Source organism: Enterococcus sp. 5H (genome assembly GCF_028128615.1).
Classification (GTDB): Bacteria; Bacillota; Bacilli; order Lactobacillales; family Enterococcaceae; genus Enterococcus_L.
In genome coordinates this window covers 1-57,671 of sequence record NZ_AMDP01000022.1, presented here as the reverse complement: position 1 = coordinate 57,671, position 57,671 = coordinate 1, and the positions used below count along the sequence as shown (strand labels likewise).

The following is a 57,671-nucleotide window of genomic DNA, read 5'->3' as shown; positions in this document are numbered from 1 at the left end:
GCTGCTTTTTTCTCGCCGTTTATTCGGATCTAGTGAGTGAAACAAAACTGATTTTTAGTTTTGTCCCACTCACTTTTTTATATTATTTTTAGCTTAAGTATTTACTTGTTACATCTACCAAACGTTTTGTTTGATCTTCAATTGCTGCTTTCACTTCGTCAGCTTTTAGCATAGTACCTTCGCCATCAATTGAAGCACTTGTTCCATAAGGATTTCCGCCAGCTGCAAAAGTTGATGGATTTACGTATCCGGCAGGTACGATAATCGCACCCCAGTGTTGCATTACTGTATAGATACCTTGAATAACTTGTTCTTGTCCGCCATTCGGATTTTGTGCAGAAGAAAATGCTGACACAAATTTGTTAGCTAATTTTCCTTGTGCCCAAAGACCACCTTGTAAATCAAAGAATTGTTTCAATTGACTAGCCATTACACCAAAACGTGATGGTGAAGAGAAAATATAAGCATCTGCCCATAAAAGATCATCACTTGTCACTTCTGGAATATCTGCTGTTTCCTCTACATTTTTACGCCACAATGGATTTGAGTCAATTGCTACATCTGGAGCTAATTCGTGAACTTTTCTTAAACGAACTTCAGCACCGTTTGCTTCAGCGGCTGCTTTTGCCCATGTCGCCATTTGTGTACCAGTACCTGTTGAACTATAATATGCGATTAATAATTTTGTTGTCATAATTTTTCTCCTCCAATAACAGTTGTTTTCTTATCTACATTTACATACTAACAAAAAGTAAGTACACATTCAAATCATACGCTTACTAAAAATAAGTAAAAAAGTCACAGCATGTAGTTTCACTACTTGCCATGACTTTTTCTTCTATATTAAAATTAGTTTCTCTCATCCCAAACTGACATACCTTCTGACACAGAAACAACTTTATACCCATAATTTTCTAGAAATGAACACGCATGTTCCGAACGAACACCATGCTGACAAATCACATAATGAGGCTTATCATGATCCAGTTCTTTCATTGTATCTGACAATGTTGATAACGGATAATTTTTAGCAGTAGCAATATGTCCTCTTGTAAACTCATCCACTTCTCGAACATCAATAATAGATATTGGTTCATTCACAGTTAATTCGATTAGTTCTTTCAATTCTTTAACAGATACTCTTTTCATTTAACTATTTTTCCTCCTGCAGTTCTTTTAGGTACCAGACTTCCATCACACTATGTTCTGAGCCAGCTAATGGTTCCGGTAATTTTTCAAATCCAAATGACTGATATAAATAATTAGCTTTTTCCATTCGTTTCATTGTTTCTAAATAACAAAAATCATAATACTTCTCAGCATAAGCCAAAGCTGTATTCATCAATAAACGAGCCATTCCTTGTCCTTGCGCTTCTTTGGCTAAATAAATTTTCTGGAGCTCACAAATCTTTGCTTTTTTATCAAACGGTGCGATGCCGCAACCGCCTAAAACTTGACCATCTTTTTCTATGACCCAATAAGCAGCATTCGTTTTTTTACCATAGAATTCACTTAAATGGCCCAATTCCGGATCAAAATATGCAGTACCAGGAAGTGCCAAATCATATAATTCTAGTGAAGATTGAATAATTTGTTTAATAACAGGATCGTCTTTTATTTGAATTTCTCGAATCAACATCGAACTCACCTCATAAGCAGTATACCACTATTCATCTTTACAACAAGATTTTACTGTTTTTTCTATGAATTGGATTAAAAAAAGGTTGGAAGCAAAAGCGCACTTTTACTTCCAACCATCATAATTTTTATTTTTCTTGCATGCCATTTGCCGCAATTACGTCTTTGTACCAGTAAAACGATTGTTTTCTTGAACGCTCTAACGTCCCATTTCCTTCATCATCCATATCTACGTAAATAAAGCCGTAACGTTTTTTCATCTCACCGGTGCCTGCGCTTACTAGGTCAATACAGCCCCATGGTGTATAACCGATTAAATCAACACCATCTAATTCAATGGCATCTTTCATGGCAGCCACATGTTTACTGAAATACTCAATTCGATAGTCATCTTGAATTGTACCATCTGCTTCAATTTTATCAACAGCACCAAAGCCATTTTCCACAATAAATAACGGAACATTGTAACGATCGTATAGTTTACATAAAGAAATTCGCAAGCCTAACGGATCAACTGCCCAGCCCCAGTCAGATTCTTGAAGATAAGGATTTTTAACTGCCGGCATTTGATTTCCGCCAACAAATTTTACCTCTTCCGGATTCGCTGCAGAGACTGTTGACATATAGTAACTAAACCCGATATAGTCTACCGTTCCTTCTTTGATAACTTCATCATCACCAGCTTCTTTTTTAATCACGATATTTTCACGTTCATATTCTTTTAGTTTATGCGCTGGGTAATAGCCCTTGACTTGAACATCAATATAAAATTCTTGTTCACGATTAAATTGGACTGCTTCCATAACGTCCTCAGGATTACAGGTCATTGGATAGCTTGGAATATACGCTACCATCATACCAATTTGAAAATCAGGATTAATTTCATGTCCTAATTTTACTGCTTTAGCACTTGCGACAAATAAATGGTGAGCTGCTTGATATTTAGCTTGTTTATCGTTTTTATGAATACCGATTTGTGTCCAGCTACGCAAGAAATTGATTTCATTAAACGTCATCCAGTATTTTACTTTATCTTTATAACGCTTAAATAAAGTTTCACAGAAAAATAAGAAGTAATCAATCACTTGGCGGTTAGACCAGCCATCTAGTTCATCTGCTAAATACATGGGAATATCAAAATGATTAATCGTTACAACGGGCTCAATACCGTGGCTTAAAAGTTCATCAAAAACTTTATCATAAAATTCTAAACCCTCTTCATTTAGTTCCAATGTACCTTTGGGACAAATTCTTGACCACGCAATAGATAAACGGAAACACTTAAATCCCATTTCAGCAAACAGCGCAATATCTTCTTTGTAATGATGATAAAAATCAGTCGCTACATGACTAGGGTAATACTGCTCTGGATCAACATAACCTACTGCACCTTCTGGTAACTCTTTATCTCGTGTACATGACTCAATTTTGCCTTCTTTTGTTTTATAGGTAATCATTCTAGGTTTTGTGTGACTGCCGCCTGTAATGGCATCAAGTGTGCTTAATTCTTTGCCGCCTGAAAGGTAGCCACCCTCATATTGGTTCGCTGCAGTTGCTCCGCCCCATAAAAAATTTTCTGGAAATACTGATTTAGTCATTCGTCACTGCTCCTTATTATATTTTTTTCGGAAACTTGGTTTCCGTTAGTTAACATAGGTATCAATTTTATAGACTTTCGTATCTTGAAAAAATAAAAACCATAACATAGAAAACACGACAAATGAATTGTCATCTTTACTATATTATGGTTATGCCCGAAAAATTCAGTTACATTCCGTTGATTTCTTTTATCGTAACATAGAAAGAAAACGCTGTCAAACAACCTTTAATAGCTACGACTTGTAAAGTTCTAGATAATGTAAAACGAACCACAAAGCATAGATTTTCTATCCTTTATGGTTCGTAATATTCTATGGACTCTAATACACTTTATTTGTTTAAACTGTTCGAGATAAAATAGTGTAATCTCTTTTATTCTAGTGTGCGTTCTTTCTTCTATGTGCTTCCCATTTTTTCAACAGAAAATATATCAGCAATAGTAGCAAACCAATTAGAGGCAGCTTCTCGATGATACTTCCTGTATTTGGAAATTTTTTTAGTGCTATGTGTGTTTGTTTTGGCTGAGCCAATGTTTCAGGCTCCTTTTTTGTTTCTTCTATTGACTCTGCTGTACTTATTCCTCCACCAATTTGGCCGTGCACTTCGATCTCAGAAGCTTGAGCAGTTGCCTTTATTTGTGAAAAGAAACTTATACTGCCGATCAAAACGATTATCGTGATTATATGATAACGAAGTCGTTTCATTTTTTATCACAGCCTCTATTAAATTATGGTGTAACACCAACTGTTGTGCCATCTTTTTGGATTGACTCAAATTTTAGCGTTAACGTGTAGTTTTCTGCTGTTGGCGCTTCGCTGACATTTGCTGGTAAGTTATCAATCGTTGTTCCAGTGTAATTAAATTTAGCAGAATTTGCATATGCGTTTGCTGCATCCGTATCAATATTGAAACGACCATCTTTATTAGCTAAACGCATCCAAATTGGCGCACTAGTTAAATCTGTCAATTCATTATCTGCAACTAGATTAGTTGCTGCTGGATTTGCAATTAGGTTATCCCCTTTGGCATTAATCGTCAAAGTATCTACATAGGTTGGTGTCCCTGCCATTTTATTTAAAGTAACCGCTACAGCACGACCAGAGTTATTGACAATACTGTAATCTGCTGATTCGATATTCTTATGGCTGCTGGCCGTTGTTGTATGGAACGCTGTTGCTGTGTCTACAGTCACGTTGATCCACTCATCTGAACCTTCTGGAATATCAACACCTGGGTCTGTATTATCTAATTTACCGATTGTACCATTAATTTCTACATCGGCCGAATTTTGTCCATCAATAGTTTCTGCTGAAACTTGAGTTACTCCTGCAAAACTTGTTCCTAAAATCATTGCTGCAATTAAAAAGTTAGTTTTTTTCATATCTGTTTCTCCTTTAGTATGTGTGTTTTATTTTATATTCAACAGTTAGGCTGTTAAAATCGAAATTAATTATTGACCAAGATAGTAATCGCAGCTTGAACTTGTCCGCGTTTTTCCTTTGTACTTGGATCAAAAATATTGAATGTTGCAGTTGCTGGATATTCACCTTTAGCTAATTTCTTGTCTAAGCGTGCGCCATTGATTTCATAACCTGGCTCCATCGCTCCTGAGGAATAAACCAACTCATTATTACTATCTAAATGAATCTCAACATTAATTGGATAGCTATTTTGAATAGGATTTTGAATGTATAAACTGCCCTCGCTATCTCCATTTTCAAAGACAGCTTCTGACTTGATAACCATATTAAATTTACTGTCATCTACTACTTTTTGTTCAGCTTCTTTAATTTCTTTGTCAGTCATCTTCTTAGCATCTTTGGTATCTGGTAAATAGTCACCAGAAACAACCTGAATTGGTTCCGTCTGATTTGAAAAGAAGTAATAACCTAAGCCTCCTGCTATTGCAAACAGTAATAATAGTAACAACAATAGCAAACGGCGTTTTTTCTTTTTATCCTCTTCATTTGTTTCATTAAGCTTCTTTGTTGTCTCTGTCTTATCTAGTTTTTTCGTCATCTAATTCCTCTCAATCTGCTTTACTTTCAAATTTAAACGTTGTCTTATAGGATGGTGATACTGCTTTTTTAGTGGCATTAAAATATTTTCCGCTGAAGGCTAAAGATGCTTGTGTATGTTCACTTGTGTCAAGCTCGTCAATTAGTATCGGTGTAACAGACAAATCATTTGTGATAAATTTTGCTTCTGAAGTATTATTATCAACCAATAATTGTAAAGCTAGCGAATCACTATTGGCTATACCGTTTAAAGTGCTCAGCAAGTTCAATTGTTCAGCGGCTGCATTCTCCTTGCTTAAATCTGCTAAAGATACTTCAATCGGCACATTACTTTTGTTTGTTATTTGATACTGTTTTGAATAAATTTTCCCTTCATCAGCGGTACCAATATCTTTGTTTCTTGTTTGAAAAACCATATCTAAAGGCACTTCAACATCAATAATTTCATCAATTGTTCTAAATTCTGTTAAAGGTGTATCGGCTAAGACAACTTCTTCACCAGAAACACCTGTTACTTTGATTCTTACAAAATAAGTAGTACTACTAGCTAACTCTGTTAAGTCTACTGAAAAATATTGTTTTTTTGCACCTGATAATTCTGCTGTCTTACTTTTAGTTTTATCGGCTGGATAAGCTATATCTGTACTATATTCTACTTGAACTTTTTGATAATCCCCGCCATATGTTACCGGATTATTTGGGATTGCATTATCTTCTCCATTAGTAAAATCCGTCCATTTTCCAGTATCACTCAATAGTGTTCCTTTAATTGTTGCTTTTGTCACAGCAATATTTTCTACAGAAATTGAATCTAATGCGGGTAGAGTATTAAAGCGCTGCGCAGTTGAAAACTCACTTTGTCCAGCTTTATTCGTAACCACAGTTTGAACCCAATAAGTTGTATTTGGATTTAAGTCATTAATAGCAGTACTGTAGGAAGATTCTCGTTGAGTATTATTACTATCAAACTCCGTTAGCTTAATGATATGACGCGCTTTCGTTAGTTGCCCCAGATCAGCTTCAGATGAAAATACTAGAAACCTAACTTCAGTTGCCGGACTTCCGTTATTATCCGAAGTTGCTGCAAAATTTGCTGACGTTGCAGTAACATTATTTACTGAAACATTGACATCTGACGGAGGATCGATTCTTCGACTAAAAACTATTTTTCTTGAAGCCATTAGTGCATTTAATTCCGTTTGGCTCAGTTGTTCCGCTGACTGCGGAGTGTTCTTAAAATTAACACCAGAAACATTTAATGTTGCATTATCTTTATAAAAAGTCGTCGTTGGATCAACGTTACTTCGACTATTATATGTATCAACTCTTAGCCCTTCTTGATGTTGAAAAGTCAAGTTTCCGAAGGTGCTATTCGTTGGAGAATTTAACGCAAATGTTCCAGGAAAGTTACTAGAAAATGAAGCAATTTCTGGGTTGTTTAGATTAATAACAAATTGACTTGCTGTATTCGCGCTAAAAATAGCAGTACTAGGCACATCAACCGAAACTTCCGCACCATTACCTACTGAAAAGCCTCCATTTGCAGAACCTAAATTAATCACAGCAGGCAATTTAAAATTGACATGAGCGTTTTCTCTAAAATCAAAAGTAATTGTTGCTAGGCTACTAGAATAGAAGAATCGATCTCGGTCTCCACCAGTCGCTAAAGTAATTTTATCCAAATTAAATGTAGCATTATTTTCCACAATATAACTTGGTCGAAGTGTTCCATATGTCATATTTGCATTTGTTTGGATATCTAAATTAGCATTTTCTTTTACAACTATTTGAGAGGTATTTGCATAAGGATTGCCTGCTGCTGCGCTTTGCGACCAGATAAAAGCAAGTGTTGAATTAGATGAATGCTTAATAGACGTATGACCACTTTGAATTTCAACATAATTTGTTTCAGCCCATTCTTGTGCATAAGCGCCTGTTCCTAGTTGTTCGATTTCGTTTTCGCCCCGCATTAAGATCGAACCATGAAGATTGTAAATCATCTGACCACTATTAGAATAATACTTGATATTATCGAAAATAAACGTCATATTTACTGCAGATAAACCAGTTAAAAAACCATAGTAACCAACCGCACCTGTGCCGTCTTTATTACCAAATTGTGTATTTCTAATTTCTATCACAGCATTAGTCTGATTTGCGTAAAAACCTTGATTAGCATTTCCAGCCTTATTGTATGTAACTATGTATCCGGCACCATCAAAAATTGTTCCGTTTTTAAATTCAAAACCTGTTGAACCTAAATTTATGTTATTAGTTAAGCGAAAATGTAATTTTGTACTATCTTTAAGATATTCAGTTAACGTAGCTGCAGAATCAACTAACCAAAAACCATCACTATCTTGAATTGCTGCCCGAGTAACTGATCGTCCTATCAACTCAGAACCGCTTTCTAAATTAAGCACATCGGCTTCTGGTTTAACTACATCTACAGTGGTATCACTAGTTTCTTCAACAGTTGATTCAGTAGTAGAACTCGTTGTTTGATCTGTTACAATTGCATAGGTTTTATCGGAAAAGAAAAACAACATGACTGTTAGACTTAAAAAAAACAATATTATATTTTTTTTCACGATAGCCCCCCTTTAATTTTCAATATTGTAAAAAAGATCATCAACCTTCATCATAATATAATATTAAAATTTCCATTTCAACATTTTTTTAATTTTTATATCATTTAAAAATTTATTATAACTAAATATTTTCACTTAAATATCTAAAAACAACTAACAACACACGATTTCTTAATTTTTCCATCAAGTCAACATTATTTAATTTTTATTTAAGAAAAACTGGTTCCTGTCTCTTAAAAATCAAATTATACAACTTTCATTCAGTCGTTATGTTTTGATATTTTGAATGTATCAAGTACATTCGATTGGTTTTAATTTAAGCTTGATATGAATGTCTGAACAAACAGTGTTTAGAGGCTATTTACAGACCGAAAGGCATTTGTAAGGTGTCAGAAGGATTTTAATTTATGTATTTATTGGTATTATATGTAGTACTGCATCAACCATTTGAAACAAGCGATCTGTTCATGTGGTATTCACGGAAATTTCTTACAGAGAGTGGTCATTTATTTTAAATATATTTTCAATATAAAAAACATTAAAATTAACCTCATCTCTCATTATATATTATTTAACAAACATTTACAATTATAAAATATTATTTATATCATTTTATTTATTTTTTTATACTATCCTTTCTTTTTGATCCCTAAGATAGTTAGTTAATGACTTGTTTACTCTTAAAAAAATTAGAAAGAATCCGTAAATTTAGTAAATGCTATTTTTGCGAATTCTTCTAGTTACTTTATTTAATAAACATCACGAGCTAATACTTGAATATAACCCCACTTTTTTAGTTATTTTTTGATCCTCTATTAATAAGAACGCATTGAACATTTTTTCCAAAAAGAAACGGTCATGAGAAACTACTAATAGTGTTCCCTTATAATCTTTCAAAATCGTTTCTATTTCTTCTCTAGTTTCAATATCTAAGTGATTAGTCGGTTCATCTAAAACTAGAAAATTAACTCTATTATGCATCAACTTTGCCAGCTCTAATCTGATTTTTTCACCTCCACTCAAGAAACGTACTTGCTTTGTAACGTCTTCACTATAGAAAGAATACTTTGCTAAAAATTGGCGACTTTCTTGTTCTAATGATCCACAAACGCGATTAAACTCTTGTAGAATAGATCTTTTTGGGTCTTCATATTGAATATGTTGAGGTAAATAACCAATCTCAAGATTTGTGCCTTGTTTAATAGTGCCGTTATTTACGTTTTCTAACGCTAAGATTAGTTTTAATAACGTACTTTTACCAGTGCCATTTTCGCCAATAACTGCTATACGTTCTTGCCAAAATATTGAAAAATCAACTTGTTGAAATAACTGGTGACCGTCATACGATTTGCTGACTTTTTCAAATTGAAGAACCTCTTTACCCGATCGCTCTGTATCCATGAATTGTTTTCGTTTTTTCATTTTTTCATCTTTAGGTTTAGGTATTTTTTGAATTGCTTCCAAACGTTTTTCTAGTTGTTTGGCCTTTTTAAAGAACTTTTCATTATCCCCCTCGTGTCCCCATTGTCGAAAACGTCGAATTGCTAGTTTTAATTTCTGAATCTCTTTTTGTTGTTCTGCAAAATCTTTCCTCAATTTCTCAAGTTGTTCTTCTTTTTGTTTTTTATAAGAAGAATAGTTACCTTGATATTCCAACATCCGTCCATCTTCAAGTTCGGCAATTCGCTCGACAGTGTGGTCTAAGAACAGACGATCATGGGAAATAATTAAATAGGCAGTATTTTCATGATTTAAGTAGCCCTCTAACCACTGGATTCTTTGCGTGTCCAAATGATTAGTCGGCTCATCAAGAAGAACTAGGTCATTATCTTGCAGTAAAATTCTCCCAAGCGCAACAATCGTTCGCTCTCCTCCACTTAGCTCTGAAAGTTGCTTTGTCAACAGATGATTAATCTTTAGTCCATTAGCAATCATCTCTAATTTATTTTCCATTTCATAACCGCCAGCTTGTAAAAACTCTTCTTGTTTTTGACCGTATCGCAACAAGATTTTCTCTAAATCCGTTTCTGGAATAGTCATCTGTATTTCTAAGTGAGTTAATTGCTGTTGAATTTCATTTAATTGAACAAAAGTCTCAAGTAAATATTCCTTCACTAGTTGTTCACTTTCTGCCGGCATTTGCTCCAGATAACCAATTCTGCTGCTCTTTTTACAGCTGACCGTTCCTGAATCAATGGATTCTATTCCTGTAATAATTTTTAAAATCGTGGATTTTCCTGAACCATTTGTACCGATCAAACCAATTTTTTCCCCTTGGTTAATCTGAAAATTTAGTTCTTCAAAAAGTGGAATGGTCCCGTAATTTTTACTGATTTTTTGTAATTGTACTAACATATGCTCCTCTTTCTGCCATTCAGACAGCTTCACTTGTATAACAAGCTATGAGAGACAACGCTTATTAATATTGTTTGATAATTTAAAGTACGCAAAAAAGCTGAACAATTATTTTGTTCAACCTTCATTATTTACTGTTATTCGTAAGTAATCTTAATAAACGAATTATTTATACAAAAATACTTGGTTTAGTGCCTCTAAGTTAATGACAGTTCCAATAAGTATTAATGTTATTTAATAATAAGCTGTTCTTAGTAAATAAGTCTGAATGGTCTGTTTTATTCAATTTTTTATCCATTTTTAGATACACCTGTCCCTTGGAATAAAAAATTGGAAATTATCACATGACAAAAAGCCAGAAACTCCATAATATATGAAATGCTTGCTGTTATTTTTGACACATTAACCATTGTACTTATTCACCACCTTATTCGTTCTTAATTTTATTGTAGCATGTAGATATAAATTATGCAAAATGTGTTTCGGAGCTTTTATCTTATTTGATAGCGTTGCAATCGTTCTACTAATGTTCCTGTGTGCAGCTCAAAAAGATGATTATCAAAATCATAAAAATAGATTGAATTTGCTTCTCCTTCTATGCGTGGACGTCCATCTTTTATTTCCAAACCCAATTTCTGAATTTTCTCGTAGTACATTTCATAGTCTTTTTCTTCAATTTTAAAAGCAATGTGATTGTAAGTCTTGGTTGGAAGTGAGTTACCTTCCATAATTGCAATCCACAAATCATTTACTAAAAAGAATTTTTCTCTAGCAATTGAAAAGGTATCATTCCCGCTAGAATAGACTTCCTTTGCATCAAAAATAGTTTTAAAAAATAAAGAGGCTTTCGCCAGGTCCTGAACAACAAATGTTAGATGACTGATCGTTTCTATCTTTATCTACTCCTTTTTTGGCTTAAAATAAAGAAATGTGCGGGACAAAACCAAAGGTTAGTTTTATCCCACACACGACACCCGAATAAATGGCGAGAGCAGAAGCAACCACCTCTTATTTCTCGAGGTTTAACACTTCTTTTCCAACCTACTCAAATTATTTAATTCGCTACAATATTTACTAATTTATCTGGTACAACGATTACTTTACGAATTGTTTTTCCTTCAATAAAAGGTTTGATACTTTCAGAATCTAAAGCTTTTTCTTCTAATTCTTCTTTACTTAATCCGCGGGAAATTGTTAGTTTGCCGCGAACTTTACCATTAACTTGGAAGACGATTTCAATCTCATCTTCGACTAAAGCTGATTCATCGTATGTCGGCCAAGGCACATTTGTTAAACTTTCTTCATTTCCTAAAATTGCCCATAGTTCTTCACCAATATGAGGCGCAATTGGCGCTACTAGTTGAACAAAGCCTTCGATATATTCATATGGCAAAGCATCTACTTTGTTTGCTTCATTAACAAATACCATTAATTGAGAAATCGCTGTATTAAAGTGCATGTTTTCCATATCTTCGGTAACTTTTTTGACTGTTTGGTTATAAACTTTAGTTAATCGTCCATCATTCATAGTTGTAATGCGATCACGCATTTTGTTATTCTCATCTACAATTAAGCGCCAAACACGATCTAAGAATTTACGACTGCCTTCTAGTCCATTTTCGCTCCAAGCAATTGATGCATCTAAAGGTCCCATGAACATTTCATACATTCTTAACGTATCAGCTCCATATTTTTCAATAACATCATCTGGGTTAACAACGTTTTTCAAGGACTTACTCATTTTAGCTGGCGCTTCTTCTAATTCTTCACCCGTTTCAATGTTTACCCAAGCACTATCACGTTTTTCCACCATATTAGTAGGAACCAATACACCACGACTGTCACGGAAACTTTGACCTAAGATCATGCCTTGGTTATATAGTTTTTGATATGGTTCTTTTGTTGGAACTACACCGATATCATATAAGAATTTATGCCAGAAACGAGCATACAATAAGTGAAGTACTGCATGTTCTGCCCCACCAATATAGATATCTACTGGCAACCAGCGTTCTAATTTTTCAAAGTTAGCAAGTTCGTGTTTGTTATGTGGATCAATATAGCGTAAATGATACCATGAACTACCTGCCCATTGTGGCATTGTATTTGTTTCTCGTTTACCTTTTTTACCTGTTTCAGGATCAACAACATTAATCCAGTCAGTGATATTTGCAAGTGGTGATTCACCTGTTCCGCTTGGTTTAATATCGTCAGTTTTCGGTAACGTCAATGGTAATTCAGCTTCTGGAACTGTTGTAGTTGTGCCGTCTTCCCAATGGATAACAGGAATTGGTTCACCCCAATAGCGTTGACGAGAAAATAGCCAATCACGCAAACGATATGTTACTTCTTTTTTCCCACAGCTATTTTCTTCCAACCATTGATACATTTTTTCGTTGGCTTCCTCTTTATTTAAACCATTTAGAAAATCGGAATTAATGTGGGCTCCGTCGCCAGCGTAGGCTTCTTTGGTAATATCTCCACCATCAATTACTTGGATTTTTTCAATACCGAATTTGTCAGCAAATTCATAGTCTCTTTCATCATGTGCCGGAACTGCCATTACTGCACCTGTTCCATAGCTAGCTAAAACATAATCCGCAATCCAGATTGGGACTTCTTTACCATTCACTGGATTAATTGCATAAGCTCCGGTAAAAGCTCCAGTTTTGGTTTTAGATAAATCTGTTCGATCTAAGTCTGATTTTTTACTTACTTCATCTTGGTAAGCTTCGACTGCAGCTTTTTGTTCGGGTGTTGTGATCTCATCTACTAAATTCAATTCAGGCGCTAAAACCACATATGTTGCACCAAATAATGTATCTGCACGAGTAGTAAAAACAGTAATTGTTTCATCACTATCTTTTACTTTGAAATCAACAGCAGCGCCTTCTGAACGGCCAATCCAATTACGCTGCATATCTTTAATATTTTCCGGCCAATCAACCAAATCTAAATCATCAAGTAAACGGTCAGCGTAAGCAGTAATTTTTAACATCCATTGACGCATTGGTTTTCTAATCACGTCATAGCCACCACGTTCACTTTTTCCATCGATGACTTCCTCGTTAGAAATTACTGTACCCAATTCAGGTACCCAGTTAACCGCTACTTCTGCTTCGTAAGCTAAACCATGTTCATATAATTTTGTAAAAATCCATTGTGTCCATTTATAATACTCTGGGTCTGTTGTGTTGATCTCACGATTCCAATCATAGCTGAATCCTAATGAGTTAATTTGGCGTTTGAAGGTTTCAATATTTTTTTTCGTAAATTCTGCTGGGTCATTTCCTGTATCAAGTGCGTATTGTTCAGCCGGTAAGCCAAATGCATCCCAACCCATCGGATGTAAAACACTGTAACCTTGACTTCTTTTCATACGTGATAAAATATCAGTTGCTGTGTAACCTTCCGGATGTCCAACGTGCAGACCTTGACCTGATGGGTATGGAAACATATCTAAAGCGTAAAATTTCTTTTTGCTTGGATCATCGTGTGTAGTAAAGCTATTATGCTTTGCCCAGTATTTTTGCCACTTTTTCTCGATTTTTTTGTGATCGTAACTCATTAGTGATTTCTCCTCCTATTTTTAACTAACGATTGTTAGGTTTTACATTTTTTAAGATTTTCCTGCTGTATTTTATTAGCGTGTCAGCTTTTCTCTGACTATTTCACTCCAAGTTGAGGAGCTTCTTTAGTTCAGGATATTTGTTCCCTTTGCTAACCAAAATTATTGTTCAGCATCTGCTCTGGCATAGCCAGTCACAGTCCTTCAATTCTTTGAGCTTTCGCTCTTAGAAATTGATGCGATCGTAACGAAGTGTAGTGATTCAGTAGTTTGGTAACTTCGCTCCCGTTGGTCGCCAAGTATTGTTCATCATCTGCTCTGGCATAGCCAGTCGCAGTCCTTCAATTCTTTGAGCTTTCGCTCTTAGAAATTGATGCGATCGTAACGAAGTGTAGTGATTCAGTAGTTTGGTAACTTCGCTCCCGTTGGTCGCCAAGTATTGTTCATCATCTGCTCTGGCATAGCCAGTCGCAGTGATTCACAACAAAAACGTCCTACAGGAAAAATTCCTATAGGACGTGTGCATGCAACGTGGTACCACCTAACTTTACTTGTATCAAGATACAAGCCTTAACGTTGTAACGGTCGACACCGATTTTACTTACTAAAATTTTGAAAAACTACCGATTCCTTTACAGATTATCTTAAATAAAAATCTGCATAAAAATCATTTTTCCAATCAAATTCAGTAAAATAACTCAAAGGCGAGTTCGAAAGCTTCTGTGTGTATTTTCACCAACCATACACTCTCTAAAACATGGTTCTTTCTACTATTCCTTTTCACTGTTGTGTTATTATTGTGACTTCATACTATCAAATTTCGCTGCGGATTTCAATTGTTTTATTTAACTTTAAGTGTTTGACCAATATAAATGACATCACTTGAAAGTCCATTTAATTGTTTAAGCTTTTGAACGCTTGTACCGTAAGTCTGAGCAAGATCCCACAATGTATCTCCACTTTTCACTTTATGACTGCTGCTACTACTTGAACTGCCGCTTTGGCTGTTTGAAGAAGTAGATGAACCAGTACTTCCTTGCTTCACAATTAAACGTTGACCGGGATGAATGATATCTCCGCTTATATTGTTCCATTGGCGAAGATTTACGATACTTACACCATTTGCATTGGCAATCGCCCATAGCGAATCGCCTGATTTCACTGTGTAATAGCCATTTGCTGTACTTGTATTATTAGATGAACCTGTATTACCTGTTGATCCGCCTGTATTGCCTGAATTACTTCCACCCGTACTGCCTTGTTTTACAATCAAACGTTGACCGGGATAAATAATGTCTCCACTCAAGCTATTCCATTGACGAAGGTTCGCAATACTTACGCCGTTCGCATTGGCAATCGCCCATAATGAGTCACCTGATTTTACAGTATAGTACGTATTTGTTGTACTTGTATTGCCGGAACCACCAGTATTATTTCCTGTTGATCCGCCTGTGTTGCCACCGGTACTTCCACTATTACCACCAGTGCTTCCTTGTTTCACAATCAAACGTTGACCAGGATGAATGATATCTCCGCTTATATTATTCCATTGGCGAAGATTTGCGATACTTACACCATTTGCATTAGCAATCGCCCATAGTGAATCACCTGATTTCACTGTGTAATACGTATTTGTTGTACTCGTATTGCCGGAACCACCAGTATTATTTCCTGTTGATCCGCCTGTGTTACCTCCAGTACTACCGCTTCCGCTATTACCAGTGCCTTTTCCAACAATCAATTTTTGACCAACATAAATGACATCTCCAGAAAGGTTGTTCCAGCTTTTAATGTTGGCTATAGTTGTGCCATACTGAGATGCCAATGCCCAAAGACTATCTCCTGCTTTTACTGTATGAGTTACATCTTGAGTCGTTGTACCGCCGCCAGTACTTCCTCCATTATTACCACCTGTACTGCCGCCAGTGTTACCACCAGTGTTGCCTCCAGTAGAAGGAGTATCGTATTGAGTTAAATTGTAGGTTGTAATAATATTATTCAATTTAGTATTATAGCTAGGATCCGTTGCATAACGACCAGTTAACCACGCTGTAGCATCTTGGTATGAGTTAGTATTGCTTTTCCATGCACCTGAATAAAAGTAAACACCAGCTTGAAAAGATGTGTTTCTTAAAACATACGCATTGTCACCAAACGATTCTGAGAATGAAGGATATTTTCTAAATGCAGCTGTTACTTGAACCCACTGTCCATTAAGAACTTCCCATGTCAGCATATTAACAGATTGCCCTTGATAACTACCTTTAATCCCAAATAAATTATAGTTTGGTGCTGTAGATAATGTGCTTCTACCCCAATCACTTTCCAAAATTGCTTGTGCCATCATTACAGAAGCATATAAATCATTAGCAGCTGCAACAGATTGGGCATGACCTGCAATTTCTGCAATAAAAGCACTTGGGTTAAGACTTCTAGTTTGAGCTGAAAATGCGGAAACTGATGAACGTAATTCAGGACCAACAACTTCTTCAGCTGTAGATAAATCAGTCGCTTGATCTACCAGTTCTTGTTCTTCTGTATTTTGTGTTGTTTCTGATGTACTTAATTCAGATGAGTCTTGTGTTTCAGACGAAGAATCAGGCGTATCTGTTTCAGGAGTTGATGTCTGAGTATCTTGTGTCATCGAATCGTTAGAGTCAGGCGTCGTTGTTTGTTCTTGAACGGCATCTGTATATGTTTGAGTATTTGTGTAGCCAATTTGTGCACTTGGCGTTTGATCTTCTGTAGCTTCAGCAATTTTCGGCGCTGCAATCGGCGCTGCAATCGATGAAACAACAAGCGCTGAACTAAGAACAGTCGTTCCTTTTTTTAGCTGCATTGATGCAAGCTTATTCTGTTCAGCTTTCCTCCGCTCTTTTCTTGATATTTTGTACTTTCCCATAAGCTATCCTCCGAATTTTCTAAAAAACTATTCCTTGAACTATAGTATAACCTTTTCTAAGGAAAATAGAAATATTTTTTAATTATCAAACAATAAGGAAATTCACATAAGATACTTTTTTTATCCATATTTTATTTTTACTACATTTTTCGTTTATAATCTACTACTAGGTCTCAAGACTGATACGTTTCTTTACCTTAGGCCGATTTTTTAATTAAGCACTTGTTATTGTCATAAAAAGAAATTATAGTGAATAAAGAAGAAACAAGTTTGTAAAAAAAGTGGGGGAAAAAGATGAACAAGGAACATTTTCTAATTGAATTAAAAATCTACTTAAAGCCTCTTTCAGGGCAACAACAAGCGTTTATCTTAAATAAATACGAAACAATCTTTAATGAGCGCTCTGCAGCTGGTGAAGCTGAAGAAGAAATTGCTAAAAATTTAGGTAAGCCACGCGCAATTGCTGAAGAAATTCTACAAGAATTCGACATTTCTGTTCCTGAAAAAAGACTTGAACGCGATGGCTGGCAAGAAATCCAGCCAGAAGCAAACACAGAGCAGTACACCGAAGAAACATCAGAACATCCATACGATTACGCGTATCAGCAATATGAACAAACTCGTCACAATGGATTTGTTCGTTTCTGCCAAGTTGCAGGAATTCTTTCATTAAATTTCTTATTTGCATTTTGGTTTATTTTTGCAATTATTCTGTTGTTCTTTTCTGGTTGGTTAATAGCTGTTGCCTTTTTATTTTCACCAATCCTTGGAGGTTTCCATGTTTTATCCGGTTTGAATGATGGCTCAATGTTTCAATTATTCGCTAGTATTTTCCTTTTCGGAGGCGGAATCATCGGGTTATTAATTATGACACCTTTGACAAAATTTTTTGGTAAAGTATTAAAAGGTTATCTACATTGGAATATTCGTGTGTTAAGAGGTGAACGTTAAGATGAAAAAGACAACTGCTTTTTTTCTAAGTGTAGGAGTACTTGCTATGATTGTTGGCGGGATTGGTAGTGCTGTATATTTCAATCGTGCTGAAAAATCGATGACAGATATAAAAAAAGATACTTATGAAATTAAAGACAAAAAAAATACAAAAGAAATCCATTTAACCTTATCAGGTAATGCAGATTTTTATCTATTATCAGAAAACTCAGATCAAGTTGTAATGAATACGAGAAGTTCCGTTCCAGTCACAGTTAATAGTTCTTTAGATGTTAAAGAAAAAGATAATCAATTAATGATTTCTGCTAATGCTAATAAGGCAAAAGCCGAGCTGAAAGGATTACAATTTGGTCTTTTTGACCGCGGTTCTTCAGTAACATTAACTATCCCAAATACTGCAGAACGAATTATCATTGACGGTGAAACTAGCGGTGATATAACTTTTTCAAATACAACAACGAAAGATTTAGATATTACTTTAAAAAATGCAGATATTTCTATAAACAACATCAATTCTGAAAAACTCTCAGTCAAGTCAGATAATGGCGATTTGACTATTTCTTCAGATAGTCATTCTGATCAAGCTACTTTTGAGTCAACAAATGGAGATGTTTATATTAATGATTTCACTTCTTCTGATTGGTCAGTTATTACTAAAGAAGGTGATATCTCTCTTGATGCTATTAAAGGCGTTGCACAAATTGAAACCAAAAATGGTGATATTGATGCAATCAATCTTAAAGGCGATGCAGACATAAAAAGTACAAATGGTGACATCACTTTAACTGGTAGCAACATTCCTAAAAATTTAACTATCACCTCAGAATTTGGTGATATTAACGTTTACACTGATGAAATACTCTATGATGTTGTAATTAAGGCACAAACAAACTTTGGTGACAGTAAGATTTTTGGAAAAGAGCGTACATCTTATAATAAAGGAAAAGAAACAAAATCACTTATCTTAAAAACAAAATCTGGTGATATTTCCGTTGAAGGACCTTCTGAATATGAAGATGAGCAAAGTGAATAACATTTATACTTAAAAATACTATATAATAGAAGGAAAGTTCACTTAGTTATTTGGTGCAGCTTTCCTTTTTTTAAAATATATCACTCTCAGATGAGTTCTTACTTGTTTGATGCTATAATAGTTTTTATCTGAATTTGAAAGGATTTTTTATGAAAAATAAATTGTACTATCAGTTTGCAGGCAGCTGTTTTTTAGTTGTTTTCATGTTTCTAGGGTATGTGGTTCGTTTTTATTCTCAATGGCTGAAAGGGTTTGATCAAACTCTCACATCCATCGTCCGTAAGCCTTACCCTGCTGCTAATTCTTTTTTCATTTGGATTACCAAATTTGCTGATCCAATTACTATCGGAATTCTCTGTGTTGTAATTGCTTTTGTATTGTACAGAGGAAAATATTATGCTGAAATGCTTTGGCTATTAATTAATACAGCCTTAATTGCTGGAGTAGCTAACCCGTTAATTAAGTTAGTTTTTATGCGTCCGCGCCCAACATTAGATCATTTAGTCACTGAACACAGCTATAGTTTCCCTAGTGGACATTCCAATGGCAGTATGTTGTTGTATGGTACAATTATTTTCCTATTACCACAATTCGTAAAGCAAAAAAATCTATGTTTATTCCTACAAATTATTTTAGGTTTAGGTATCTTTTTGATTGGTATCAGTCGAATCTATGTTGGTGTTCATTTCCCAAGTGATGTTTTGGGTGGTTTTTGCTTAGGTCTTTCTTGGTTACTAATGACTTACCCTATTTATCTAGAAAAAAGATTTGTTTGGCGCTTCAAAAATAAACAACAATAAGAAAGAAGAAAAACTATGTTTGAATTTCCCTATACTGAAGATCCAAATAAACGTTACCATACTTGGAATTATGCATTGCGTCAGCAATTTGGCGGAAAAATTTTTAAGGTTCCTTTAGACGGGGGCTTTGATTGCCCTAATCGTGATGGAACTGTCGCAAAAGGCGGTTGTACTTTTTGTAGTGTTTCTGGTTCTGGCGATATGATTGTTGCCCCACAAGATCCATTACCAATCCAGTTCCAAAAAGAAATTCACATGATGCATAAAAAATGGCCTCAAGTGGATCAATATATTGTTTACTTTCAAAACTTTACGAATACCCATGCGCCAATCGAGGTTATTCGCCATCGATTTGAACAAGTGGTTAATGAAAAAGGTGTAGTTGGCATTTCGATTGGAACTCGTCCGGATTGTTTACCGGATGAAGTCGTAGATTATTTGGCAGAACTAAATCAACGCTATTATGTCTGGGTCGAATTAGGCTTGCAAACGACCTATGAAACGACGAGTGCAACCATTAATCGAGCTCATGATTATCAAACCTATTTAGATGGCGTTGCCAAATTACGTAAGCATAATATCCGTGTATGTACCCATTTAATTAATGGTCTGCCGGGCGAATCACTTGAAATGATGCAAGAAAACGTTCGTCGGACAATTCTTGATTCTGACATTCAAGGGATCAAACTGCATTTACTCCACTTAATGACGAATACGCGGATGCTGAGAGATTATCATGAAGGGCGTTTACAGTTAATGACTAGAGAAAATTATGTAAACGTAATCTGCGATCAATTAGAAATGATTCCTCCTGAAATTGTCATCCATCGTCTAACAGGAGATGCACCTGCTGACACCTTGGTAGGACCTATGTGGAGTTTGAAGAAATGGGAAGTTTTAAACGCGATCGATAATGAGATGAAAAATCGTAACAGTTTTCAAGGGAAATATAATGTTCGAAAATCAACGGAGGTGCTTATTTAATGCTTCAGACAGCACTTCATTTCAGTCATAAATTGTTGCAAGAAGTTGTTCATATGGGGGATTCGGTAGTAGATGCTACGATGGGTAACGGAAATGATACTGCTTTTTTAGCTCAGTTAGTCGGTTCAACAGGTCGAGTTTACGCATTTGATATTCAAAAACAGGCACTTGTTAATACAGCTAACAAATTACAGGAGCTATCATTAAGTGAGCAAGCAACTTTAATTCAGCAAGGTCATGAAACAATTGATAATCATGTTTCAATTGATGCAAAGCTAACTGCTGCCATTTTTAACCTTGGTTATTTACCTAAGAGTGATAAACAGATTGTGACCAAACCTGAAACAACTAAACAGGCTTTGGACGCCTTACTTCCTCGCTTAGCTGCAAAAGGACGAATTATTTTAGTTGTCTATTATGGGCATGATGGCGGTGAACGTGAATTAACGTTGGTGCAGGATTATTGTCAGAATCTACCACAAGAGAAATTTAATGTCTTGTCCTATCAGTTTATTAACCAAAAAAATAATCCGCCAATTTTGTTTTGTATTGAGAAAAAATAAAGAAAGAAGTGTCCTTCCTTTTTCGGATAGTACACTTCTTTCTTCTTATTTACTATCAGCATTAGACATCCAACATATAACCTCTTGAGCGAATTGTTTTAATATAGCCGCGTTCACTTCCAATTGCATTATCTAATTTACTTCTCAAATGATAAATAACATTCGCAATTCGATATTGGCGATCTTCTGTGTCATCTCCATAGATTTGTCTTTGGATTTCTTTGTAGCTGAACGTCATACGTGGTTTCTGATATAATACTACCAATAACTGAAACTCCAATTTCGTTAGGGAAACCTCTACTTCATCATTCAGCACAACGCTAAAATTATCTGAAATCAAACGAAAGCTTTCTTTATTATTTAGATGATACGGTCCGCTTTTATCTGAATTTTGATGATTTTCTGCTAATACTCCACTACGTTGCAATGCATTTTTTACAATTAATTCTTTTTCCATTTTGCTAGATTCTTTATCAAGAACAAAATCAGCACCTAACTGTAAACAAACAAGTTTATCCATTTCCTTTTCACTAGTCAAAACGATCCAAATGAGACAAGTAGATTGCTTTTTAATCGTCATAATCAATTCGCAAACTTCACTTAGTTTATTATTTTCACCTTCAATAATTACAACCCCATCCAATTGAGGTAATTTCTCCAGTAGTTGCGTTTTATTTCTTAAAATCAAAATATTTTTATATTCCGTTAATACAGTGGTTTTACTTTCTTTATCTTCAGATCCTAAATAGACTAAACCGATAGTACTCAATCGCTCATTCACACCTTATGTTTATTTTTTTCTTTTTTCTTTCTATTTTTGTGGGCCTTTTTTCTTAATTCTGCTTGCTGTTTTTCTTTTTTCTTCTTAGTAAACAATAAAATTAGTAACAATAAGATTAACAATAGCAATAAACCAAAAACGATATATATCCAAAGGTTATTAGCTTTTTCAATACTTACATCTGTTTTGTTTAGTTTTTTTGCAATATCTGCTTTAATCTCAAAGTCCTTATTAAAGTGCCATGTTTGTTTCATTGATGTTGCATCCATTGTTAAAGTATATTTACCAGGTTCCAATTTTTTCCCCTCTAGAGAAACAGGGTAAGCAAACGATGTGTTTGGCGCCATTTGCATGCTATCTTTTTTAGAAGAATAAAGGACTTCTTTCTCGCCTTTTTTCGTAATTTTTGTATCTACTGCTAATTGGTTCATATATTTAGGTTGGGTATTTTGGATTGTAGCGCTAATAGCATTTCTAGCGTTGACTTGACCTGGTTCGACATTTGTTAGTTTTAATTCTGAGTCTACTTTTTGATCGGACTCGTTCAGTACAATCGCCACAACATAAGCGTATTTATTTTCGATTGCCAAGCCTTTTTCTTGATCTTGTTCGTTAGTGGCTTCAGTCTCAGCGTCTTTTTCTGCTAAAGTAATTCCGCCAGCTAATATACCTGAAAATTCAGCTTCCGGCATTTCGACATTTAACTCAAGATCTGTCGCGCTTTTGGCTGGAATTTTCACTTCTTTTACCGCTGGTTTGACTAAATCTTCAAGTTTGTACTGTACCGTATCATCCACTTTCGAATTCGATTCTCCATATTCAACAACGCCGTTAATGTTCGTTGTCGCGGTATGAATCGACGGTATCACAACTACTTCTTTATCTGTGTCATTACGCATGTGAACTTTTAGTGCTTGTTTTTGTTCAGGTTTCATATTTAAATCAAAATAGGTATGTCCATTATCTTTTTGATTTTCTGGGATAACTGGTTCTACACTAAATTTCAACTCAGATGCTTCTACCTGTTTTGCTGTAAATCCAATGATGCTCATAAAAATAATTAGTGCTGAAATTAATTTTCTTTTTTGTTTTAACATGATTTTTCCTCCTGTCGATTTTCTATGTAACCAGAATGAAGACAAAAACAGACAAAATACTAGTAAAGCAGACAGCTCCCATCAGTAATGGAATAATTGATTTTTTTAGTTGAATCAAAGGGGGTAATAGGAGCTATCTGTTTACCTGCTTTTTTGTTCCGCTTATGTCTTATTCTATAGAGATTTTTCTCTTATGTTTATGCTTCTGGTTCTTCTGGTGTTTCTGAGTTATCTGGAATATCTGTTAATGTCCAAGTCAATGTTGCTTTGTAAGTGTCTGCTTCTTTTACAGTTGAACCTGGAACGTCTAATTTAATACTTTCGCTCATTGTATCTTCATCACCGAAACGGTAAACCCATGTACCGAAACCTTCGCCTTCTGAGGCAGCCATTACGTTTTCTGCAACACCTTTACCATCAGTTCCTAAACTAAATGTAGTTTTTACAGTGCTTGGTGCTTTTGAAGAAGAAACAGTTGCTGCTTCAGCGTTTAAGAAAGTGATTTGTGCACCTGTTAATTCTTTTTGGTTTTTCAATGATTTAAATTGACCGTTTTGTTTTACGCTTAATGCCCAGCCTTTTTCGCCACCGCGTTTGTCCGTTACTTGTGCGTAGTTTGGTACTGGATTTTTTTCATCGATTTTGCCATCTTTGTCTTTTAGGTATTGTGGTTTTGCAAAGTAAGTTTGGTTTTTATTCGAAATAAATTGTGTACCAAAATCTAAAATTGATGCATAGTCTAAACTCAATGCACCATTAGTACCTGGATCTACTGGCTTATCTGGATTTGTTGGATCTACTGGTACAACTGGATTTTCTGGGTCTGGATCTGTTGGGTCTGTTGGATCTGTTGGTGTATCATCTTCGACAAATTTTACTTGTGCATCTGTATCGCGGTTTGCTGGGATTGGTCCTGGTGCAGCTGATGCTTGGGCTCCGAATAAGACTGTACTAAATAGTAAAACTCCTGCTGTTGTTGCTAATTTAATTGATTTCATTTTGATATTCTCCTCTATTTAACTGATTATTTTTTATTATTCTGCTGGTTCTTCTGGTTCAGTTGTATTTCCTGGTACGTCTGTTAGTGACCAGATTAGTTTTGTTTCATATTTAACGGCATCTTTTGGTGTTGAACCTGGTACAGATAATGTAATAGCTTTATTTTTTAAAACTGTTTGACCATCTACTTCAACTTCTTCTAATGTTCAAAAACGATCCACCCAAGTACCGGCACCAGCACCTTTTTCAGCGTTCATTACTTTTGTTTCGCTTCCTGGCACTAATGTCATATCTACTGTTTTTGGCGCAGTTACTGCACTGATTGAATCTGCTTTTCCTTGAGTAAATTTGATTTCAGAACCTGTTAAGACTTTATTTAATGTATCATCATTTTTAAATTGACCATCTTGTTTCACTGTTAATGACCAGCCGCCGTTGGTTCCGCGTTTGTCAGAAACTTGAACGTAGTTTGGTTTTGCTGAAGCTGGGTCAAAAGATGAATGATCTTCGTTCCATAGATATTGTGGTTCTGCATAATAAAGTTCATCTTTATTCGTAATTTTGTTTTTACCAAAATCAATACTTGAGGCAAAGTCAATACTTAATGGACCATCTGTTCCTGGGTTTGGTTTGTGATCTGGTGTTGTTGGGTCCCACGGCTCAACTGGCTTGTTTGGATCTGGATTTTCTGGGTCAACTGGATCAGTTGGGTTTGTATCAGGTACAAATTCAACAATCCCTCCGCTTATATAGTTTCTTTCGTAGTCTTCTGCTGCGAAAGCTTTCATTCCTGTAGTGGATACTGTTGCTAAAACGACTAAAAGTGCTGCTGATTTAAAATGAATATTTTTCATTAGATATTCTCCTTTTTGTTTTGTTTTCTATTAAGAAGGACGATCAATAAAATAATCAATATGATCAATAAACCGATCAATCCGATAGAGCGATTTCTGATTTCGCCTGTACTTGGAAGGGTTCTTCCCACAGGTTTTGCTACAAGCTGATTATTGTTAGTTGGTTCATAATCAACTGGTCTGTCTGGCACTTGTTCATTTGGCTCCGGTTTTGCTATAGGCTCTTCTGATGAGTCAGACGATTCGTCACTAGGGTATTCGTACGATCCGTAAAAACCAATACCTGTACGTGATTCGTAGTCTTTATGCTCTTCTGCCTGTACCTGAAGACTGCCAACGAATAACAGGAAAAGACTAGCCAGTGATAATAAACGTAGAAACACTTGTTTTATTTTCATCTTATTCTTCTCCTATTCGCCGTTATTCGTAGGAACATCTTGCAGTGTCCACTGAATGGCTCCTGAATATTTTTCTGCTCGAGGTTTACCAGCTTTGACATCTAGATAAGGGCCTATTTTAGTTCCTTGCCACTCTTTCGAGATATCTACTGCTTGTTCATCAATCGTTTCTTTTTCAATAATCGGAATTGATTCGCCTTTGATAAATACATGATCTTGTTTTTGATCTTTATAGTGCAGGCTATCTACTAACTGATGACCAGAATCACTTGTTAATTCATCTAGCAGCATTGCTGTCATTGACCAATGTTCGCCTACACCGCGACCATCTTGAACGACTAAATTATCGTCTTTTTCGGCGATTGGATAAGCTTGATCTTTAGCAGATATTTTCAGTGATTTACCAAAATCTAATACGTTCGGTGCAGAAACGAAGACTAGATCACCTCTTTTTTTGCTGATTTCCGTTTGAACTTCGTTAGACTCTATAAAATCTCGTAGTTTACTACCACCCACAAATTCTGCCCAAAAACTAGCTTTAGATTTAACTATTGTGCCGTCTGGAGTATCCTGATTAACTGTTGCATCAAATTCTATAAACAGATCTTGATTGATAGAATCACTTTCACTTGTTCCTCCAGCATAGACTATACTTAATTTATCTGAAGCAATAATACCATTCCCAATTACTTTTCCACCTTGATCTTTAATGGAGATATTTCGAAGGTTCTCTAAATGAGAGTCAACTGAAATTGGACCTTGGAAGCTCTTATAAAATAGTTCACTTGAACTCTTAGGGTTCAAAACAGTGACCTTATAATGTAAGGTATCACCTTGCGTTGCTTTGTCAGCAACTTTTCCATCTTTATCAAAAACTTCTTCTTTCAATTTAAAGTCTAAGTTTTCAGTAATCGGAATCTCGACTTCATCACTTGCTAGTTGTGAACTTGAATTCGATGCGTCAAATTTATTGATAATCTTTTGATTTCCGCCTGAGACAATTTTAGCTTTGTATTTTATTTCAACTTGTTTTTTAGCTGGAATATCGTATAATCCCGCTGTAAAACGGTGTGCTTCTTGATCGTAAACGGAAGGATCTAGCTTGCTTTCATCACCGTTAACATCTACTAAGGTTAGTGAATTTACGTCTAATTCCAGTTCTTTAGGTAGCGTGTCAATTAGCGCTACCTGTCGCCAAGTGTCCATATCACCTTTATTTCGAGCAACTACGCTGAACGATAGCGTATCACCTACATAGTTTTCTTTACTTGAAGCATTTTCGTTCTTGTAGGTTTTCTCTGCCGTCGGCATGATCGGTGCAGGTTCTTCGATGGATAGATCTAAAGAACCTGTACCTACTTCTCCTGGACTTAATTGTACGGGTTCCCATCTATAGGCAAAAATTGGATGACTTAGAGGGAATTGATACCCAGAAACTTGAAACGGATCCCATGCTTCATATGGTTTTGTATATCCTACAATTTTGTTAGTCCATGATTCTACCGTAAGATTTTTCCAGTAAGCAATTTTATACAAAGCTCCCCTATTAGTTGAAGAAGTTCCAGACGCTAAGTTACCTGTTTTATAAGCGTTAGGGCCTAAATTTTCTCCATATCCTTTATTCATGTAGAAATAAATACGTGCAGGTATGCCATCTACTGGTGTAGCTCTCGGTTCATCAAAATATATCCCTGAATCACCGTAAGAAAATAATTTAGAGTCAGTATGTGCACCTCCCACATCCATATGCGCGCCAAAATTCAATGCATAGTATTTACTGGTTGAATTATTATTATAGTAGCTTACGTCGTAACGAATTCTCCCAGAGCTTTTACTTACTACATAACCATGAACTCTGATAGCCTGATAAGAAATATTACTATCACCTGATGTTACATCTTTTTTTAAAAAGCCATATGCAACAATTTCATTTTCTTTTACGTATTGAGAAATTATCCATGTACTTGTCGGCTTATTCTCACCGTCATACACGCTTCTATAGCCGCTCTTCAGTATTGACCCTGAAGTAGAATTCATTTCTCCAATATCAAAATTGGCACCCGTATTCCCTACACCACTACTCTCATAATCATAATCGTAACCAAAAATTTTAGTGCTACTAGCAGTCCCTGTATTTTTTTTGACCCCGATCATCCCAGGAGACAGTAGTGGTAACAATGAAGTCCGACCTAATGTCGCATACATATTTCCAGTTTTATTAAATATTTGGCTGGAATAATTATAAGTATTATCTTTACCAACATGTCCAAAAAACATATAATAATTTCGTGCTGATTTGTCAAAAGCTCCACCTGTTAACTTCACTGGCGTGTTTTCAGATACTTGTTTAAAGGTAGATAAATCCAATCCATCATCATTCAATAAATTCCAATCAAAACTTGGTAACGTATCTGCTTTTGCATTATCATCAGTTGAAAGAGCATCATCTAACAGCGGTGGACTAACTTCTGCAGCTTGGACCTCTAAGCTAAACTGTTCTTTCTCTTCTCCAGATGCGACTGTCAATTTTTGTGTTCCTATTTCTTGGAATTCTCCTGAAAATAAAATCGCTTGATTCTTTTTATTGTTTACTTTAAATGAAAGTTGGTGTTTTTCTAGATCATGTTTGATAGCCTCTAGTGTATTTTGATTGTCTGTAGCAAACTTTTCCTCATCCAATCGGAAACTTTCTGGATAATTAATCGTAAGTAGATTATCCGTTGGGGTTGTAGTTTCAATTGAGAAATTTGCAGTACGGCCCACTTGAATCGCTTCATCCGCTATCAACTTAAAGGATTGATCTTTTGCAAAAGCATTTTCGGAGAAAAGCAGTAAACTACTTCCTATCAAAACAACCATCAATGACATCAGCGATATCATATAATTATTGAGAAAAAAATTTTTTCTCTGTTGTGCTTTCAAATTTTACATCTCCTTTCCCTAACAAAATCGTCTTCCTCAGAATTCGGTGCACCGTTCCTCTGGGACATCCGCTAGTATAGTAGCTGCTGAAAAATAAGTCTATTCAATTTTTTTCGTTTTTTTTAATTTTTTTTGGAAATTGGTTACTATTCTTATTTATTATCGATTTTATTTACATATAAAAAAATACTACTTGCATTTATTCTATTTCCCCTTATATAATGAACTTTAAAATAAACGTTACTTACACAGTTAACCGACGATTAAAGATCTTTTAAGGAGTTTATAGTGAAACAATTATTAGATAAAGAATATCAGCAACGGATGGATATTTTAACGTACCTAGAAATTAAGCCCTTACAAAAGGCTTCCTTCAAGCAAATCGGTAATGACCTTGCCTTATCTTCTTATGTGGTAAAAAAAGAACTTACTAAAATCATCGAAGATTTTGCTTATTTTCAATTAGCAGAGCTTAAAATCATTGTTGAAGATAAAGTTGTGTATTTTTACTCAACTGGCGAGGATTCTTTGTTAACGCTACAATGGTATTACCTCAAGGAATCTAAACTATTTTTGCTTTTAGATGCGCTTTTTAAAACGGACGATTTTTCATTTGAGGCTTTTGTATCAGATAATTTCCTTAGTATTTCATCGGCCTATCTTTTAAAAACGGAGCTTGAAAAATTGTTAGCTTTATATGGAATCAAGATTGACAGTGATTTAAATCTTGTTGGTGATGAAACACGTCTTCGTATTTTCCTTTATGATGTTTATTTTTATTCTTTTAATAGTTTAGAAATTCCTTTTTCAAAAGAAATTATTGCTCTAGGTAATCAGCTGATTCACTATCTCGATAAATTATACACCATGAACTACGCACCTACTCAAAAGATAAAGTTGAGATTTTTCTTTGCTATTGCATTTCAACGTTTGTATGACGGGCATACACTTGTCGTGAAAGGAAAACCAATCGAAACAACCATGGCCAAACATTCTAAAAAAGTCCAAGCAGTAAAACAATGGTTCGTTGATCAAACTGTTCTCAAACCCGAAGAGATTATTCAAGAAGTTTCTTTTGTTTATTCTTTTTTACTTGCCGAACAATTAATTACTGTTTCAGATCCCAAAACTATGGTTCAACATATTGAAGCTTTTTGTCCTGAAGCGTTTCCTTTAACAAATTTACTTTTAAAAAAATTAAATAAAGTGATGGGTATTAATAAAACCACCCCAAATTATTCAGAACTCAAACATGATTTGCTACGCGTTCATTATAAATTTTTACATTTTACTCATACTGACTCCGCTTCTTCATTTGATTTTGATTTTAGTTTTTTTAAAGAAAATTATCCTGATTTTTTTCTATTTATTGAATCGTTTATTGATGATGAAAAGCTGGATATTAGTAAAACAAATGCTTTGAAGTACGATTATTTATTTTTATTGATTCAATATGTGCCCGCCACTGTTTTTAGTAAGCCAATTTATATTTGTGTTGATTTTTCGTACGGTTCAGCTTACAATTCTTTTATTTCAGATAATATTAAATCATTTAAATTTCTTAATATCGTCATTGAAAATAGCCTTTCTAAAAAAAGTGTCCTTTATTTATCAGATTTAAAACCGAACAACTTAACGTGCGATCATATTATTTGGAAAAAACCACCATTAGCTTCAGATTGGGAACATTTTGGAAATAAAATAGTTGAATTAAAAAAAAGCGGAGGGATACTGGATGGAAAAATGCATAGAAAAAAAAGACTGATTTCCACCTTACTTATTTGCAACGCCATCCTTGCAGGCTTACTGTTTTCAGGAGCTGTAGAAACTTCTGCTGCACCTGAAGATGGCGGTGTTTCACCAGTAAACCCATTAAACCCGGCAATTACCGTTGAGCCAACTTCTCCACCCAAAGATCCTGAGCCTAAATCACAAAAAAAGAAACCTGCACAAACAAGTAAACCTACTAATGAAGAAACCAGTAGTTCTAGTACCGAGATAAAAAAAGAAGAAGAAAAAGCACCAGCTATTGTACACCGTAAAAAGAAAAAAAATCACAGCTCAAATTCATTACTGAACTTTCTGATTATCCAAGCGGTAACGAAGGAGCAGTCTTCCCGCCTGCTCCAACTATTGGTGGTGCTTCATCCAATTTTATCCATCCACCTACTCAAACAGGTCAAACATTAGCTAGATTATCAGGTGTTTTAATTTACGGACGAAAATACAAAGTTTAGACTCTTTAACTAAATAGAAAACAAGCCAGTCCCTCTTATCAGCGACTGGCTTGTTCTTTAAATTTTTTCGTTTATTTTATTATTCAAATACAAATTGATTATGGTAAAGTTCTGCGTAAAAACCATCTTGTTTTAATAACTCGTGATGATTTCCTTCCTCAATAACTTCTCCATTTCTCAGTACAACAATACGATCTGCATTTAAAATCGTTTTTAAACGATGAGCGATCACAAAGCTAGTTCTGCCTTTGATTGCTTCATCCATAGCTTTTTGAATTTTTGCTTCAGTTACAGTATCTACATTACTGGTTGCTTCATCTAAAATTAATAACGCTGGGTTGGTAATAATTGTTCTGGCGATACTCACCAATTGTTTTTGACCCGTACTGAAAATGTTATTTTCTTCAGTAATTTCAGTTTCATATCCTTGTTCCAATCCCATTATAAATTCATGGATATTTGCTTGTTTAGCAGACGTAATGACTTCTTCATCTGTTGCATCTGGTTTTCCAAACGCAATATTCTCCCGAATCGTTCCAGAAAATAATACTGAATCTTGTAAAACAATACCCACGTTTGAGCGCAGGCTATTTAGATCAATCTCACGAATATCTGTCCCATCAAAGGTTACAGCACCTTCGTTTACATCATAAAAACGATTCAATAAATTCATAATCGTTGTTTTTCCTGAGCCAGTCGGACCAACTAAGGCAACCATTTCACCTTTGCTTACATTAATCGAAACGTCTTTTAGAATCGATACTTCTGGATCATAACCGAAATCAACATGATTCAGTGTTACTGACTCATTGATACCATTAATTTCCTTACCATTTTCAGGATTGACTTCATCAGGCTCATCAAACATTTCATTTAAGCGACGAGCACCCGTAATAGCCAATTGGATCATACTGTACCCAGAAGAAATCTGCATCAATGGTTGGTAATATTGTTGTGAATACTGAACAAATGTTACTACTAAACCTAAAGCAACAGTTTTCTCTAAGTCACCATTTAACGCTAACCAGCCACCAAAGAAAATTACGATTGCTGTGTTAACTAAAGACATGCCTTGCATCATCGGGAATAAAAGACCTGAGTAGACTTGACCTTTAAATGTTGCGGCGCGAACTTGTTCATTGTGATCTAGAAATTCATCAATGGTTTCTTCTTGCAGTCCGTTTGTGATAATGACACGTTGTCCACTAATTTTTTCATCCATATAACCATTTAACTTACCGACTTCATCTTGTTGGATATCAACATATTTACGCGCTTTACTGATAACAACTACTGCAATTATGATTGCAACGGGTGTTGATGCGATTGTCGCCCAAGCCAACTGAACATTTTGACGGAACATCATAATCAAAATTCCAACAAATAAAGCAGCATTTGTCAAAACTTGTAGTAAAGCTTGGTTTAAACTATTTTGAATATTATCTAAATCACTAGTAAAACGGCTTAGAATTTCACCATCTTGATGAGAATCAAAAAACCTAATTGTTAGTTTTTCCAATTTATTGAACAAACCAATCCGCATACGGTTCGTTGACTTCCCTACAACTTGGGTAAATAAAATACTGTAAATAAAACTGGCAGCACTCGTTAAAACATAGAAAATCAATAATTTCCAAATAATTGATATAAACTTACTTTTGTCATCAATTCCCTGACCTAGTGCGCCAACATAATTCGCTAATTCCTGAATCGCTTCCCCTACAAACTGCGGTGCTTTTACCTGTAAATAGGTTGCAATCACTATCGTCACAAAAATAAAGAAGAAAGAGATCTTATAACGCTTCAAATAATGATAAAAGAATTTACTTGCTCTAATTAAATCAGTCATTATTCCTCATCCTTTCCTTTTTGTGTTTCGTAGATTTCTTGATAAATAGGATTGGTTTTGGCTAACTCTTCATGAGTTCCTTCTCCAACCAACTCTCCTTTATCTAAAACTAGAATACGATCCGCATGAACAACGGAAGAAATTTTTTGCGCAATGACAATTGTCGTTGTCTCTTTTAAATCTCTATCCAAAGCTTCTCTAACTAAACGCTCCGAGCGAGCATCTAACGCACTAGTACTATCATCTAAAATCAGCACTTTGGGATCACCAATAACACCACGTGAAATAGACAAACGTTGTTTTTGTCCACCTGAAAAGTTATTGCTTCGTTCAGCCACAGGTGCTTCGTATTGTAATCCTAATTTTTCAATAAATTCTTTTGCTTGCGCAATTTCAGTTGCACGAGCCATATCAGCTTCACTAGCATCTTTTTTCCCTTGGCGTAAATTCTGTGAAATAGTACCAGAAAATAAAATCGCTTTTTGTAAAACGAACGAAACAGCCTTGCGTAAACTATGTTCATTTACATCATGCAAATCAACGCCGCCAACTTTAACTGCTCCTTCAGTTGGATCAAATAATCGTGGAATTAATTGCGCTAATGTTGATTTACCTGCACCTGTCGCACCGACAACCCCGATCATTTCACCAGACTTAATTGAAAACGAAATATCTTTTAAGGTATCTGTTTCATCACCAGGATAGCGGAAGCTCACATGCTCAAAAGTTACGCTGCCATCTAAATCTTGTTCAGGCACATCTTTGTAACTTAACGCAGGTTGTGTTTCCATCACTTCTTTAATCCGTTTGATTGAAACTGCTGCACGAGAAGTCATCATCATCATCATTCCGCCAATGATAATCGCCATCATAATTTGCATTAAATAGCTCATAAATGAAGCTATTCCACCAATGGTCGTTGGATCATCTTTAACCAGATTACTGACAAAGAAAATCGATCCGACAATTGCCAAATTAGCTGCCAACATAAATGAAGGGATCATTACAGAAAAAAGTGTTCCCACAGTGATATTATGTTTTGTCAAATCATCACTGACTTTACTAAAACGCTCCAATTCATTTTTCTCTTGAACAAATGACTTAACTACACGAATCCCCAGCAAGTTTTCTTTCGCCAGACCGTTCACTTTATCGATCAATTTTTGGATAATTGTAAAATGTTTACCCATCTGTGAAAATGAAAGTGCCGTAATAATAAACACTGCCACTACAAGTAAAACAATCACCCACCATAATTGCGGTAACGTCATCATCGCTAGAATAAAGCTACCAATAAACAAAATCGGAATTCTGAATAACGACTGTAGCGCAATCATAATCACATTTTGAATCTGTGTCACATCATTTGTTAAACGTACTACCAAGTTTCCAGCAGAAAATTCTTCAATATTTCCAAACGAAAAAGTTTGAATTTTACGAAAAGTCGCTTCACGAATATCAGCACTTACACCTTGAGCAACTTTTGCTGAAAAAATAGTATTAATTACACCAGCAATTAAACCTAATCCGGCAATTCCAATTAAATAAATTCCAAGTTCTTTCATCTGACTATCGTCTTCTTTAATAATTGCTTCTAGCACTTTTTGTAATAGTTTCGGCTGCCATAAAGCTGACATGACCATAACAACAACAGTAATAAGTGCTATGGCAACTTCCAATTTATACTTTTTGACATGTTCCATAATAATACTCAATTTAACCCCAACTTTCTTTGTAGAACTAGCTCTAATTTATTCGTCGACCAACTTTCAACTACTATTTTGTGTTATAGTTTGACAGTAGACAATAAAGAAGTGAGACACCAACTTCCACTTTGATCCAATCAATTTAACACTGTAAAATTAGGCTGCATCACAATGTACCATTTTTAGTAAACAAATTCAAGAAATTAGCATAAACTTTTAGGCAAAAGGATGAGAACTATTGGAAGAAAAATTATCAAAAGAAAAAATTGTTCAAGCTGCATTTGACTTACTAAGAGAAAAACCGGAATTAGATAAACTCTCCATGCGTAAGGTTGCTCAAAAACTCAATATTCAAGCACCAGCAATTTATTGGCATGTTGAAAATAAACAGGCTCTACTACAAAGCATGGCTGAAGAAATTGAAAATCATTTTATATCGCCAGCACCTCAAGAAAATTGGAAAGAAACAATCTATGCTTATATGGAAAATTACTATGAACTTTACTTACAATATCCATGTGCAATTGAAATTGAAATTCAAACAATACCTGCTTATCCTTCCCGTTTAAGGAATCTTGATGCAATGCTGAACATTTTACACGAGGCAGGTTTTTCAATTGAACTAAGTTATATGACCGTTACTTCTTTACAACATTTATTATTTGGTATGTTGATGGACTCCTCAGAAGAAAAGAAACTATACAACAAGGTGATGGACGGCGATAATTACTTAACTCGGCAAATATTGCTAATGAAACAATACGTTCACGATCAACAATTAAGTAATATTGGTGAGAGTATTCAATACCGACGAAAAGAAAAACAAAAAGATTTTTTTATGAAGACATTAGGTATCTTTTTAAATGGTCTTACTCCTGATAATAAATAATACGCAAAAAACTTAGACAATCATTTTTTGCCTAAGTTTTTTGCGTATTATTTATCCAACGGCAGCCAAGCTAACACTTTCTGAATCCACGTATCCCAAAATAACCAGTCATGAACACCAGGTCCCGTTTCAAAAGTATGTTTAATATTATTTTCTGCCAAAGTTGCCGCCATTTTTTTATTTGCATATAATAACGGATCATCTTCACCACAACAAAGAAAAATAGCTGGTGCTTTTTTCTGCTCTTTTACTAGTCGCTCTACCAAAAACATCGGGTCGTTCACCGATCCTTGGATTTTTTCCAATGGTCCAAAAATGCCTTCCCAATAGTTTTTCCCTCGAATTGATAATAGGTCGTTAACTCCACCAGCAAGATCAACCGCTCCCGATAATGAGGCTACCGCAGCAAAATTTTCTGATTTTGCTAATCCAAGTTTTAAGGCACCATAACCGCCCATTGAAAGTCCGCACGCAAATGTTTTTTCTCTTTTAGTTGTCAATTGCGGAAATAATTCATGACATATCTGAGGTAGCTCTTCTGAAATAAACGTCCAATAGTTCATATCATACGTAGTATCTGTATACCATCCCAAGTCAGTTGACGGCATAATAACTGCTAACCCCAAATCCGCAACATAACGTTCTACTGATGTTCGCCGTTCCCAAACACTGTGATTACCACCCATACCATGTAATAAGTACAACACTGGTACATCCGTCAAATTTCCTTCAGTCGCAGTTCCAATCTTTTTTTCCGTCTTTTGCGGCAAAATAACATTGAGTGAAACTTCCATTTCTAAACTATTTGAATAAATATTAGCTTGTAAAAAAGCCATTCAACATCCCTCACTTTCTCTTTCTATTATTGTAGCACTAAATAATGAAATCGAAAAAAAATACCTGTTCTTCTGACAAGAACAGGCTATATAGGGGAGGAGTTAAAAATGAAAAAAATGAAAAGTGTTTTTACTTAAGTTGTTTTCTCTTGGTATGTCTATATAATACAAAGTAAATATGAACTTTTTGTGTTAAAAACTTGTGTTCTTTGAGAGCTTTTTATAAAGAAATTACATAATAGTTTCTCATTAGAAAAAAACTCTAAAATTCCTGATAAAACAAGAATTTCAGAGGTATTTTTTATCTTTTTTTAACTGCTGCATTTAAAACAATTGCAGCGATAATTAGGAAGATCCCAACCAAATAAACATTATGCAACCCAGAGTATAACATTCCACGTAATGGCGTTAGCAAATCAGCTGAAATCGTATTTGCAGTATGTGGGTTGACTAACTGATTCATCACATCGGGATCTACTTTTAATGAACTTTTAGCTAGCTCAGAAGTCGTCACAGCATTAATAATGACACCAAAAACTGAGACCATCAGGGTTTGACCGATTGTTCTAGCCAGCGTATTAAATGATGTTGCAACACCCATTTCAGAAGGTTCAACGCTACTTTGCGCGGTTACTGTAGTTGTCGTAATCGTAATCCCAAAACCAACACCTAAAACAGAAGATATCGCAAAGAACCAGATAAATGAAACAGTTGCTGGTACTAATACTAAAAAGATTCCGCCTAATAATGTAATACTTAATCCAATAGAAATAACTTTTTTGGTAGAATATTTTTCCATCAAGTGACTAGCAATAAACGAACCTACCATCCATAAAATAGACATCGGTGCTAAAACTAATCCCCCAATTGCCGCACTTTTTCCTAAAACACCTTGCATCCACATTGGAATATATACTTCCACACCCATTAAAAATCCGCTAATCAAAGCTGCTACAATATTTACAATCACAAAAGTCGAGTTTTTAAATAGAAGCAAATCAATAACCGGATCTTTCGCTCTTTTCTCAACAAAAATAAAACTAATAAAGAATAAAACCGAAGCTCCTAGACAAAGGAATACTTTCAAATCAAATCCAACATCACCAATCAATTGAAATCCTAGTAACAATGTCAATAAAACAAACATTAATTGAACACTGCCTAAAATATCCATCGGAACTTTAGATTTTTCTCGTTTTGGCTCAACTAAGAAATAGGCAATTAATCCCATCAAAACTAACCCAATTGGTACATTAATGAAGAAAATCCAGTGCCAACCAATCGTATCAACAATAAAACCACCTGCAAGCGGACCAAAAATACTCGCAATCCCCCATGCTGCACTATTTAACCCTAACATTTTTGCACGTTTATCAATTGAATAAATATCTGCAAGAATCGTCAACGCAACTGGCATAATCGCACCTGCACCAATCCCTTGAATCGCACGGGCAATAATCAACGTAATCATATTTTGTGCTAAACCACAAAGCGAAGAGCCTATAATAAAAATAATAATTCCGATTAAAAATATCGGCTTACGGCCAATTTTATCTGCTAGTTTTCCATAAATCGGTGTTAACATGGCATTTGTTAATAAATAAATTGAAAAAACCCAGTTCATAATTTCCATACCATGTAACGATCCTACAATCGTCGGCATTGCTGTTGAAACGATTGTTCCTTCAATTGCGGTCATAAATGTTGCAACAAAAACACTAATTGTTACAAGTTTGACGTTTGTTTTTCTTTCCATATTTCCCCATCCTTCTAACTTTTTAAACTTTTTCATTGTAATAACTTAAGTTTTAAATTTTTATGTACAGCTTATTATCTGGTTTTAGCTGCTTTATGTCTTTATTATCTGAGATTACTCTATTACTGACTATCTTCTACTTATTTCTTCTTCGCTATTTAGAAAAACCAGTTGCAGAACTTCAACTATTGGAGCTTTAGCTTTCAAAAATTGATGCGATCGTAACGAAGTGTAGTGATTCGCAGCAAAACAGCGCCACTAATTTTCATTAGCAGCGCCGCCTCTTTTACTCTCCCAAACTTGCTTTGATTGCATCGACTTTGTCTGTCTGCTCCCAAGGAAGTTCGATATCTGTACGACCGAAATGACCATATGCTGCCGTTTGTTTGTAGATTGGACGGCGAAGGTCAAGCATTTCTATAATTCCTGCTGGACGCAGGTCAAAGTTTTTACGAACAGCTTCAATCAATTTGCTCTCAGATACTTCACTTGTCCCGAAAGTATTGATTGAGATAGATACTGGTTGTGCTACACCGATTGCATATGCTAATTGGACTTCTGCTTTTTCAGCTAAACCGGCAGCTACAATGTTTTTAGCAATATAACGTGCTGCATAACTAGCAGAACGATCGACTTTTGTAGCATCTTTTCCAGAAAAAGCACCGCCACCATGGCGAGCATAACCACCATACGTATCTACGATAATTTTCCGTCCAGTTAAACCAGCATCCCCTTGAGGTCCGCCAATCACAAATCGACCTGTTGGATTAATAAAATACTTTGTTTCTTCATCTAGTAATTCAGCTGGTATGACATCTTCAATTACAAGTGCTTTCACATCTTTTTGAATTTGCTCCAGCGTTGTTTCTTCATCATGTTGCGTACTGATTACTACTGTATCCACTCGTTGCGGTTTGCCATTTTCATCATATTCAACTGTTACTTGCGATTTTGCGTCTGGACGTAAATAAGCTAATTTTCCTTCTTTACGTAATTCTGTCAAACGACGAACCAGTTTATGGCTTAATGAAATCGGTAAAGGCATTAGTTCAGGTGTTTCATTAACGGCAAAACCAAACATTAAACCTTGGTCTCCTGCACCAATATCATCCTTTGTATCTTTATCACCACGAGTTTCTAAAGCATCATCAACACCTTGAGCAATATCTGGTGACTGCTCATCAATTGCTACAAGTACAGCAACAGTATCTCCGTCAAAACCATATTTTGCTCGTGTATACCCAATATCTTTGAGTGTTTGACGAACGATTTTTTGGATATCTACGTAAGCTGTTGTAGAAATCTCACCGAAAACTAAAACTAAACCTGTTGTAACGCTTGTCTCACATGCCACACGGGCTGTTGGATCTTGTTCCAAAATCGCATCTAAAATAGCATCGCTCACTTGATCGGCTACTTTGTCCGGATGTCCTTCAGAAACGGATTCTGATGTAAATAAATGTCTCTCTGTCATAATGTATTCCCCCTAGTTATATTCGGTTACAAGGCATCTTTATTTAAGCTATTCTCAAATAAATCCTTTCGGGAACTTGTAACGCTTCTTAGTATACCAGATTTGTTAAGAAAAGACTTAATTTTTGCAAAAGTAAATAAAACACTTTTTATATTTAAACGATTTCCTCTTTAAATGAAAAAAGTACCATCAAAAACAGACGATACTTTTTAAAATCTTTCGATTTGGTGTAACGGTAGGATTTTCCCTTCCACCACGCCGATAATTTCTTTTTCATCAACTACCCCATAAGAACGGCTATCCGTAGAATAAGGTCGATTATCACCTAAAACAAAATATTTTCCTTTGGGAATCTTTGTTTCTCCTATTAACGAAAGGATTGATAAATCGTCCGTAAATAAGCGACCATTTTGCATTGCCGTTTGTTGTTCTTCAAGTATAAAATTTTCTTCTTTAATTGTCCCGTCAATTTGCAATTGATCGTTCTTATAAACAACCGTTTGCCCTGGTAAGCCAATCACTCGTCGAAGCTCTTTTTCACCTGTTCCAGCGTGTTTAATGTAAACTAAGTCAAAAGTTTGGATTTTTGCTTTCTTATTTATATAAACTACATCACCATCTCTTAAAGTTGGTACCATTGAATAACCTTCAACTTTGACAAATGTGAATAAAAAGAGAGAAACAAGATAAATAAGTACACTCGTGATCAAGACTGCACCCAGCAACTCAACCAGCAATATTTTTATTTTTCTACGCTTTTTTCTTTTTCTTTTTTTAGAATCTACTTTTTTCACTCGATTTTTATTGACTTTTTGTAGCTGTTTGCCTTGCTCCACTAATTTTTGTGGACGTTTTTTTTGAGGCTTTTTTGCTGAAACATCAGATTTTTTGCTTTTTTTTAAGTCATTCGACGATTTAGAATGTTTTTTTGAGTTATTTTCTAAATCCATTCGGATCACCTCAACTGTTTACTTTTGCTTTTGTAGCGCAGACTCATTGACTTTATAAAGCTCAAGGACTTTCTTCTCATATTTTTTAGCATTTTCGATATCTTTTCGATATTCTTCTACTAGCTGTGGGTTATTATAAAACTTAGTATAGTTGTTTACAGCGTTCGTTCCAAGTTCTTTAATTGCATCATAAAATCGATTAAGTGCCAACTGGCCTTCTTCCGTATTAACTGTACTAGCTCTTTTTGTTCCAAAACTACTCATTGCACTCGATAAATAACGCAAATTTCCTTCTATTTTTGTTTGGTTATCTGCACCTTGTCCTGCTCTTTCCAACTCACCATCAAAGTCTCGTAATAAATAGTAACCTTGGACAATCGAATCAGAGTCATCCGTTGTCAGATTTGTTGACTGGTAATATCTTGCATACAGTCCGCTGCCAGCAAATAATCCCACTAACAGAAGAAACAATAACGTAAGATTTCTTTGTTTTTTCTGTTGCTTGATTAGTTTTTTATTCTTAAAATAAAGTTTCTTTCGTTTTTTCTTATTCTTTGGCTTTTGTTTGCTAATTTGATTTATTTTTCTTTTAGTTCCAATACTCAGGAATAGAAAAAGGATGAAAAATAAACCAGAGAGGATTGCTAACACTAACATAACCATAAAAATCCAATCTAACGTAGTCATAAATCCTCTTCTCCTGTTCTTTTCCTATTTTTTAGCCGCTTGCTTCTTTTTGCGTCGTTCTGCTTTCTTTGCTTCTTCTTTCTTTTTGCGAACCGCACGAATAATTAAAAAGACCACGAGGATTAAAACAAAAATTCCAGCAGCAATACCGACAATTAAAGGCCAATTTAAGCCTTTTTCTTGAACTAAACCAAGATCTTCACGGTTGAATTTATCTGCTTCTTCGTTCGTAATTTCAAACTCTTCTGTCCATTCCCATTTCCGATCTCCTGACGTAGCTAGAATATGAGCACGGTATTTACCAGCAATCATTTTTTCACCAGCCATGTTAATTGGGAAAGTAATATTCGTGTTTGGCGCCATCCGCATAGATGCTTTTTTAGTTTCATACAAAACTTCATCATTTTTATCTGTCATAATTTGTGCTTCTATCGACAAATTATCTAGAAAATTTGCTTTGATATTTGAAATATCTGCATAAACTACGTTACGATAATTTGCTTGTCCGGCATAGACTTTGTTTAATTCTAATTCTGGTTTGACTTCATTATCATTTTCAGTTAAAACCATTGCGATAACATAAGCATATTTATTCACAACATTGGCGCCTTTTTGTTGCTCTTTATCTTCTTCACTATCTGTTTTTTTCAGCTGAATTCCGCCAACTATTTTTCCATCAAAAGATGTTTCCGGCATTGTAATAGCTATGTCTAATGCTTTTTCTGAATTTGCTGGAATCGTCACTGTTTCAGGTGCTTTTACAAGATCATTAAAATCATATTTCAAGGAAGCATCGTTTTTCAAGTTCGTTGGACCGTATTCGATAACGCCATTCATATTGGTTTTAGCACCATTCAAGCTTGCTTCAACTGTAATTTCTTTATCGCTTGGATTTTTCAGTAGAATTTGAACAGTTTGCTGCTGGCCTGTCTGCATTCTTAAATCAAAATAACCTGCATCGCCTCTTTGATTTTCTGGTTTCTTAATTTCATAGATAAAACCTGCTGCACCACCTGATTCACTACTATCTTCGGCGTAACTAACTGAAGATATGCTTACCAAACTAAGGGCTGCAATAAAAATGATTGTTGCTATGTATACTAATTTTTTTTTCATAAGATTTCCTTCTTTCACTTTAAGCATAAGATCACTGATCCCTAAGTGAAGGGATCAGTGTATCCAATAAACAATTTATTTTATGTGTGTAATTAAGGTGCTACTGGTGCTGGAGTATATTCAATTGACCAAGTAATGTCTGCTTGATAAGTTCCAGAAGTAATGCTTAGTCCTGCTGGTACAGTTAGTACTACTGAGTCACCTGCTAAACCAGTTGATACATCATTACGATCGTTGGTTACATCTGCTGCTGATTGACCAAATTCAGCTGTATATGTTCCTAAACCAACTGCACCTGTTGAAGATAAGTTGTCAAATACTTGTTGAGAACCGCCATCTTCAGTTAAAACAACACTTTTTGGAGTCCCTGCTGGCCAGTTTGCTTGAGGCATTGCTGAGTTTAGCATTCCGTTTGAATAAGCAATTGTTGCGCCTGCTAATTCATTTGTTCCATTTTTAAATTGTTGTGTTAAGTTTGCTCTCACTTCGTATGTGTGATCATTTCCAGCACGTTTGTCTGTCCATTGTACGAAGTTACCACGTGTAATTGCTGTTCCATCAGCTAATTTAGTTTCAACAGCTGCTGCATTGTATGTTTGAGCAGTTGGTGATACACCAATTTTTTGAGAACCAAAGTTTAAGTTAGAAACGGCATCGATTGTAATTGGTCCGCCATTTGGATTTACAGTGATTTCTTCACCTGGATCAACTACTTCACCTGGGTTTTCCGGATCAACTGGTGGGTTTGTAGTAGTATCTTCTGAGTATGTGATTGTACCTTTACCTACTAAAGTTTGTGATTCAGCACTTGCACTTACTGCTCCTACTGTTCCTGCTACCAATGTTCCTGCTAATACTAATGATGATAATGTTTTGAATTTCATTTGTGTTTCCTCCTAGTTTTGTGTGTTTGTGTGTGTTTTATGGTAACTCGGCTAATATCCAAGTTAACTCTGTTTGATATTGTACCGGATGAACTTTAACACCATCTGGTATTGATAAAGAAATAGCATTATTCCCGTAGACCGCTTGATTTTCAAAGTTTGGGTCTAAAATCGGATTGTTGCTTTCATCAACTTTTGGAAACAGTGTGTTTGGCTGATTAGATTGGTTTTCTTCAGAAGCTCCGAATGAAATCAACCATGTTCCACGTCCATGACCTTTGTCTGCATTTGCAACAGGAAAAGTTGTTCCTTGGGCGTTTAGTTGAATGATATCTTTACTAAGTTGCGGGGCTTTCTCTTGTGTATAAGCAGAATTCGCCCAAGTATTATCAAAAGAAAGAATCGAGCCTTTTAACTCTTTTTCATCTTCCTTTTGAATGACATCATTTTTAAATTGATATTCTTGTCGAACCTGTAAAGTCCAGCCCGTACCTTCTGGTCTAGAATCAGTCACTTGTAAAAAGTTTCCTCGTGCACTAGGACCATTATGGAATAGCTGCGCGTTTACATAAAAATTACGATTCTCATCTGAAATTTTATTCGCTCCAAAATTTAAAGTTGGGGCAAAATCAAACCTCAGCTGTCCATTAGTCGAAGGTCCCGGCCCTGGATCAATTGGCTCTGTTGGATTTTCTGGATCAACCGGATCTGTTGGTATTTCTCCGGTATACCGAATGGTTCCTCCTCCAACTACAGAACTTTCTTCAGCGAATACTGAGATATTTCCTATTAATATTGTCATAGCTAACAGGCTAGCAGTGAATAGAACTGTTATTTTTTTCATTCATCTGCCTCCTTATCTTTTCTTCTTTTCCAAATTACAAAGAAGAAAACAGCAAGAACAAGAATAACTCCGATTATGCCTAAAGTACCCTTAGCAATCTCACCCAATGAAGGTATTTTCCCAGCAGGTTTAGATACTGGAAATTCTGATGAACTAGTTGGTTTTGAAGTCGGTTCAGATGACGAAGGCTCTGTTGTTGGTTCCGTTGAGTCTTCATAAAATGTAATAATTCCTTCAGTAACTACTTGTCCGCCATTTTGGTTTTCAGCTGCAGTTGCACCCAAAGAAAACTGGGTAAGTAGCGCCAGAACCATCATAGAAGACAGTAAAATGAATGCTATTTTTTTTCTCATTTCATTCTCTCCTCTACTTTATGGTGCTGGCGGTGGTCCTGCCACTAATTCCCAAACAATTGTTGCTTCATAGTTTCCTGAAACAATAGACTGTCCGGCCGGAACAATCAATTTAAATCCGTCTCCATCTGGTGCCCAATTTCCACTAACATTATAAGGATTTGTATCCTCATTTTTACGTGATAGTATCGGTTGTGCAGCTCCTGTCAACGTTAGTTCATTATTACTATGAACATAACGGATAGCATTGGGAATGATTTCTGTCGGGTTATCAACATTAGCTAATGGTTCATCTAATTTTGCATTTAATGTCCAGACCTCTTGAATAGCACGCCCGTCTTTGACAACTAGATCTTCACCTTCATATGAAGGATTATTAATCGTTGTGCCTTTAGGACTAAATGTTGTTGCGCCAAAGTTAATAACATCCGGTGCTGAAACAAGTTCTAACACACCGTAGATTTCTCCCCCTGGGTTAACGACACTAGCAGTTTTTGAGTACTCGTCATGAGCCCTATCCGGATCATTTGCCCCTTCAATGAATGGAGCCGTTTCTCTAGGCGAAAAACCTAATGCTTTACCTGTATTGGTAATGGTTGTTCCAACTGCTAGCTGTTCTACTGTTGTTTTAAATGTTACAACGGCTGACTCACTAGAGTTTAAATTGCCTACTGGTATAGTTAGTAATCGAGTGCTTTCATCATACGTATAGTCCGAAGCTGTTGCTGTAACACCATTGATAGTGATGCTAGCAGTTTCTGGATCGAATATTAATCCCGCTGGAAGTGTATCTGTAATAACAACATCACGCCAAGTTGTATCAAGAGTCGCAGCTTTCCCATTTGTTGCAGTAAGTGTATAAGTTAATGTATCACCTACCTGAGTTGTTGCTCCACCTGATGAAACAACTGTTTTACTCATTTGCGGATTATCTGGCAGGCTATCAACAACTGTATATTTAGTTGCTGCTCCAAACGTAGCATCACGATAAGTCAAATTTGTAGCTGGATTAATATTTCCAGTTTCTGTATTTGTAACTGGAGGTGCTGGACTAATTGTTTCAGTGATTTTCGGCGCATTATCTTCTAAGAATATTTGTACCGTATCTCCTATATTCAAGTATCTTGGAAGATTATATGTCCAAGACCCATCTGCACTTACTGAACCAACTGTCGCTTGGCGTACACCATTAATTTCTACATAGATTTTTGCTTCTGGTTCCGCATTGGTACCCATTAGTTGTTTCGTGCTATTTGTTACTTTGCCATCTGTGACTTGAGCTGGTTCCGGAGGTGTTACATCAAGTACTTGGGTTGGTGTTTCTTCACCCACTCGATAAGGAGTTAAAACACTATTCACTAAGCTTGCACGATAAGGTGTTCCCAGCATATTTTGCCCAGCAAGCTGGAAGCCGGCTGTTGTGTGATTTTCTTTTGTCCAATGAATAAAGTTATCCGCTGTACTTACTCCAGTGTAGGTATTTCCTAAGGTATCCGTAAAATCAACATACGCCTTACGTGTTGCATCAGCATAGACAGCTTGCACTTTCGCATCACCATTTTCATCAAACGGATTTGTCCCTCCGACAGCGGTAAAACCGATCAATACTTGTCCTCGTTGACTATAGTCAGCATCTGTCACAGGGGTCCAAGTAAGAACTGGCGTACTATTCATACCTGAGATCCGCTTAAAGTTCGGACGTAAAAACTGACTAGCTAATGTAGAGTCTGAACTTGTAATTCCTCCATTAGCAACAGAATTAGTTACCATAAAAGAACCTACATTATTATAATCATAGGTAGGTGCACCATCTATTGCTGCTGAATTGTTCCAAATAGAAATATCTGAATTTAAAATTTTAAAGCTGTTCGTTCCTCTATTACTAGTATTATCTGCTAAAAATGCATTTGTTGTAGTTGTACTATTGTATGTGTTGCGAATATCAAATGATTCTGGATTATCCAAAATAAATTGGTGCCCGCCAGCGGTAGAGTTGTAGTTAATTACCCCGCCATTGTTATTTCCAACAATAAATACACTTGATCCTGGCTTAAATTCATACTTCGTATTCGATGGATTTGTCACCGTTCCACTATTCGTTCCATTGATTGCACCAAATTGCACAGTTGGAACATTCCCCGCACGAGAAAGTAAATTGACTTTCGATCCATTTTCGGCAACAAAACTAGCATTGTTTACGTTAAAATAAGAAGCTGATCCAGGCATATTAGCATTATACGTAGCATTTTCCCCAATATGAATTTGATCAAAGAACTCGTAGACAGCTGGATAAGCCGTACCACTAGCCGTATAGTTCAAATAAACAAAACTGCCTTCTCCAACGTCAAACTTTCTTGTCCCCGTTGAATTAGTATCACCACTATTACCAGTATTATCCATAAACCAAATAACTGAATAATTATAATAAGCATTTGTTCCCTTATAAAATGTATGCGGTTCAAATGTCATGCCGCCTGTATAAAAGTTTTCGGCACCTGTAACAACCGTATTGTAACCCCAAACACTAATTTCAGCTCGAGAAGCACCAATTACTCGTCCGCCAATTCGCTGATTATTATTTGTTTTAGTTTTATCATAAGGCGTGTAAACATTACCTAGACGATAACGCCACAATCTTCGATTAGATGCTCCAGATCCCCCAGTTCCCCATTGACCTCGTCCATTTACGAAAGACCATGCATTACCAAGGTTTCCTTCAAGTGCACCATACCCTGTGTTATTGGCGATTTGAATATCATGCATATGGAATACCGGAACATCTGAGAAAGCTTTGCCGAATGCTGCTAAAGAAGTTAAACCGTCAACGTTAATCGAACCATTAATCATTTCAAGCAAATGGCCTTGCCCGTCAATCTCAATTGATTCAGAACGTACAATTGCAACAGATGTTCCATAATAGATATCAGCATCTAAAACAATTTTAGACACAGCATTATTTTCAAAGGCAGCTCGAAACGCTGTCCAAGTAGAAACATGTACCACATTGGTTTCCGGCCGAAAATTATATTTTTCATTCCAAGCAGCATTTTGCTGTTCATTTAAGGAACTAAATTGTGCATTATATTCAGCTTCTGTCATACTTCCAGTAATTCCTTGATTGCCAGCAGCCCTAGACTGATAAGCACTACCATCCATATAAGCTTCCATTTCAGGCACTGTAATGTTTTCTTGATTATGCAAATCTTCTTCAGTCTGAGTAACTTGTAGTGGATCTAATCCCAGATTTACTTGACCAGTCTCAGTTGGGAGGTTTTCTTTTGCCTTTATTTGAGAAGTATTTTCAAATAAATTTAGGCTCAGAATACTTATAAATAGTATAATTGTCCCAACCAAATAAGACTTTTTTCCGATTTTCATATCTCTTCAACTCCTCCCTTTTATGATTCTTGTTCATTTGTCTTAATAAATGAACATTTATTTCAATTTTTCTTGCCAAAAATCATTTTTTTTGATAAATTCAAGTTATATCTGGAAATTTAGTATTTTATCATTGTCTTTTACTAAAGAATGGCAGTTCTTTATGTACTTAAAATAAAGACAACTAATACTAATTTTCCTCTTTTTTTTATCTTTTTATTTTGGTTTGAAAAATAGAAAACAAAAATGACCAATGAACTAATTTTAAATTTAGCTCTAACTTTCTTTTGTCACCGTCATTATTTCTACTAATACTAGTGAAAAACCGCCATGACATATTAGGGAACTAGACTTTTAACATATACCCTTTAGACCGTATAGTTTTGATATATTCAGGCCGGGCTGTATCTTCTTCTATTTTTTGTCTTAAATGAAAAATCAAATTTGATACTCGATATTGTTTTCCTTGTCCATCTTCGTCCCACACATTTTTATAGATTTCTTCATATGAAACTGCAACACCTTGCTGCGACTGCAAAAATTCAATTGTTCTAAATTCAAGCTTGGTCAAACTAATTTCTTTTCCTTGTAACAAAATACTGAAATTAGATGGCAGTAATTCAAGTCCCGAATCTTTGTCCATTTTTTTTAGTTGGCTTTTTTGTCCTTGGTGATTCTTGTAACGGTTTAATGCATTTGTTATTAACAGTTTTGATATTATTGGATCAGATTTACTATCTAAAATCCCATCAACCCCAAGCTGTAAATAAACAATGTGGTTCATTTTGTGAATTTGTTCAGAAATAATCCAAATGAATGCATCACTTTTCTTTTTTAATAAAATGATCAATTCACAAACCACACCAATATTTTGTAACTGTTGCTCATTGATAATGATAATATCCCCATTATCAGTTAGTTCTGCTGCTTCATTCTTATTGATGAGTTCAATATTTAACTCATTATCTTTTTTTAATTCTATGTACTTCTCTTTATCTTCTTCATTCAGCAAAACAAACTTTATATTATGCATATGTACTTCTCCTCTTTAGTTCCATCCACTTATCACATTTTCAAAACATTATAAATATATACGTTATTAAAATTAGATATTTTTAACATATTAATTAAATCAAAGTAAGTTTAATATATTTAATTTTATAAGTCTAGCTAATTATAATCTTTTTATTTTCCAATTTTTTAATAAAAAACTCAAAAAAATGAGAATTATGTGAATGAAATTCATTTATCTTCTTTTTTTCCAATCAGAAAAGCGCTATTTTCACATATAGATTCACATATTGATTTAAGCCAAAAAGATAAAGAAAAAAGCTTAATTATTTCTTCTAATAAATTTTAAAAAAAACTCCTTAAACCTTGGGTAATAACGGTTATAAAAGGTTTTAGAGTGTCAAAAAGAAGAAGAATAATTTGAGAATATTCTTTCTTCTGCACCCCTTAATTGATAAAATTTTGTGCAATAATTTCTATGTAAACAAAAAAACTCCAAAGTTGTCTTTGCTTCTACAACTATTGGAGGAAATCCCAAAACTATTTTCAATTTTAATATATCTATATAATTAATTTTACCTTTTCTTTACTATTTTTTTAATAGCTTTGTCATATTTGTGTGCCACTACTGAATAATAAAACACCTAAAATATTAAATAAAACCTTCCCAAACTCATTTTCTTAATACCTTGGTACTTGCTTATCTAATAACAACTTACAATTTATTCCCATAGTTCATACAAAGTTAGTCAATATCTTGCACATACTTTAAAACTGGCTAAAAAGGCGAAACTCTTTTTATATTCATTAACAAAAATTGCTAATTTTACCTTATCAGAGCATCAACTTATACCCTTTTGAACGGATCGTTTTAATATACTTCGGACGTGTTGTATCTTCTTCAATCTTTTGTCTTATATGAAAAACTAAATTTGATACACGGTACTGCTTATCATTTGCTTTATTCACTTCATTAATCCAAACATTTTTATAAATTTCTTCATAGGTGACTGCGGTTCCTTGTTTTGTATGTAAAAATTCAATTGTTTTATATTCCAATCTTGTTAAATTGATTTCTTTCCCTTTTACAACAACACTAAAGTTACATGGACGTAACTGTAAATCTGAAAGCTCAACTGATTTATGGATCTGATTTTCTTCTTCGGTGCCGATATCTTTGTATCTATCCAGTGCATTAATCATCATAAACCCACACTCTTCCAGATCACAATCCTCATTAATTATACCATCTGCTCCAAGTTGTAAGTAGGCAATCCGATTCATTTTATGTTTTCGCTCAGAAACCACCCAAACAAATGTATTGTGTTTTCTCTTTAACATAATAATCAGTTCGCAGATTATGCCGATATTTTGTGTGCGTTGTTCTGCAATTACAATACCATCATATTTTTCCGTTCTTTCAATTACTTCATCTTTATCAGTTAAACAAATCTGTAGCTGTTCATTTTTTAATGAAACAATTGACGTTTCTTGATCCGTCTCTCCTAGTAAAACAACCCCAATATTGTACATACACTAATTCTCCTTTATATACTATATCCATTAAAATGTAACAACATTTATTATTACTCACTGAACTCTATATTCATCCAGCATCAAAAAATAATCTAGATATAATTATCAAACAAAAATAAGTCTAAGCTATTTTTTTTGCTGAGTCCACTGATTTTCAATATTTTATATATCATTTTGTTAAATAAAATTCAGAATAATTGAGAATTATGTATGATACCTATCTTTTTCAGTAGATTTTTCGCTTTTATTTTATCCATGATTAGCCAACAAACTTACTTTAGTTATCTGAAAAGTAAAAAAATGATACAATAATTACGAAGGAGAGATAAACATGGAGAGATTAGAAAAGTTAAACATGCTTCAAAGTGTCTTTAGTGAGAAGAAAAAATTTATCGGGGATGGTTATTATCGGATTCGCTCAATTGATGATGTTACTTTAGAACTAACATTTCTTATTGCCGGTTCTTGTGGTGAAACCATTGTTCATCCTCAAATTACAGTTACACTAGATCAATCACAAGCAATCGGTACAAAGCTCATAGATATGGATACTTCGCCTCCTAAATTCCTTTACCGTAACTCTTCAAATGCTGATGAGATTGATGATGCATTGGATAATTTAATTGAAAAATTCTTAAGAATAAAATAAAAAGGAGCTTCAGATAAAACTATAAATAGTTTTATCTGAAGCTCTGAATATGAACAAGTGCTGAAAAATCGAACTTTTGCTCTTAAACAAGTTTTTTTCTAAAATCTCATCTTCAATTATTTTATAAAACACAAGACAAAAGAGAATTATTGTTTTTAATAAGAATTAATTTGAATAACTGAATTTATTTTTCAATAAATATATATTAGCTAAATGCTAATAATTTTACATTCGTTTACATTTTATGCACACTATGGGCACTCTCAATACCACCACAGGCTTCTTTGCAAGCTTGATTAATCAAGATAAATGAGCTTTTTGCACCATTTACGCCTCTTTTGTACATAACTTCATCAATGACTTCACATTTGTCATTTAAAGCTTCTAACCAGATGTAAATGCCTTCTTTATATGCATCTAATCCTTTTAACAAGATTTTTGTTGCTTCTTTTTCGCCATAAAATACTAGGTTTTTTCTAAAACTAGCTTCTTCTACAAAGAACCGATTAACATTATTACGGCAAAATAGATAAGTATCTTTTCCTCTTCTGTTAATCGCTTGGCTACAGCTGTTCTCTTGTACTTCCTTAGAAATGGCATTAAAAATCTCATTGTAGACTTCAACTCTTTGCATTACTGACAAAATCATATCTGTATAACTAAACATAATGCTCTCTCCTCCCATATCTAAGCAGCTAAAAACGCTGACTTATTCCTATTATAGTATTCTCTAATCTTTTATATCAAGCAATATGCTATTAATTTTGTCATTTTTTTCATCCCTATATTTATTTTTTTTAGACTTTAAAATAAAAAAAAAGCCCTAGTCCTTGTAAATACAAGGTGTTTAGGCTATTATTGATTTTTTTATTATTTTTAAATAGTTAATTTTAAACAAAAAAATATTTTATCTTTTTAAAAAAATCAAAAAAACATAAACAGTTCAAACTATTTATTTTAAAAAAGCTTATGAACAAAAATATCAAGTGGATTTTCAATGTGTACTTTTTTTCAAATTTATAATTGGATATGGTCTCCCCGCATCATCCAGTTCACTACGATCATATTCTTCAAAATCACACGCAAGATAAAATCTTAGAGCAGCTTGATTCTGTTCATTTACATCTACAAAGTGAACTGCATTTTTTTCAACTAAAAGAGCTAGTATTTGTCGTCCATATCCTTTTCCAATAAATGCTGGATCGAGAAACAGCATTTCTAACTTTTGTTCAGATACTCCTGAAAAGCCAATAATATCGTTTTGATCCAGCCAAATTTGAACCTCTACATTCGAGAAATACGTTGGCAGTTCTTTTTTTATTATTTCAAAATCAGTTGTTGATAGAAAATGATGGGTTTCTTTGACTGATTTTTCCCAGATACCAATTAATTGCGGGTAATCATTTTCAGTTGCTTGAATACTTTTTATTGATGTCATTCCGTTTTCCTTTCCTCTTTCATTTCATTTAGCTCTTCTTGTAATTCTCCAAGTAATTCAATCTGCATATTTTGCATTTGAACTAGATGCTGCTACTGATTATTAATTAGATAATCCATTTTATCGTGTAATAAATTAATTTCTATTTCTGCTTTTAGGTTTACTTGATAGTCGTTATCAGCCTGTTTGCGATCTCTTTGCTCCTGGCGATTTTGGCTCATCATAATAATCGGTGCTTGAATGGCAGCTAAACAAGACAACGCTAAATTAAGCAAGATATATGGATACGGATCAAAGGGTTTAAAAAATATCATAATAGAGTTTGCGATAATCCAAATAATTAAAATGCTAACAAAAATGAAAATAAAAGGCCAACTTCCGCCAAATTTTGCAATACTATCCGCCGTCTTTTGACCCAATGTCAATTTTTTTTCAGTGCTTGGCTTCAGCTTATCGGTGATCGTTGTATTTTCTTTAATTGTTTTAACAATTGCTTCATTTAATTGCTCCATTTTTTCTGAATCCGTTGATATTAAGTTTTTAATGTAGTCTATACGATAATTTAAGAGCTCTTGAAAGGGGATCTTTGACTCTTCTGTTAATTCAGGTTTTTGAGCTAAAATAAATGAACGAATTTCTACTTCTACATTTTTTAAGAGAACTGCATTATTGGTCATTTTAGTTTGCTCAGATTTATTTTTAGTCATTTTTTCACTCGCTCCTTAATCTAATTTATACTTATCATACAATTTTAGTTTCTTTTCAGACAATGTTTTGATTATATAATAGCAAAAAAAACTGTACAATGCGCCTTTGCACTGTACAGTTTTGGTTTTGGTATTTAATTTGCTTCTTTGTAAACATTTTTTAAGGTTAGCGGTGCAGCAAAGGTGTGATAGCTTAAGCCTTTTACTTGTGGATTCTGTAATACTGATTGCTGATTTTGACTGATAATTATCATGCCCGCTGTTGTTTCAATAGCTTCTTTTTCAGCTGCAATCAAAGTTTCCCAACGTCTTCCTAGATCAGTAGCATATTTTTGTGACGCATCATCTAACAAAGCATCAAACTTAGCATTAGAATAGTTGCGGTCATTTCCTGTACGCAACATACTCAAAGTCGAGATTGGATCTTGATAATCGGGTGTCCAGTAGATTAAGAACATATCATAGTCACTTTCACGACTTAAATTCAACGCGGTTTCAGTTGGTAAAGCTGTCACATTAATCGTTAATCCTGAGAATAGTTTTTCCAGACTGCCTTGCAGGCTTTCACCCATCTTCTTGTATGAACCATCGTCTGTTACCATTAAGTCTAGGGTAATCTTGTCCCCTAATTCTTTTTTTGCTAGTTCCCAATATTTCAACGCTTCATCTTTATCGTACTTCATTAAGTCGCCAGCTTCTTCTCTGAAGTCTACACCTGTTTCAGGATTACTTACAAATCCCTCAGTAATTGCTCCATATAAAGGTTTTGAACCGTCAGCAATGATATTATTGACTAAATTTTCTTTATCAATTCCTAGAGCCAAAGCTTTTCGCAGATTTTCATTTTTTAGCGGTGTTGCTTTGCCCTGACGCTCTTGGTTTAGACGAATATAATTCATTGTTGCAGTTGGATATGAGTGATAATCCGGATTACTTTGATTTTGTTTAGCTAACTCACCTGTAATTGTCGCAACATCCAATTGCCCATCTTCAAAAAGATTCAGTGCTGTTGAAGCTTCTTTGATTACTTCATAGTGAATATGATCTGATTTCACATTTTCGTGATCCCAGTATTTTTCATTCTTTTTGAGATCCCAGCTCAAATCTGTTTGCTTCCAATTTTCAACAATAAAGGGACCATTATAAACAGTTTTTTCTCCTGTTGTTCCATACTCTGTCCCAAATTCCTCTACTGCCTTTTGGTTTTGCGGAAAGAATGTTGGAAACGCTAAAACCGATGTGAAATAAGGCTTTGCTTCTTTTAGTTTTACTTCAAGAGTATAATCATCAATTGCTTTAACACCTAATTCATCTACTGATTTTTTGCCATCTGAGATTTCATCTGCATTTAAAATTGTATCTTTTACTAAAAAGCTATAAACGAACCCATTCGTAGGATCAATCATTTTTTTCCATGCATATTCGAAATCTTTTGCTGTTACTGGATCGTCATTACTCCAAACAGCATCTTCTCTTAGCTTAATCGTATACGTTTTACCATCATCAGAAATTTCCGGCATTTCTTTTGCTGCTGCGGGAATTAGTTCATCCTTATCGTCTAATGCATATAACCCTTCAAATGCTGCAGTTTGGACAATAGCATCTGGAAAATCCAACATCACTGATGTATCAAGTGTTGTTAACTCTGATGGTGACATCAAACTTAGCGGTTCTATTTTTTCAGCACTTTCTTTGCCTTGTTTACTGCCACATCCCGAAATGACAGCGATTGTAATTCCTAAAAATAAAATTGCTTTACTTATCTTTTTCATACATTATCCCCCAATTTCACTTTATTTCCGTTCTACTAACATCCAAACAACCACTGCCGGTTCTGCTCCGTCATTGTAGTTAATATGACCTTCATTGGCTTCTATCAATTGAGCATCTCCTGGCTTTCCGACTAAATCTTGTCCATCTTCCAAAATCGTATGAGCTTCTCCTGAAACAACGTAAGAATACTCATCTTGATCGTGTCTAGCAAAACCTTCTAAAGGTCTTTTCTCTCCTGGCTGTAATACAATAAGGCCCATTTGGACATTTTCATTCGGTTGATTATCTGAATCAAAAAAAATAGTCATTTCTTGTGGTAATGATGGTTTAATAATCATTTTATTCTTTCAACTCCTTATAATTCGTTACTTTTTTACATGATTTTATCTATTATTGCCTTATATAGTTAAGAAGTCAATAACATTTCGGAAAATTCTGAATTTTTAAAAATTATTTATTTATAAGCATACAAAAAGTAGAGAACATCAAACAAAACGAATGTTTTCTACTTTCATGTTACTGCCAATAACCTTCGTGAACTGCTGCTGCAGCTTGTTCGATTTCTGCAAATGGCCCAATAACGTTAATCTGTTTTTGACCATGACTTAATATTTCTTTAGTTGGTAAATCAAATGTGGGATTTTGTTGATTATCCCCAGTTAGTTCCAGCAACCTTTTTTCTGACATCCCGTAGACGATTGTTCCAATATTTCCCCAATAGATTGCCCCTGTACACATTGCACAAGGTTCCGCTGTCGTATACAATATGCAATCCCATAAAAATTCTTTACTGTATTTTTGTGAAGCACTAGCAGCTAAAGTCGTTTCTGCATGCCCTGTACAAATATTTTCTGTAATTTCAATATTTTCCTGCTCTAAAAGAATTGTTCCGTTTTGATCAGTCAAAAGCGCACCAAAAGGCGTATTCCCATGTTTTCGAGCATTTTTTGAGATTTCTACACAACGGCGCAATAACTGGAGATGTTGTTCTTTTGTCATACCGAGCTTGCTCCTATTCATTTAGCCTTTAAGAAAACGGTGATTGATTGTTTCAAGCATCTCTTTATCAACACCAATTGCTTGTTTTAGGTACGTTGGAATATTTCCATATTCTTTTTCGACTGTTTGATAAAAACTATCTAAATAACTGCTATCAACGTTTAGTGCTATCTGTAATGCAGCTAAATTGCTTTCAGTTAAATTCGCTGTTTTAGCTTGCTCTATAATCATAGCATTTTCTTGTTTTCTTAATTCATTCGTTATCAGATAGTCAGTATAAATTGCTTCTCTCGGTACATCCAATGATTCTAGTACCAGTAAAGCCGCAATCCCTGTTCTGTCTTTCCCTGCAAAACAATGAAATAAAATACTTTGTTCTTTTTCTAATGCTAGTATTTCTTCAAAAAAGCGATTGTATCCTTTTTGAGCGGTCGTGTTTAAAGCAATATTAGCATAGAGTTTTTCCATGTAAGCTGCTGATTTTTCTGGTGAACCAATCTTTACAAAATCCGCAATTGTTGCACCATCATCTGTCATATCTTCTAAAATATCGATATGAATGTAATCTGTTTTAGGTATAGTCTTATCTGGGCGCTCTTCAACTTCTGCTTCACTACGTAAATCGATAATTTTGCTTAAACGATAAATTTTTTCTAATCGTTGCTCGTCTTCTTTAGTTAAACTTGATAATTCCCCTGATCTTAAAAAGACATCCGTAAGAACTTTCTTGCCATCTTTATTCTTGATTCCGCCAATATCCCGAAAATTTGTAATAGTCACCATAATATTATCCCTTTTCTTTCTTTTTGTACTATTATACACAAAAATCCAACAAAAGTGTCACTTCGGCTGATCTTTGCAAAAATAAGGTCGAAGCTTAACGTAGTAGTCAGCTTCAACCTTATTTATTTTCTTATTTTTGACCAGCTTCTACATAGCTTAAATCATTCACTTTATCTAATGTATATTTGCCGTCTTTATATTTTACGGTACAAACACTGGCATTTTTTAAGCCGCCTTCTGGAATTTTGTAATCATCAAACAATGTTGCTAATAATGCTGAAATGCTTAGACCATGTGAAGCAATTAATACATTACCTGAACCTTCATTCTTCATTTCTTTTTCAACGATATCATCTAGACCCGCTTTCAGTCGAGTCGTAATTGTTTCATAATCTTCAGCAGGCCAATTAACTTTTGCTTCTTCAACATTTTTTGCATCTAATTTTGCCACACTATTTGCAAATGATTCTGGCGTCATATTTTTCATAAATTCTTCTAGAGTAACACCTTGATCGTCAGCAATATCTTGCCACATTGTGTGATTCAGATCGCCTTCGTAAGTACCAAAGTTAAATTCTCTTAAACGCTCATCTGTAATGACTTGTAAATCAGAAGATTTCTCATTTTCTTCCACAATCAAATTAGCTGTTTGAATTGCTCTTCCACTGTCACTGCTATAAGCATTTTGAAATTCAATATCTTTTAGCCCTACACCTGCAGCTGTTACAACTTCTTCACCAGCTTTAGTTAAAACAGCATCTGACCAACCTTGCACACGATCTGTTGTATTTAACATTGTTTTTCCATGTCGTACAATATACAACGTTAATTCCTCTGGTGTTTCTTTTGCAGCAGAATCTGCTTTACTATCAGTTCCATTTCCGCAACCAGCAACGACTAGTAGTCCTAGTGTTAATACCCCTAACATTCTTACAAACTTTTTCACTTTTCTTCCCCCTGTTTTACTAATTTGTTAAATCTTCCCCATTTGTTGCGATGACTTTTTTGTACCAATCAAAGGATTTTTTCTTCGAACGTGTTAATGTTCCATTTCCTTCATTGTCCCGATCTACGTAGATAAAACCGTACCGTTTTTTCATTTCCCCTGTTCCAGCTGAAACTAAATCAATACAGCCCCACGTTGTGTAACCTAATAGATCAACACCATCTTGTTCTACCGCGTCTTTCATCGCTTGGATATGTGCGGCTAAATACTCAATACGGTAATCATCAATCACATTGCCGTTTTCATCTGGCGTGTCTACCGCTCCCAAACCATTTTCTACGATGAATAACGGTTTTTGGTAACGGTCGTATAAGTCGTTCATCGTCACACGCAGTCCTAGTGGATCAATTTGCCAGCCCCATTCACTTGCTTCTAAATAAGGGTTTTTCACTGAGGCAAAAATATTTCCCGCTGTTTGTTCATTAATTGCTGGATCTGTTGATTGGACGCGTGAAGAATAGTAAGAGAACGAAATAAAATCAACTGTATGTTCTTTTAGTAAGTCTAAATCACCATCTTCGATTGGCAATTCGATGCCTTCTCTTTCCAGTTCTTTCAGTGCATAGGCTGGGTATTCGCCACGTGATTGTACATCGATAAAGAAAAAGTTTTCCCGATCTGCTTTGCGTGCGGCCCAGACATCTTCTGGTTTACATGTATAGGCATAGTTGGTCCCTGCTGCTAACATACAGCCGACTTGGTTTTCAGGATCGACTTCATGAGCAATTTTAGTTGCGATAGCACTTGCTAATAATTC

General features: G+C 35.0%; 47 protein-coding genes, 2 pseudogenes, 1 riboswitch and 1 other annotated feature. Of the genes and pseudogenes, 8 read left to right on the top strand and 41 right to left on the bottom strand.

What is annotated here, in order from left to right; genetic code table 11:
• Positions 1-88: 88 nt before the first annotated feature.
• From wrbA to C240_RS09480, 12 genes are all read right to left on the bottom strand, one after another.
• Complete coding sequence (wrbA, locus tag C240_RS09535; RefSeq protein ID WP_271494672.1) at positions 89-694, bottom strand: NAD(P)H:quinone oxidoreductase type IV; 606 nt, start codon at positions 692-694, stop codon at positions 89-91.
• Between the two features lie 155 nt (positions 695-849).
• Positions 850-1,149 carry a rhodanese-like domain-containing protein gene (locus C240_RS09530; protein WP_271494669.1) on the bottom strand — a complete coding sequence of 100 codons (300 nt, stop codon included), beginning with the start codon at positions 1,147-1,149 and terminating at the stop codon, positions 850-852.
• Positions 1,150-1,153: 4 nt separating this feature from the next.
• Complete coding sequence (locus C240_RS09525) at positions 1,154-1,639, bottom strand: GNAT family N-acetyltransferase (protein WP_271494666.1); 486 nt, start codon at positions 1,637-1,639, stop codon at positions 1,154-1,156.
• A 127-nt stretch (positions 1,640-1,766) separates the two neighbouring features.
• Positions 1,767-3,236, bottom strand: coding sequence for a glycoside hydrolase family 1 protein (locus C240_RS09520; protein ID WP_271494663.1), 1,470 nt, complete (start codon positions 3,234-3,236; stop codon positions 1,767-1,769).
• 378 nt (positions 3,237-3,614) lie between these two features.
• Positions 3,615-3,941: a hypothetical protein gene (locus C240_RS09515; RefSeq protein WP_271494659.1), complete on the bottom strand. Its 327-nt coding sequence runs from the start codon at positions 3,939-3,941 to the stop codon at positions 3,615-3,617.
• A gap of 23 nt (positions 3,942-3,964) precedes the next feature.
• Positions 3,965-4,618 (bottom strand): hypothetical protein, encoded by a 654-nt coding sequence (locus tag C240_RS09510; RefSeq protein ID WP_271494656.1) that lies wholly within the window; start codon positions 4,616-4,618, stop codon positions 3,965-3,967.
• Positions 4,619-4,683: 65 nt separating this feature from the next.
• Positions 4,684-5,256, bottom strand: a complete 573-nt coding sequence (locus C240_RS09505) for a hypothetical protein (protein WP_271494653.1) — start codon at positions 5,254-5,256, stop codon at positions 4,684-4,686.
• 10 nt (positions 5,257-5,266) lie between these two features.
• A complete protein-coding gene (locus C240_RS09500) occupies positions 5,267-7,846 on the bottom strand; it encodes a fibronectin type III domain-containing protein (RefSeq protein WP_271494650.1) in 2,580 nt (859 codons plus the stop codon).
• A gap of 759 nt (positions 7,847-8,605) precedes the next feature.
• Complete coding sequence (abc-f, locus tag C240_RS09495; RefSeq protein ID WP_271494648.1) at positions 8,606-10,201, bottom strand: ribosomal protection-like ABC-F family protein; 1,596 nt, start codon at positions 10,199-10,201, stop codon at positions 8,606-8,608.
• Between the two features lie 491 nt (positions 10,202-10,692).
• Entirely contained in the window at positions 10,693-11,094 is a 402-nt protein-coding gene (gene fosX, locus C240_RS09490) for a FosX/FosE/FosI family fosfomycin resistance hydrolase (RefSeq protein ID WP_271495191.1), read from the bottom strand.
• A 161-nt stretch (positions 11,095-11,255) separates the two neighbouring features.
• Complete coding sequence (gene leuS / locus C240_RS09485) at positions 11,256-13,769, bottom strand: leucine--tRNA ligase (RefSeq protein ID WP_271494645.1); 2,514 nt, start codon at positions 13,767-13,769, stop codon at positions 11,256-11,258.
• Positions 13,770-14,278: 509 nt separating this feature from the next.
• Positions 14,279-14,562 (bottom strand) — a binding site (T-box leader).
• A 48-nt stretch (positions 14,563-14,610) separates the two neighbouring features.
• Entirely contained in the window at positions 14,611-16,671 is a 2,061-nt protein-coding gene (locus tag C240_RS09480) for a muramidase family protein (RefSeq protein ID WP_271494642.1), read from the bottom strand.
• A 294-nt stretch (positions 16,672-16,965) separates the two neighbouring features.
• On the opposite strand from C240_RS09480, the gene C240_RS09475 reads away from it, so the two are divergent.
• The 5 genes from C240_RS09475 to C240_RS09455 all read left to right on the top strand — a co-directional run bounded on the left by C240_RS09475 (position 16,966) and on the right by C240_RS09455 (position 21,002).
• On the top strand, positions 16,966-17,622 hold the full coding sequence (locus tag C240_RS09475) for a DUF1700 domain-containing protein (protein WP_271494639.1): 657 nt from the start codon (positions 16,966-16,968) through the stop codon (positions 17,620-17,622).
• Between the two features lies 1 nt (position 17,623).
• Positions 17,624-18,655, top strand: coding sequence for a DUF4097 family beta strand repeat-containing protein (locus C240_RS09470; RefSeq protein WP_271494636.1), 1,032 nt, complete (start codon positions 17,624-17,626; stop codon positions 18,653-18,655).
• 149 nt (positions 18,656-18,804) lie between these two features.
• A complete protein-coding gene (locus C240_RS09465) occupies positions 18,805-19,455 on the top strand; it encodes a phosphatase PAP2 family protein (protein WP_271494633.1) in 651 nt (216 codons plus the stop codon).
• Positions 19,456-19,470: 15 nt separating this feature from the next.
• Positions 19,471-20,439 (top strand): TIGR01212 family radical SAM protein, encoded by a 969-nt coding sequence (locus C240_RS09460; RefSeq protein ID WP_271494630.1) that lies wholly within the window; start codon positions 19,471-19,473, stop codon positions 20,437-20,439.
• Positions 20,439-21,002: a class I SAM-dependent methyltransferase gene (locus C240_RS09455; protein ID WP_271494627.1), complete on the top strand. Its 564-nt coding sequence runs from the start codon at positions 20,439-20,441 to the stop codon at positions 21,000-21,002. The genes C240_RS09460 and C240_RS09455 overlap by 1 nt, the downstream gene beginning before the upstream one ends.
• Before the next feature lie 61 nt (positions 21,003-21,063).
• Here C240_RS09455 and C240_RS09450 read toward each other — a convergent pair whose 3' ends face one another.
• The 6 genes and pseudogenes from C240_RS09450 to C240_RS09425 all read right to left on the bottom strand — a co-directional run bounded on the left by C240_RS09450 (position 21,064) and on the right by C240_RS09425 (position 27,990).
• Positions 21,064-21,771, bottom strand: coding sequence for a response regulator transcription factor (locus C240_RS09450; protein ID WP_271494624.1), 708 nt, complete (start codon positions 21,769-21,771; stop codon positions 21,064-21,066).
• Positions 21,772-21,779: 8 nt separating this feature from the next.
• Positions 21,780-22,880 (bottom strand): DUF916 and DUF3324 domain-containing protein, encoded by a 1,101-nt coding sequence (locus C240_RS09445; RefSeq protein WP_271494621.1) that lies wholly within the window; start codon positions 22,878-22,880, stop codon positions 21,780-21,782.
• Between the two features lie 197 nt (positions 22,881-23,077).
• Positions 23,078-23,878: a WxL domain-containing protein gene (locus C240_RS09440; RefSeq protein WP_271494618.1), complete on the bottom strand. Its 801-nt coding sequence runs from the start codon at positions 23,876-23,878 to the stop codon at positions 23,078-23,080.
• A gap of 36 nt (positions 23,879-23,914) precedes the next feature.
• A pseudogene (locus C240_RS09435) lies at positions 23,915-24,733 on the bottom strand (WxL domain-containing protein).
• Positions 24,733-25,131: an LPXTG cell wall anchor domain-containing protein gene (locus C240_RS09430; protein ID WP_271494615.1), complete on the bottom strand. Its 399-nt coding sequence runs from the start codon at positions 25,129-25,131 to the stop codon at positions 24,733-24,735. Before C240_RS09430 ends, C240_RS09435 begins: the two are co-directional and overlap by 1 nt.
• Before the next feature lie 12 nt (positions 25,132-25,143).
• Positions 25,144-27,990, bottom strand: a complete 2,847-nt coding sequence (locus tag C240_RS09425) for a hypothetical protein (protein WP_271494610.1) — start codon at positions 27,988-27,990, stop codon at positions 25,144-25,146.
• Between the two features lie 351 nt (positions 27,991-28,341).
• Here C240_RS09425 and C240_RS09420 point away from each other — a divergent pair, with 351 nt between their 5' ends.
• Positions 28,342-30,243, top strand: coding sequence for a helix-turn-helix domain-containing protein (locus tag C240_RS09420; RefSeq protein ID WP_271494607.1), 1,902 nt, complete (start codon positions 28,342-28,344; stop codon positions 30,241-30,243).
• A 126-nt stretch (positions 30,244-30,369) separates the two neighbouring features.
• Here C240_RS09420 and C240_RS09415 read toward each other — a convergent pair whose 3' ends face one another.
• Both C240_RS09415 and C240_RS09410 read right to left on the bottom strand, forming a co-directional pair.
• Entirely contained in the window at positions 30,370-32,139 is a 1,770-nt protein-coding gene (locus C240_RS09415) for an ABC transporter ATP-binding protein (RefSeq protein ID WP_271494604.1), read from the bottom strand.
• Complete coding sequence (locus C240_RS09410) at positions 32,139-33,842, bottom strand: ABC transporter ATP-binding protein (protein WP_442896589.1); 1,704 nt, start codon at positions 33,840-33,842, stop codon at positions 32,139-32,141. The genes C240_RS09415 and C240_RS09410 overlap by 1 nt, the downstream gene beginning before the upstream one ends.
• A gap of 241 nt (positions 33,843-34,083) precedes the next feature.
• On the opposite strand from C240_RS09410, the gene C240_RS09405 reads away from it, so the two are divergent.
• Positions 34,084-34,734: a TetR/AcrR family transcriptional regulator C-terminal domain-containing protein gene (locus tag C240_RS09405; RefSeq protein ID WP_271494598.1), complete on the top strand. Its 651-nt coding sequence runs from the start codon at positions 34,084-34,086 to the stop codon at positions 34,732-34,734.
• A 47-nt stretch (positions 34,735-34,781) separates the two neighbouring features.
• Here C240_RS09405 and C240_RS09400 read toward each other — a convergent pair whose 3' ends face one another.
• The 12 genes from C240_RS09400 to C240_RS09345 all read right to left on the bottom strand — a co-directional run bounded on the left by C240_RS09400 (position 34,782) and on the right by C240_RS09345 (position 49,556).
• Positions 34,782-35,570 (bottom strand): alpha/beta hydrolase, encoded by a 789-nt coding sequence (locus tag C240_RS09400; protein ID WP_271494595.1) that lies wholly within the window; start codon positions 35,568-35,570, stop codon positions 34,782-34,784.
• 301 nt (positions 35,571-35,871) lie between these two features.
• On the bottom strand, positions 35,872-37,362 hold the full coding sequence (locus tag C240_RS09395; protein ID WP_333908808.1) for an MDR family MFS transporter: 1,491 nt from the start codon (positions 37,360-37,362) through the stop codon (positions 35,872-35,874).
• 250 nt (positions 37,363-37,612) lie between these two features.
• Positions 37,613-38,800 (bottom strand): methionine adenosyltransferase, encoded by a 1,188-nt coding sequence (metK, locus tag C240_RS09390; protein WP_271494589.1) that lies wholly within the window; start codon positions 38,798-38,800, stop codon positions 37,613-37,615.
• A riboswitch (SMK box riboswitch) is annotated at positions 38,798-38,887 on the bottom strand. (Overlaps the previous gene by 3 nt.)
• Before the next feature lie 122 nt (positions 38,888-39,009).
• A complete protein-coding gene (lepB, locus tag C240_RS09385; protein ID WP_271494586.1) occupies positions 39,010-39,750 on the bottom strand; it encodes a signal peptidase I in 741 nt (246 codons plus the stop codon).
• Positions 39,751-39,768: 18 nt separating this feature from the next.
• The gene (locus C240_RS09380) at positions 39,769-40,437 is read right to left on the bottom strand and encodes a hypothetical protein (RefSeq protein WP_271494583.1); all 669 of its coding nucleotides are present in this window, start codon (positions 40,435-40,437) and stop codon (positions 39,769-39,771) included.
• A 24-nt stretch (positions 40,438-40,461) separates the two neighbouring features.
• Positions 40,462-41,553, bottom strand: a complete 1,092-nt coding sequence (locus C240_RS09375) for a DUF916 and DUF3324 domain-containing protein (RefSeq protein ID WP_271494580.1) — start codon at positions 41,551-41,553, stop codon at positions 40,462-40,464.
• Between the two features lie 92 nt (positions 41,554-41,645).
• Positions 41,646-42,437, bottom strand: coding sequence for a WxL domain-containing protein (locus tag C240_RS09370; protein WP_271494578.1), 792 nt, complete (start codon positions 42,435-42,437; stop codon positions 41,646-41,648).
• A gap of 37 nt (positions 42,438-42,474) precedes the next feature.
• Positions 42,475-43,281, bottom strand: coding sequence for a WxL domain-containing protein (locus C240_RS09365; RefSeq protein WP_271494576.1), 807 nt, complete (start codon positions 43,279-43,281; stop codon positions 42,475-42,477).
• A complete protein-coding gene (locus C240_RS09360) occupies positions 43,278-43,634 on the bottom strand; it encodes an LPXTG cell wall anchor domain-containing protein (protein ID WP_271494574.1) in 357 nt (118 codons plus the stop codon). Before C240_RS09360 ends, C240_RS09365 begins: the two co-directional genes overlap by 4 nt.
• Before the next feature lie 18 nt (positions 43,635-43,652).
• The gene (locus C240_RS09355) at positions 43,653-47,012 is read right to left on the bottom strand and encodes an isopeptide-forming domain-containing fimbrial protein (RefSeq protein WP_271494572.1); all 3,360 of its coding nucleotides are present in this window, start codon (positions 47,010-47,012) and stop codon (positions 43,653-43,655) included.
• 346 nt (positions 47,013-47,358) lie between these two features.
• The gene (locus tag C240_RS09350) at positions 47,359-48,045 is read right to left on the bottom strand and encodes a winged helix family transcriptional regulator (protein WP_271494571.1); all 687 of its coding nucleotides are present in this window, start codon (positions 48,043-48,045) and stop codon (positions 47,359-47,361) included.
• Positions 48,046-48,857: 812 nt separating this feature from the next.
• Positions 48,858-49,556 (bottom strand): winged helix-turn-helix domain-containing protein, encoded by a 699-nt coding sequence (locus C240_RS09345; protein ID WP_271494569.1) that lies wholly within the window; start codon positions 49,554-49,556, stop codon positions 48,858-48,860.
• Between the two features lie 334 nt (positions 49,557-49,890).
• On the opposite strand from C240_RS09345, the gene C240_RS09340 reads away from it, so the two are divergent.
• Positions 49,891-50,208: a hypothetical protein gene (locus C240_RS09340; protein WP_271494567.1), complete on the top strand. Its 318-nt coding sequence runs from the start codon at positions 49,891-49,893 to the stop codon at positions 50,206-50,208.
• 235 nt (positions 50,209-50,443) lie between these two features.
• On the opposite strand, the gene C240_RS09335 is transcribed toward C240_RS09340, so the two are convergent.
• The 9 genes and pseudogenes from C240_RS09335 to C240_RS09295 form a co-directional block, all read right to left on the bottom strand.
• The gene (locus tag C240_RS09335) at positions 50,444-50,875 is read right to left on the bottom strand and encodes a hypothetical protein (protein WP_271494565.1); all 432 of its coding nucleotides are present in this window, start codon (positions 50,873-50,875) and stop codon (positions 50,444-50,446) included.
• A gap of 327 nt (positions 50,876-51,202) precedes the next feature.
• Positions 51,203-51,646: a GNAT family N-acetyltransferase gene (locus C240_RS09330; protein WP_271494563.1), complete on the bottom strand. Its 444-nt coding sequence runs from the start codon at positions 51,644-51,646 to the stop codon at positions 51,203-51,205.
• A pseudogene (locus tag C240_RS09325) lies at positions 51,643-52,353 on the bottom strand (DUF1003 domain-containing protein). Before C240_RS09325 ends, C240_RS09330 begins: the two are co-directional and overlap by 4 nt.
• Before the next feature lie 134 nt (positions 52,354-52,487).
• Positions 52,488-54,125, bottom strand: a complete 1,638-nt coding sequence (locus tag C240_RS09320; protein ID WP_271494561.1) for a peptide ABC transporter substrate-binding protein — start codon at positions 54,123-54,125, stop codon at positions 52,488-52,490.
• A 21-nt stretch (positions 54,126-54,146) separates the two neighbouring features.
• Positions 54,147-54,464, bottom strand: coding sequence for a cupin domain-containing protein (locus C240_RS09315; protein ID WP_271494558.1), 318 nt, complete (start codon positions 54,462-54,464; stop codon positions 54,147-54,149).
• A gap of 178 nt (positions 54,465-54,642) precedes the next feature.
• Positions 54,643-55,125, bottom strand: a complete 483-nt coding sequence (locus C240_RS09310) for a nucleoside deaminase (protein WP_271494556.1) — start codon at positions 55,123-55,125, stop codon at positions 54,643-54,645.
• Positions 55,126-55,146: 21 nt separating this feature from the next.
• Positions 55,147-55,908 (bottom strand): tyrosine-protein phosphatase, encoded by a 762-nt coding sequence (locus tag C240_RS09305; protein ID WP_271494554.1) that lies wholly within the window; start codon positions 55,906-55,908, stop codon positions 55,147-55,149.
• A gap of 130 nt (positions 55,909-56,038) precedes the next feature.
• Positions 56,039-56,854, bottom strand: coding sequence for a histidine phosphatase family protein (locus C240_RS09300; protein WP_271494552.1), 816 nt, complete (start codon positions 56,852-56,854; stop codon positions 56,039-56,041).
• Between the two features lie 19 nt (positions 56,855-56,873).
• Positions 56,874-57,671 (bottom strand): family 1 glycosylhydrolase (locus C240_RS09295; protein ID WP_271494550.1); only part of this gene is annotated, 798 nt, incomplete at its 5' end.

What these genes read in the sequence shown, in the direction of transcription:
- C240_RS09445 (WP_271494621.1), bottom strand. Translation starts at nt 22,880, where the DNA reads ATGTTAAAACAAAAAAGAAAATTAATTTCAGCACTAATTATTTTTATG.
- leuS (WP_271494645.1), bottom strand. Translation starts at nt 13,769, where the DNA reads ATGAGTTACGATCACAAAAAAATCGAGAAAAAGTGGCAAAAATACTGG.
- C240_RS09375 (WP_271494580.1), bottom strand. Translation starts at nt 41,553, where the DNA reads ATGAAAAAAAAATTAGTATACATAGCAACAATCATTTTTATTGCAGCC.
- C240_RS09480 (WP_271494642.1), bottom strand. Translation starts at nt 16,671, where the DNA reads ATGGGAAAGTACAAAATATCAAGAAAAGAGCGGAGGAAAGCTGAACAG.
- C240_RS09515 (WP_271494659.1), bottom strand. Translation starts at nt 3,941, where the DNA reads ATGAAACGACTTCGTTATCATATAATCACGATAATCGTTTTGATCGGC.
- C240_RS09505 (WP_271494653.1), bottom strand. Translation starts at nt 5,256, where the DNA reads ATGACGAAAAAACTAGATAAGACAGAGACAACAAAGAAGCTTAATGAA.
- C240_RS09315 (WP_271494558.1), bottom strand. Translation starts at nt 54,464, where the DNA reads ATGATTATTAAACCATCATTACCACAAGAAATGACTATTTTTTTTGAT.
- C240_RS09530 (WP_271494669.1), bottom strand. Translation starts at nt 1,149, where the DNA reads ATGAAAAGAGTATCTGTTAAAGAATTGAAAGAACTAATCGAATTAACT.
- lepB (WP_271494586.1), bottom strand. Translation starts at nt 39,750, where the DNA reads ATGGATTTAGAAAATAACTCAAAAAAACATTCTAAATCGTCGAATGAC.
- C240_RS09370 (WP_271494578.1), bottom strand. Translation starts at nt 42,437, where the DNA reads ATGAAATTCAAAACATTATCATCATTAGTATTAGCAGGAACATTGGTA.
- C240_RS09345 (WP_271494569.1), bottom strand. Translation starts at nt 49,556, where the DNA reads ATGTACAATATTGGGGTTGTTTTACTAGGAGAGACGGATCAAGAAACG.
- C240_RS09310 (WP_271494556.1), bottom strand. Translation starts at nt 55,125, where the DNA reads ATGACAAAAGAACAACATCTCCAGTTATTGCGCCGTTGTGTAGAAATC.
- C240_RS09410 (WP_442896589.1), bottom strand. Translation starts at nt 33,842, where the DNA reads ATGGAACATGTCAAAAAGTATAAATTGGAAGTTGCCATAGCACTTATT.
- C240_RS09525 (WP_271494666.1), bottom strand. Translation starts at nt 1,639, where the DNA reads ATGTTGATTCGAGAAATTCAAATAAAAGACGATCCTGTTATTAAACAA.
- C240_RS09320 (WP_271494561.1), bottom strand. Translation starts at nt 54,125, where the DNA reads ATGAAAAAGATAAGTAAAGCAATTTTATTTTTAGGAATTACAATCGCT.
- C240_RS09305 (WP_271494554.1), bottom strand. Translation starts at nt 55,908, where the DNA reads ATGGTGACTATTACAAATTTTCGGGATATTGGCGGAATCAAGAATAAA.
- C240_RS09360 (WP_271494574.1), bottom strand. Translation starts at nt 43,634, where the DNA reads ATGAGAAAAAAAATAGCATTCATTTTACTGTCTTCTATGATGGTTCTG.
- wrbA (WP_271494672.1), bottom strand. Translation starts at nt 694, where the DNA reads ATGACAACAAAATTATTAATCGCATATTATAGTTCAACAGGTACTGGT.
- C240_RS09465 (WP_271494633.1), top strand. Translation starts at nt 18,805, where the DNA reads ATGAAAAATAAATTGTACTATCAGTTTGCAGGCAGCTGTTTTTTAGTT.
- C240_RS09340 (WP_271494567.1), top strand. Translation starts at nt 49,891, where the DNA reads ATGGAGAGATTAGAAAAGTTAAACATGCTTCAAAGTGTCTTTAGTGAG.
- abc-f (WP_271494648.1), bottom strand. Translation starts at nt 10,201, where the DNA reads ATGTTAGTACAATTACAAAAAATCAGTAAAAATTACGGGACCATTCCA.
- C240_RS09510 (WP_271494656.1), bottom strand. Translation starts at nt 4,618, where the DNA reads ATGAAAAAAACTAACTTTTTAATTGCAGCAATGATTTTAGGAACAAGT.
- C240_RS09380 (WP_271494583.1), bottom strand. Translation starts at nt 40,437, where the DNA reads ATGACTACGTTAGATTGGATTTTTATGGTTATGTTAGTGTTAGCAATC.
- C240_RS09425 (WP_271494610.1), bottom strand. Translation starts at nt 27,990, where the DNA reads ATGGTTGTTTTGATAGGAAGTAGTTTACTGCTTTTCTCCGAAAATGCT.
- C240_RS09430 (WP_271494615.1), bottom strand. Translation starts at nt 25,131, where the DNA reads ATGAAAATAAAACAAGTGTTTCTACGTTTATTATCACTGGCTAGTCTT.
- metK (WP_271494589.1), bottom strand. Translation starts at nt 38,800, where the DNA reads ATGACAGAGAGACATTTATTTACATCAGAATCCGTTTCTGAAGGACAT.
- C240_RS09400 (WP_271494595.1), bottom strand. Translation starts at nt 35,570, where the DNA reads ATGGCTTTTTTACAAGCTAATATTTATTCAAATAGTTTAGAAATGGAA.
- C240_RS09520 (WP_271494663.1), bottom strand. Translation starts at nt 3,236, where the DNA reads ATGACTAAATCAGTATTTCCAGAAAATTTTTTATGGGGCGGAGCAACT.
- C240_RS09395 (WP_333908808.1), bottom strand. Translation starts at nt 37,362, where the DNA reads ATGAAAAAGTTTAAAAAGTTAGAAGGATGGGGAAATATGGAAAGAAAA.
- C240_RS09475 (WP_271494639.1), top strand. Translation starts at nt 16,966, where the DNA reads ATGAACAAGGAACATTTTCTAATTGAATTAAAAATCTACTTAAAGCCT.
- C240_RS09355 (WP_271494572.1), bottom strand. Translation starts at nt 47,012, where the DNA reads ATGAAAATCGGAAAAAAGTCTTATTTGGTTGGGACAATTATACTATTT.
- C240_RS09460 (WP_271494630.1), top strand. Translation starts at nt 19,471, where the DNA reads ATGTTTGAATTTCCCTATACTGAAGATCCAAATAAACGTTACCATACT.
- C240_RS09470 (WP_271494636.1), top strand. Translation starts at nt 17,624, where the DNA reads ATGAAAAAGACAACTGCTTTTTTTCTAAGTGTAGGAGTACTTGCTATG.
- C240_RS09330 (WP_271494563.1), bottom strand. Translation starts at nt 51,646, where the DNA reads ATGACATCAATAAAAAGTATTCAAGCAACTGAAAATGATTACCCGCAA.
- C240_RS09455 (WP_271494627.1), top strand. Translation starts at nt 20,439, where the DNA reads ATGCTTCAGACAGCACTTCATTTCAGTCATAAATTGTTGCAAGAAGTT.
- C240_RS09440 (WP_271494618.1), bottom strand. Translation starts at nt 23,878, where the DNA reads ATGAAATCAATTAAATTAGCAACAACAGCAGGAGTTTTACTATTTAGT.
- C240_RS09365 (WP_271494576.1), bottom strand. Translation starts at nt 43,281, where the DNA reads ATGAAAAAAATAACAGTTCTATTCACTGCTAGCCTGTTAGCTATGACA.
- C240_RS09335 (WP_271494565.1), bottom strand. Translation starts at nt 50,875, where the DNA reads ATGTTTAGTTATACAGATATGATTTTGTCAGTAATGCAAAGAGTTGAA.
- C240_RS09415 (WP_271494604.1), bottom strand. Translation starts at nt 32,139, where the DNA reads ATGACTGATTTAATTAGAGCAAGTAAATTCTTTTATCATTATTTGAAG.
- C240_RS09350 (WP_271494571.1), bottom strand. Translation starts at nt 48,045, where the DNA reads ATGCATAATATAAAGTTTGTTTTGCTGAATGAAGAAGATAAAGAGAAG.